The organism is Nocardioides marmorisolisilvae (genome assembly GCF_003725775.1).
In the GTDB taxonomy this organism is placed as follows: domain Bacteria; phylum Actinomycetota; class Actinomycetes; order Propionibacteriales; family Nocardioidaceae; genus Marmoricola; species Marmoricola marmorisolisilvae.
Genome location: NZ_RJSG01000002.1, coordinates 1,778,878 through 1,834,614, shown reverse-complemented (window position 1 = coordinate 1,834,614; position 55,737 = coordinate 1,778,878). Strand labels below are relative to the sequence as shown.

General features: G+C 69.3%; 59 protein-coding genes and 1 pseudogene (2 of these 60 cut by a window edge). 45 read left to right on the top strand and 15 right to left on the bottom strand.

Annotated features, from left to right (window positions below; genetic code table 11):
- A protein-coding gene (locus tag EFL95_RS12975) for a hypothetical protein (protein WP_123234357.1) crosses the window boundary here: on the bottom strand, window positions 1-675 show its 5' portion. Its footprint begins 72 nt before the window's first position; only the first 675 of its 747 coding nucleotides appear in the window; the start codon lies at window positions 673-675; its stop codon lies off the left edge, out of view.
- A gap of 219 nt (window positions 676-894) precedes the next feature.
- Between EFL95_RS12975 and rpsP the strand changes: the two genes are divergently transcribed.
- Genes rpsP through trmD form a run of 4 tightly spaced genes read left to right on the top strand, consistent with a single transcriptional unit; the run spans window position 895 to window position 3,418 of the window.
- Complete coding sequence (gene rpsP, locus EFL95_RS12970; RefSeq protein WP_123234356.1) at window positions 895-1,452, top strand: 30S ribosomal protein S16; 558 nt, start codon at window positions 895-897, stop codon at window positions 1,450-1,452.
- Between the two features lie 5 nt (window positions 1,453-1,457).
- On the top strand, window positions 1,458-1,700 hold the full coding sequence (locus tag EFL95_RS12965) for an RNA-binding protein (RefSeq protein ID WP_123234355.1): 243 nt from the start codon (window positions 1,458-1,460) through the stop codon (window positions 1,698-1,700).
- A 4-nt stretch (window positions 1,701-1,704) separates the two neighbouring features.
- The gene (gene rimM, locus EFL95_RS12960; protein ID WP_123234354.1) at window positions 1,705-2,253 is read left to right on the top strand and encodes a ribosome maturation factor RimM; all 549 of its coding nucleotides are present in this window, start codon (window positions 1,705-1,707) and stop codon (window positions 2,251-2,253) included.
- 1 nt (window position 2,254) lies between these two features.
- Window positions 2,255-3,418 (top strand): tRNA (guanosine(37)-N1)-methyltransferase TrmD, encoded by a 1,164-nt coding sequence (gene trmD / locus EFL95_RS12955; RefSeq protein WP_123234353.1) that lies wholly within the window; start codon window positions 2,255-2,257, stop codon window positions 3,416-3,418.
- A 4-nt stretch (window positions 3,419-3,422) separates the two neighbouring features.
- On the opposite strand, the gene EFL95_RS12950 is transcribed toward trmD, so the two are convergent.
- Both EFL95_RS12950 and EFL95_RS12945 read right to left on the bottom strand, forming a co-directional pair.
- Window positions 3,423-4,163 carry a hypothetical protein gene (locus tag EFL95_RS12950; RefSeq protein ID WP_123234352.1) on the bottom strand — a complete coding sequence of 247 codons (741 nt, stop codon included), beginning with the start codon at window positions 4,161-4,163 and terminating at the stop codon, window positions 3,423-3,425.
- On the bottom strand, window positions 4,160-5,230 hold the full coding sequence (locus EFL95_RS12945) for a hypothetical protein (protein WP_123234351.1): 1,071 nt from the start codon (window positions 5,228-5,230) through the stop codon (window positions 4,160-4,162). Before EFL95_RS12945 ends, EFL95_RS12950 begins: the two co-directional genes overlap by 4 nt.
- Before the next feature lie 18 nt (window positions 5,231-5,248).
- On the opposite strand from EFL95_RS12945, the gene EFL95_RS20055 reads away from it, so the two are divergent.
- The 5 genes from EFL95_RS20055 (at window position 5,249) to EFL95_RS12925 (ending at window position 7,791) form a co-directional block, all read left to right on the top strand.
- Window positions 5,249-5,383 (top strand): hypothetical protein, encoded by a 135-nt coding sequence (locus EFL95_RS20055; protein WP_281272211.1) that lies wholly within the window; start codon window positions 5,249-5,251, stop codon window positions 5,381-5,383.
- Between the two features lie 200 nt (window positions 5,384-5,583).
- Window positions 5,584-5,934, top strand: coding sequence for a 50S ribosomal protein L19 (gene rplS, locus EFL95_RS12940; protein WP_123234350.1), 351 nt, complete (start codon window positions 5,584-5,586; stop codon window positions 5,932-5,934).
- Between the two features lie 59 nt (window positions 5,935-5,993).
- Window positions 5,994-6,758, top strand: coding sequence for a signal peptidase I (lepB, locus tag EFL95_RS12935; RefSeq protein ID WP_246004933.1), 765 nt, complete (start codon window positions 5,994-5,996; stop codon window positions 6,756-6,758).
- 11 nt (window positions 6,759-6,769) lie between these two features.
- Window positions 6,770-7,486 carry a ribonuclease HII gene (locus EFL95_RS12930; RefSeq protein WP_123234349.1) on the top strand — a complete coding sequence of 239 codons (717 nt, stop codon included), beginning with the start codon at window positions 6,770-6,772 and terminating at the stop codon, window positions 7,484-7,486.
- A complete protein-coding gene (locus tag EFL95_RS12925) occupies window positions 7,483-7,791 on the top strand; it encodes a DUF2469 domain-containing protein (RefSeq protein WP_123234348.1) in 309 nt (102 codons plus the stop codon). The genes EFL95_RS12930 and EFL95_RS12925 overlap by 4 nt, the downstream gene beginning before the upstream one ends.
- Window positions 7,792-7,805: 14 nt before the next feature.
- Here the strand turns inward: EFL95_RS12925 and EFL95_RS12920 are convergent, their stop codons facing one another.
- The 3 genes from EFL95_RS12920 to EFL95_RS12910 form a co-directional block, all read right to left on the bottom strand.
- Window positions 7,806-9,113, bottom strand: coding sequence for a pilus assembly protein TadG-related protein (locus EFL95_RS12920; protein ID WP_123234347.1), 1,308 nt, complete (start codon window positions 9,111-9,113; stop codon window positions 7,806-7,808).
- Between the two features lie 180 nt (window positions 9,114-9,293).
- Window positions 9,294-10,631 (bottom strand): pilus assembly protein TadG-related protein, encoded by a 1,338-nt coding sequence (locus EFL95_RS12915; protein ID WP_183407145.1) that lies wholly within the window; start codon window positions 10,629-10,631, stop codon window positions 9,294-9,296.
- A 47-nt stretch (window positions 10,632-10,678) separates the two neighbouring features.
- Window positions 10,679-11,227, bottom strand: coding sequence for a TadE/TadG family type IV pilus assembly protein (locus tag EFL95_RS12910; protein WP_221176379.1), 549 nt, complete (start codon window positions 11,225-11,227; stop codon window positions 10,679-10,681).
- A gap of 175 nt (window positions 11,228-11,402) precedes the next feature.
- On the opposite strand from EFL95_RS12910, the gene EFL95_RS12905 reads away from it, so the two are divergent.
- The 8 genes from EFL95_RS12905 (at window position 11,403) to EFL95_RS12870 (ending at window position 19,981) form a co-directional block, all read left to right on the top strand.
- Window positions 11,403-11,858 carry a TadE/TadG family type IV pilus assembly protein gene (locus EFL95_RS12905; RefSeq protein ID WP_123234345.1) on the top strand — a complete coding sequence of 152 codons (456 nt, stop codon included), beginning with the start codon at window positions 11,403-11,405 and terminating at the stop codon, window positions 11,856-11,858.
- Between the two features lie 10 nt (window positions 11,859-11,868).
- On the top strand, window positions 11,869-13,650 hold the full coding sequence (locus EFL95_RS12900) for a hypothetical protein (RefSeq protein WP_123234344.1): 1,782 nt from the start codon (window positions 11,869-11,871) through the stop codon (window positions 13,648-13,650).
- Between the two features lie 85 nt (window positions 13,651-13,735).
- Entirely contained in the window at window positions 13,736-14,185 is a 450-nt protein-coding gene (locus tag EFL95_RS12895; protein ID WP_123234343.1) for a TadE family protein, read from the top strand.
- Window positions 14,185-15,792 carry a pilus assembly protein TadG-related protein gene (locus tag EFL95_RS12890; protein WP_123234342.1) on the top strand — a complete coding sequence of 536 codons (1,608 nt, stop codon included), beginning with the start codon at window positions 14,185-14,187 and terminating at the stop codon, window positions 15,790-15,792. Before EFL95_RS12895 ends, EFL95_RS12890 begins: the two co-directional genes overlap by 1 nt.
- Window positions 15,793-15,920: 128 nt before the next feature.
- The gene (locus EFL95_RS12885) at window positions 15,921-16,286 is read left to right on the top strand and encodes a YraN family protein (protein WP_123234341.1); all 366 of its coding nucleotides are present in this window, start codon (window positions 15,921-15,923) and stop codon (window positions 16,284-16,286) included.
- The gene (locus tag EFL95_RS12880) at window positions 16,286-17,878 is read left to right on the top strand and encodes a YifB family Mg chelatase-like AAA ATPase (RefSeq protein WP_123234340.1); all 1,593 of its coding nucleotides are present in this window, start codon (window positions 16,286-16,288) and stop codon (window positions 17,876-17,878) included. Before EFL95_RS12885 ends, EFL95_RS12880 begins: the two co-directional genes overlap by 1 nt.
- Window positions 17,875-19,056, top strand: coding sequence for a DNA-processing protein DprA (gene dprA / locus EFL95_RS12875; protein WP_123234339.1), 1,182 nt, complete (start codon window positions 17,875-17,877; stop codon window positions 19,054-19,056). Before EFL95_RS12880 ends, dprA begins: the two co-directional genes overlap by 4 nt.
- A 4-nt stretch (window positions 19,057-19,060) precedes the next feature.
- A complete protein-coding gene (locus EFL95_RS12870; RefSeq protein WP_123234338.1) occupies window positions 19,061-19,981 on the top strand; it encodes a tyrosine recombinase XerC in 921 nt (306 codons plus the stop codon).
- On the opposite strand, the gene EFL95_RS12865 is transcribed toward EFL95_RS12870, so the two are convergent.
- Window positions 19,966-20,532, bottom strand: a complete 567-nt coding sequence (locus EFL95_RS12865; protein ID WP_123234337.1) for a murein hydrolase activator EnvC family protein — start codon at window positions 20,530-20,532, stop codon at window positions 19,966-19,968. The genes EFL95_RS12870 and EFL95_RS12865 overlap by 16 nt on opposite strands.
- Before the next feature lie 370 nt (window positions 20,533-20,902).
- On the opposite strand from EFL95_RS12865, the gene rpsB reads away from it, so the two are divergent.
- From rpsB to rlmN, 7 genes are all read left to right on the top strand, one after another.
- Complete coding sequence (gene rpsB / locus EFL95_RS12860; protein ID WP_123234336.1) at window positions 20,903-21,832, top strand: 30S ribosomal protein S2; 930 nt, start codon at window positions 20,903-20,905, stop codon at window positions 21,830-21,832.
- Between the two features lie 3 nt (window positions 21,833-21,835).
- A complete protein-coding gene (gene tsf, locus EFL95_RS12855; protein WP_123234335.1) occupies window positions 21,836-22,645 on the top strand; it encodes a translation elongation factor Ts in 810 nt (269 codons plus the stop codon).
- Window positions 22,646-22,771: 126 nt separating this feature from the next.
- Entirely contained in the window at window positions 22,772-23,491 is a 720-nt protein-coding gene (gene pyrH, locus EFL95_RS12850) for a UMP kinase (protein WP_123234334.1), read from the top strand.
- A 12-nt stretch (window positions 23,492-23,503) separates the two neighbouring features.
- Complete coding sequence (frr, locus tag EFL95_RS12845) at window positions 23,504-24,058, top strand: ribosome recycling factor (RefSeq protein ID WP_221176457.1); 555 nt, start codon at window positions 23,504-23,506, stop codon at window positions 24,056-24,058.
- A gap of 15 nt (window positions 24,059-24,073) precedes the next feature.
- Window positions 24,074-24,970: a phosphatidate cytidylyltransferase gene (locus tag EFL95_RS12840; RefSeq protein WP_123234332.1), complete on the top strand. Its 897-nt coding sequence runs from the start codon at window positions 24,074-24,076 to the stop codon at window positions 24,968-24,970.
- A gap of 46 nt (window positions 24,971-25,016) precedes the next feature.
- The gene (locus EFL95_RS12835; protein WP_123234331.1) at window positions 25,017-25,805 is read left to right on the top strand and encodes an META domain-containing protein; all 789 of its coding nucleotides are present in this window, start codon (window positions 25,017-25,019) and stop codon (window positions 25,803-25,805) included.
- A 39-nt stretch (window positions 25,806-25,844) separates the two neighbouring features.
- Window positions 25,845-26,999 carry a dual-specificity RNA methyltransferase RlmN gene (gene rlmN, locus EFL95_RS12830; RefSeq protein WP_123234330.1) on the top strand — a complete coding sequence of 385 codons (1,155 nt, stop codon included), beginning with the start codon at window positions 25,845-25,847 and terminating at the stop codon, window positions 26,997-26,999.
- Between the two features lie 32 nt (window positions 27,000-27,031).
- Here rlmN and EFL95_RS12825 read toward each other — a convergent pair whose 3' ends face one another.
- The gene (locus EFL95_RS12825; protein ID WP_123234329.1) at window positions 27,032-27,421 is read right to left on the bottom strand and encodes a hypothetical protein; all 390 of its coding nucleotides are present in this window, start codon (window positions 27,419-27,421) and stop codon (window positions 27,032-27,034) included.
- Between the two features lie 81 nt (window positions 27,422-27,502).
- Here EFL95_RS12825 and EFL95_RS19745 point away from each other — a divergent pair.
- A pseudogene (locus EFL95_RS19745) lies at window positions 27,503-27,676 on the top strand (23S rRNA (adenine(2503)-C(2))-methyltransferase RlmN); the annotation flags it as partial.
- Between the two features lie 55 nt (window positions 27,677-27,731).
- Here the strand turns inward: EFL95_RS19745 and EFL95_RS12815 are convergent.
- Window positions 27,732-29,591 carry a TIGR03767 family metallophosphoesterase gene (locus EFL95_RS12815; RefSeq protein WP_123234328.1) on the bottom strand — a complete coding sequence of 620 codons (1,860 nt, stop codon included), beginning with the start codon at window positions 29,589-29,591 and terminating at the stop codon, window positions 27,732-27,734.
- Between the two features lie 199 nt (window positions 29,592-29,790).
- Here EFL95_RS12815 and EFL95_RS12810 point away from each other — a divergent pair, with 199 nt between their 5' ends.
- Together EFL95_RS12810 and EFL95_RS12805 are read left to right on the top strand one after the other, a co-directional pair.
- Entirely contained in the window at window positions 29,791-30,198 is a 408-nt protein-coding gene (locus EFL95_RS12810; protein ID WP_123234327.1) for a cyclic nucleotide-binding domain-containing protein, read from the top strand.
- A 13-nt stretch (window positions 30,199-30,211) separates the two neighbouring features.
- Window positions 30,212-31,348 (top strand): adenylate/guanylate cyclase domain-containing protein, encoded by a 1,137-nt coding sequence (locus EFL95_RS12805; RefSeq protein WP_183407144.1) that lies wholly within the window; start codon window positions 30,212-30,214, stop codon window positions 31,346-31,348.
- Here EFL95_RS12805 and EFL95_RS12800 read toward each other — a convergent pair.
- On the bottom strand, window positions 31,238-32,383 hold the full coding sequence (locus tag EFL95_RS12800; protein ID WP_246004932.1) for an LOG family protein: 1,146 nt from the start codon (window positions 32,381-32,383) through the stop codon (window positions 31,238-31,240). The genes EFL95_RS12805 and EFL95_RS12800 overlap by 111 nt on opposite strands.
- A 108-nt stretch (window positions 32,384-32,491) precedes the next feature.
- On the opposite strand from EFL95_RS12800, the gene EFL95_RS12795 reads away from it, so the two are divergent.
- A complete protein-coding gene (locus EFL95_RS12795; protein WP_123234324.1) occupies window positions 32,492-33,664 on the top strand; it encodes a glycosyltransferase family 4 protein in 1,173 nt (390 codons plus the stop codon).
- A gap of 61 nt (window positions 33,665-33,725) precedes the next feature.
- Here the strand turns inward: EFL95_RS12795 and EFL95_RS12790 are convergent, their stop codons facing one another.
- Window positions 33,726-34,565, bottom strand: a complete 840-nt coding sequence (locus EFL95_RS12790) for a serine protein kinase RIO (protein WP_123234323.1) — start codon at window positions 34,563-34,565, stop codon at window positions 33,726-33,728.
- A 149-nt stretch (window positions 34,566-34,714) separates the two neighbouring features.
- A complete protein-coding gene (locus EFL95_RS12785; RefSeq protein WP_123234322.1) occupies window positions 34,715-35,566 on the bottom strand; it encodes a cobalamin-binding protein in 852 nt (283 codons plus the stop codon).
- A gap of 22 nt (window positions 35,567-35,588) precedes the next feature.
- Between EFL95_RS12785 and EFL95_RS12780 the strand changes: the two genes are divergently transcribed.
- The 5 genes from EFL95_RS12780 to ispG are packed head-to-tail and all read left to right on the top strand — an operon-like array spanning window position 35,589 to window position 41,141.
- Window positions 35,589-37,052 carry an NAD-dependent succinate-semialdehyde dehydrogenase gene (locus tag EFL95_RS12780; protein ID WP_123234321.1) on the top strand — a complete coding sequence of 488 codons (1,464 nt, stop codon included), beginning with the start codon at window positions 35,589-35,591 and terminating at the stop codon, window positions 37,050-37,052.
- Window positions 37,049-37,555, top strand: coding sequence for an NUDIX hydrolase (locus tag EFL95_RS12775; protein WP_123234320.1), 507 nt, complete (start codon window positions 37,049-37,051; stop codon window positions 37,553-37,555). Before EFL95_RS12780 ends, EFL95_RS12775 begins: the two co-directional genes overlap by 4 nt.
- Entirely contained in the window at window positions 37,552-38,664 is a 1,113-nt protein-coding gene (locus tag EFL95_RS12770) for a 1-deoxy-D-xylulose-5-phosphate reductoisomerase (protein WP_246004931.1), read from the top strand. Before EFL95_RS12775 ends, EFL95_RS12770 begins: the two co-directional genes overlap by 4 nt.
- Complete coding sequence (locus tag EFL95_RS12765) at window positions 38,664-39,956, top strand: M50 family metallopeptidase (protein WP_123234318.1); 1,293 nt, start codon at window positions 38,664-38,666, stop codon at window positions 39,954-39,956. The genes EFL95_RS12770 and EFL95_RS12765 overlap by 1 nt, the downstream gene beginning before the upstream one ends.
- Before the next feature lie 33 nt (window positions 39,957-39,989).
- Window positions 39,990-41,141 carry a flavodoxin-dependent (E)-4-hydroxy-3-methylbut-2-enyl-diphosphate synthase gene (ispG, locus tag EFL95_RS12760; protein ID WP_123234317.1) on the top strand — a complete coding sequence of 384 codons (1,152 nt, stop codon included), beginning with the start codon at window positions 39,990-39,992 and terminating at the stop codon, window positions 41,139-41,141.
- Here ispG and EFL95_RS12755 read toward each other — a convergent pair.
- On the bottom strand, window positions 41,134-41,892 hold the full coding sequence (locus EFL95_RS12755) for a hypothetical protein (RefSeq protein WP_123234316.1): 759 nt from the start codon (window positions 41,890-41,892) through the stop codon (window positions 41,134-41,136). The two genes, ispG and EFL95_RS12755, sit on opposite strands and share 8 nt — an antisense overlap.
- Window positions 41,893-41,984: 92 nt before the next feature.
- On the opposite strand from EFL95_RS12755, the gene EFL95_RS12750 reads away from it, so the two are divergent.
- Window positions 41,985-42,863, top strand: coding sequence for a GNAT family N-acetyltransferase (locus tag EFL95_RS12750; RefSeq protein WP_221176378.1), 879 nt, complete (start codon window positions 41,985-41,987; stop codon window positions 42,861-42,863).
- 20 nt (window positions 42,864-42,883) lie between these two features.
- Complete coding sequence (locus EFL95_RS12745) at window positions 42,884-43,252, top strand: DoxX family protein (RefSeq protein WP_123234314.1); 369 nt, start codon at window positions 42,884-42,886, stop codon at window positions 43,250-43,252.
- 9 nt (window positions 43,253-43,261) lie between these two features.
- Here EFL95_RS12745 and EFL95_RS12740 read toward each other — a convergent pair whose 3' ends face one another.
- Window positions 43,262-44,131 carry a hypothetical protein gene (locus tag EFL95_RS12740; RefSeq protein ID WP_123234313.1) on the bottom strand — a complete coding sequence of 290 codons (870 nt, stop codon included), beginning with the start codon at window positions 44,129-44,131 and terminating at the stop codon, window positions 43,262-43,264.
- Between the two features lie 86 nt (window positions 44,132-44,217).
- Here EFL95_RS12740 and EFL95_RS12735 point away from each other — a divergent pair, with 86 nt between their 5' ends.
- The 4 genes from EFL95_RS12735 to EFL95_RS12720 all read left to right on the top strand — a co-directional run bounded on the left by EFL95_RS12735 (window position 44,218) and on the right by EFL95_RS12720 (window position 49,039).
- Complete coding sequence (locus EFL95_RS12735; RefSeq protein ID WP_123234312.1) at window positions 44,218-45,987, top strand: proline--tRNA ligase; 1,770 nt, start codon at window positions 44,218-44,220, stop codon at window positions 45,985-45,987.
- 192 nt (window positions 45,988-46,179) lie between these two features.
- Complete coding sequence (locus EFL95_RS12730) at window positions 46,180-47,160, top strand: zinc metalloprotease (RefSeq protein WP_123234311.1); 981 nt, start codon at window positions 46,180-46,182, stop codon at window positions 47,158-47,160.
- A 161-nt stretch (window positions 47,161-47,321) separates the two neighbouring features.
- Window positions 47,322-48,251 (top strand): zinc metalloprotease, encoded by a 930-nt coding sequence (locus EFL95_RS12725; protein ID WP_123234310.1) that lies wholly within the window; start codon window positions 47,322-47,324, stop codon window positions 48,249-48,251.
- Between the two features lie 65 nt (window positions 48,252-48,316).
- Window positions 48,317-49,039, top strand: a complete 723-nt coding sequence (locus EFL95_RS12720; protein WP_123234309.1) for an HAD family hydrolase — start codon at window positions 48,317-48,319, stop codon at window positions 49,037-49,039.
- Between the two features lie 41 nt (window positions 49,040-49,080).
- On the opposite strand, the gene EFL95_RS12715 is transcribed toward EFL95_RS12720, so the two are convergent.
- Window positions 49,081-50,079, bottom strand: a complete 999-nt coding sequence (locus EFL95_RS12715) for a DUF4439 domain-containing protein (RefSeq protein ID WP_183407143.1) — start codon at window positions 50,077-50,079, stop codon at window positions 49,081-49,083.
- Between the two features lie 115 nt (window positions 50,080-50,194).
- On the opposite strand from EFL95_RS12715, the gene rimP reads away from it, so the two are divergent.
- The 6 genes from rimP to truB all read left to right on the top strand — a co-directional run.
- A complete protein-coding gene (gene rimP / locus EFL95_RS19250; RefSeq protein WP_246004930.1) occupies window positions 50,195-50,659 on the top strand; it encodes a ribosome maturation factor RimP in 465 nt (154 codons plus the stop codon).
- A 3-nt stretch (window positions 50,660-50,662) separates the two neighbouring features.
- Entirely contained in the window at window positions 50,663-51,652 is a 990-nt protein-coding gene (gene nusA, locus EFL95_RS12710; protein ID WP_123234307.1) for a transcription termination factor NusA, read from the top strand.
- A 56-nt stretch (window positions 51,653-51,708) separates the two neighbouring features.
- Window positions 51,709-52,002, top strand: coding sequence for a YlxR family protein (locus tag EFL95_RS12705; RefSeq protein ID WP_123234306.1), 294 nt, complete (start codon window positions 51,709-51,711; stop codon window positions 52,000-52,002).
- Between the two features lie 121 nt (window positions 52,003-52,123).
- Window positions 52,124-54,901 (top strand): translation initiation factor IF-2, encoded by a 2,778-nt coding sequence (gene infB, locus EFL95_RS12700; RefSeq protein ID WP_123234305.1) that lies wholly within the window; start codon window positions 52,124-52,126, stop codon window positions 54,899-54,901.
- 120 nt (window positions 54,902-55,021) lie between these two features.
- The gene (rbfA, locus tag EFL95_RS12695; protein ID WP_123234304.1) at window positions 55,022-55,519 is read left to right on the top strand and encodes a 30S ribosome-binding factor RbfA; all 498 of its coding nucleotides are present in this window, start codon (window positions 55,022-55,024) and stop codon (window positions 55,517-55,519) included.
- Window positions 55,516-55,737, top strand: partial view of a tRNA pseudouridine(55) synthase TruB gene (gene truB / locus EFL95_RS12690; RefSeq protein ID WP_123234303.1) — the 5' portion only. Its footprint extends 651 nt past the window's final position; the window shows 222 of its 873 coding nt (coding positions 1-222); the start codon lies at window positions 55,516-55,518; its stop codon lies beyond the right edge, outside the window. Before rbfA ends, truB begins: the two co-directional genes overlap by 4 nt.

Genomic DNA, 55,737 nt, shown 5'->3' with positions numbered 1-55,737 from the left:
GAGCAGCCCGAGGCCGAGCGCGCCGATGGCGGACACGCCGATGACGACGAACTGGTTCCCGCCGACGGCAGCCCCGACCCGCACCTGCTCGCCGTCCGTGCAGGTGATCGAGACCCGGGATCCGTCGCTGCTGAACGTGGCAAACGGTTCCCAGTCGTACCCTCCGGTCGAGATCGTCACGTCGCTGGACGTGTCCGGCGCGTCCAGGGTCAGCTGGCCGGAACCGTCGGTTGCCGTGCACTCCTTCGGAGGCTCGACGTCGACCTGGGTGAAGAGCATGTGGCTGCCCTTGCCGCGATCGAACGAGTGGGCCTTGGAGTCGGGGTACAGGTAGCCGTCGGTGTGGAACAGCCGCACGCCGGTGACGATCGCAACCGCCACGCACACGCCGGCGAGAACCAGGGCGATGGCTCCTGGGATGAACCAGAGCGCGCTCGGGCGCTTCTTCGGCCGGGGCGGCTGGTACGGGCCCGGCGGGTACTGCTGCGGGTACTGCTGCGGGTAACCCTGCGGATAGCCCGGCGCGTACGCGGGCTGCTGGGTCGCGGGCGGGTAGCCCTGCTGCGGATAGCCCTGCTGCGGGTACGGGGGCTGCGGAGGCTGCGCCGGGAACGGGGGGTTCTGCCCAGGGGTGCTGCCAGAGCTCGGGTCCGGGTACTGGGGCGGCTGGGTCATGACCAGCAGTCTGCCCGCCCCAGGGGCTCCGGACGGGGTTCCTGGACGGTTCCGGTCCGATTTCTGGCGAGAGCGGGTTCTCTGGCAGAATCTCCCGTTGAGTCCTGTGCGACCGGACCCTCTAACCCGGTGTCGCGGCAGGCCCACGAGCTCAAGCGGCCTGGTCCCCACCTGGAGCGCGAGCTCACCCGAACCAACACCCAAGGAGACACCACACCCGTGGCCGTCAAGATTCGTTTGAAGCGGATGGGCAAGATCCGCCAGCCGTACTACCGCGTCGTCGTCGTCGACTCCCGCAAGAAGCGGGACGGCAAGGTGATCGAGGAGATCGGCAAGTACCACCCGAAGGAGGAGCCCTCCTTCATCGAGGTCACCTCGGACCGTGCGCAGTACTGGCTGGGCGTCGGTGCCCAGCCGAGCGAGGCCGTCGAGGCCCTGCTGAAGATCACCGGTGACTGGCAGAAGTTCAAGGGTCTTCCGGGCGCCGAGGGCACCCTGAAGGTCGCCGAGCCGAAGCGCGACAAGACCGAGATCTTCAACGAGGCGCTCAAGGACGCGGCCAACGAGCCGAAGCGCGAGGCCGTGACCAAGAAGGCTGCCGCCAAGAAGGCGGAGGAGCCGAAGGTCGAGGAGCCGGCTGCCGAGGAGGCGCCCGCCGCTGACGAGGCCCCCGCCGCCGAGGCTGAGGCTCCGGCCGCCGAGGAGGCTGCTGCTGAGGCTCCCGCCGAGGAGGCCGCTGCTGACGAGGCTCCGGCCGACGAGAAGACCGAGGTCTGAGCTCCGTGCTCGCCGAAGCTCTCGAGCACCTGGTCCGCGGCGTCGTCGACAACCCCGACGAGGTCTCGGTCCGGGACAAGCAGCTGCGTCGCGGCTCGATCCTCGAGGTCCGGGTGCACCCGTCCGACCTCGGCAAGGTGATCGGTCGCAACGGTCGGACGGCGACCGCGTTCCGCACCGTCATGTCGGCCCTGGCCGGCAAGGGTGGTGCGCGGGTCGACTTCGTCGACACCGACCGCCGTCGCTGAGGCGATGACCGAGACGGTTGTCGTCGGGCGGATCGGCAAGCCGCACGGCGTCAAGGGCGAGGTCTCCGTGGAGCCTCGTACCGACGAGCCGGATCGGCGCTTCGCCGCCGGACAACAGCTGAAGACTGAGAACAAGCGGCCCGGTGCCGCCGGGCCCAGTCACCTCACGGTGGCCGGGACCCGGTGGCACTCGGGCCGCTTGCTCGTCCGGTTCGAGGAGATCGCGGACCGCAACGCCGCCGAGGAGGCGCGCGGGACCCTGCTGGCGATCCCGCTGGACCCCGAGGAGCGCCCCGAGGATCCCGAGGAGTTCTACGACCACCAGCTGGTCGGCCTGGCGGTGGTCACCACCGACGGCCGCACAGTGGGTGCGCTCAAGGAGATCGTGCACGGGTCCGCGCAGGACCTGCTGGTGATCGCGACCGAGGGCCGCGAGGTGCTCGTCCCGTTCGTCTCGGCGCTGGTGCCCGAGGTCGACCTCGCCGGACGCCGGATCGTGGTCGAGGACCGGCCGGGGTTGCTCAGCGAGCTCCCCGACGAGGGAACCGACTGACGTGCGCATCGACGTCGTCTCGATCTTCCCGGACTACCTCGCTCCGCTGGAGCTCTCGCTGCCCGGCAAGGCCCGCGAGAACGGTCTGCTCGACCTGCACGTGCACGACCTGCGCAGGTTCACCCACGACAAGCACCACACCGTCGACGACACCCCGTACGGCGGGGGCGCCGGGATGGTGATGAAGCCGGAGCCGTGGGGCGAGGCGCTCGACGCGATCGCCCCCGACGGCGCCGTGCTGGTGGTCCCGACCCCGTCCGGTACCCCGTTCAGCCAGGAGCTCGCAGCCGAGCTCTCGACCCGGGACCACCTGGTCTTCGCCTGCGGCCGCTACGAGGGCATCGACCAGCGGGTCCTCGACGAGGCTGCCACCCGCCTGGAGGTCCGCGAGGTCTCGTTGGGCGACTACGTCCTCAACGGCGGCGAGGTCGCGGCCCTGGCCGTCATCGAGGCCGTGGTACGGCTGATCCCGGGCTTCATGGGCAACGCCGAGTCGCTGGTGGAGGAGTCGCACGCCGACGGCCTGCTGGAGTACCCGGTGTACACCAAGCCGGCCTCCTGGCGCGGCCACGACGTGCCCGAGGTGCTGCTCTCGGGCGATCACGGCAGGATCGCCGCCTGGCGCACCGAGCAGTCCGTACGCCGCACCGCGCAGCGTCGTCCCGACCTGCAGCACCCCGCCGGCGTCCTGGACGACCTGGAGCTGCGAGCGGTACGACCCTCCGACGCCGGCGAGATCTTCACGCTGCAGCGCGCCTGCTGGGTCCAGGAGCTGCAGGTGAACCCGGGCGTACGGATCCACGCGCTCGAGGAGGACCTGGAGACCGTGCGCCGGTGGATCGGCACCGACACCGTCCTGGTGCTCCGCTCGGCCGGTCGCCTCGTGGGCGCCGTACGGGCTCGGCTGCACCAGGGCGAGGACGGCACCGCGACCTGGGACATCGGTCGCCTGATGGTCGCGCCCGACCTCCAGGGCAGCGGACTCGGGCGGCAGCTGCTCGAGGCGATCGAGGCGGCAGCGCCCGAGAGCGCGACCACCTTCGAGCTCTTCACCGGAGCCGGCAGCCTGCGCAACCAGAAGATGTACAAGAAGGCCGGCTACCGGCTGCACGGACCGCTCGCGGACGAGCCGGGAGCGGTCCGCTTGAGCAAGAAGCGCCGTTGAGCCGTCAGGCGGTGTCCTGAACCAAAGCCGCCTCCAGGTCGACCACGCACCCGCCGAGGGCTGAAGTCGCCAGCTTCTGCGCGTAGGGCGCGAGTGCCGCGGCGAGCTTCGACTCCGCGTCGAGCACGGCCTCCCGGTGCGGGGCGTAGAGCGGTGCCAGCAGCGTGTAGCCCTGGTCGAGCAGCCCGGCGAACGCGGCGAGGAACGGGGCGAACGCCGGCTCGACCTTCGGGGCGAGCTGCGGGTACTGCGCCAGGATCGGCCCGAGCAGCTGCAGCAGCGGCTGGTACGCCGATGCCGCCGCGAACGCCTCGTCGCGGAACGGCCCGAAGGCCGGCGCGTAGGAGATCAGCGTCTGGAGCCCACCGGAGGCGGCCGGCTCCTTGAGCGGGATCGGGCACTTCGCGACCGTGGTCCCCTCGCCGCCCGGGGTCGGACTCGCCGTCGGGGTGGGCGTCGGCGACGGAGTGGGCTTCTCGACCGTGGGCACCGCGACCGTGGTCGTGCCACCACCAGTGGTGCTGACGATCGGCACCGCCGCAGGAACGGGCACGGGAGTGCTGGGCGAGGGGAGCGGCGTCAACGGTGCCGCGGTCTGCGCTACGGCACCCGGGATCGTCACGGTCCGGGTCACCTTCTCCACCTGCACCGCGAACGCGCCGAGCACGATCACGTCCAGGACGAGCAGCGCGAACAGTGCAGGTCGCAGGAACTTCAGGTTTCCGGCCAGGCGGTGCGCGGTCACGCGGTCTCCGCCCGTCGGGTCAGCACGGTGGACAGCACCAGCGCACCGACAGCGAGGAGGCCGATGCCGAAGGCCAGTCCCACGACCGGCCAGGAGACGTGCCACCGGTCCGACGTGACGACCTTCGTCACGGGTGCCGTCGAGCGGGTGTCGACAACCGGAGCCGCTCCGGGCAGTCCCTCGCCGGTGGCGGGCTTGCCGGCCGACGTGGGCTTGCTGGTGGAGGTCGTGGTGCCCGGGGCTGAACCGCCCCCGCTGCTGCTGGGGGTCGTCGTGGTTCCTCCGGTCGAGCCACCGGAGCCCGTCGTACCGGTCGATCCGGAGGAGCCGGAGCCGGCGGCCGGGACGAACCGTCCCTCGAAGTGCCAGGACCCGGTGAACTTGTCGAACGGTCCGCCGACGATCTGGCTCGACCAGGTCAGCGAGAACGCGCCGGTGCTCGCGTCGTACGTGCCGGTGCCGACCGCGGTGTTCCCCGGCGTCGAGCCGTCGGGCTTCGGGGCGCCCTGGTTGAAGTCCTGGTTGTTCCAGGTGACACCGAAGCTGCGCAGGTCGGCGGTGAGCCGGCTACCGGAGACGCTGATCTGCGGGGCCGGGACCGAGCGCTTGGTCTGCGGGTCCACCGGGCTGGTGGCGGTGGCGAAGCTGGTGCCGTAGAACGCGGCCGGGGCAGTGATCCGTCGGGCGGTGGCATCCCCGTTCGCGGTGAACCGGGGGCTCGCGCTCGGCTGGTAGGAGCCGACCCGCAGCCCGCCGTCGCTGCCGGGGGACAGCGGAGTGACGGTCTGGTCGGAGCACCTGGAATCGCTGTTCGACAGGTACGGGCCACCGGCGTGCCCGCTCGGGAGGATCATCCGGAAGTAGGTCCCGCTCGCCTTGCCGCCCGAGCACGAGCCGGGGGTGAGCTGGAGCGTCCCGACGAGCCGGGAGGACGTCGCTGCTGGCGCGGCGACCGAGTTCTCCGGGACGAGGAACGTCGCGAGTCCCAGCAGCGTGGTCAGCAGCACCAGCGCGGTGGCTGCGTGACCGCTGCGCAGGCGAGCGGTCGTGGAGGAGAGGAGTGCCATGCGTTAAAGTCTATCAACATGATCGACTTTACAGAGAATGAGTCCGTCGACTGGACCCGCGACGTGATCCGTCCCCACCGGCGCCGATCGGCCCGGCGCGGCCTGGTCGCGCGGGTGCTCGAGCGGCTCGGCAGGCGCCGGGTGGCCGCCTAGACCCGATTTCCCGATCCCGGGGCTCTCTGGCAGACTTGTTCCTCGGCCCAGTCGGCCAGGATCGTCCGGACGCACGCACCCCGGGGATCTGCGCAGCACCTGCCACAGGGGGAGCGGCGCACCGGCCAGCACGACGGGACCGACCAACGGATCAAGCACCAACATCCGCGGCTGACCTGTGGCGATCGCGAGGAGACATCATGACCAACGTCATCGACGCGCTGAACGCTGCCACCCTGCGCAGCGACGTTCCCGACTTCCGGGCCGGCGACACCGTCAAGGTCCACGTGAAGGTCGTCGAGGGCAACCGCTCCCGCGTCCAGGTCTTCCAGGGCGTGGTCATCCGCGTCCAGGGTTCCGGCGTGGGCCGCACCTTCACGGTCCGCAAGGTCTCGTTCGGCGTCGGCGTCGAGCGCACCTTCCCGATCAACTCCCCGATCTTCGAGCAGGTCGAGATCGTCACCCGTGGTGACGTCCGCCGGGCGAAGCTGTACTACCTGCGCAACCTGCGCGGCAAGGCAGCGAAGATCAAGGAGCGCCGCGAGGCCTGAGTTCCACGCGGTCTGTGAAATGCCACAGATTCGTTGGAACCCCTCGTTAGGCTCCGCACGTGACTGAACCCATGCCTGAGGACGTCTCGGTCTCGGCCTCCTCGGCCGGGTCCGTGACGCGCGGAGGCCATCGCAGGGCTGAGAAGCCGCAGAAGCCCAAGAAGCAGCCGCTGCCGGTCTGGCAGGAGAGCCTGCTGCTGCTGGCGATCGCGCTCGTCCTGGCGATCGGGATCAAGTACTTCTTCGTCCAGGCGTTCTACATCCCGTCGCCGTCGATGGAGCCGGAGTTCATCAAGAACGACCGGATCCTCGTCCAGAAGGTGTCGTACTGGGGCGGCGGAAGCCCGAAGCGTGGCGACATCGTGGTCTTCAAGGACCCGGGTGGCTGGCTCTCGACCGGGGAGAACAAGACCGCGTCGAACCCGATCACCAAGACGCTGGAGACCATCGGTCTCTACCCGTCCGGGGGTCACCTGGTGAAGCGCGTCATCGGCATCGGTGGCGACCGGGTCGTCTGCGACTCCAAGGACGAGCTGAAGGTCAACGGCAAGGTCCTCGTCGAGCCGTACCTGAAGAAGAACGCTCACCACTGCCTGGGCATCAACGACAGCACGTTCGACATCCGGGTGCCCCAGGGGCACATCTGGGTGATGGGCGACAACCGCGACGACTCCTACGACTCGCGCGGTCACATGGGCGACCCCGGCGGCGGCTACGTTCCCGACGACCTGGTGGTCGGCAAGGTCTGGGCGCTGATCTGGCCGTGGAAGCGCGCGGAGCGCATCCACACCCCGGCGACCTTCAAGGACATCCCGAACTCCTGACGGGCGCGGGTATGGCTGGTCTTCCACGAGGGGCGACGATCCGGCGGGACGCCGGGCTCTACGGCTACGAGCGCGCCCTGCGGCGTGCCGGGCTCGATCCGATCGCTGGCGTCGACGAGGCCGGCCGTGGCGCCTGCGCAGGCCCGCTGGTGGCCGCTGCCGCGATCCTGCCCGAGGGCAAGCGCGGTCTGGTCCCCGGGTTGAACGATTCCAAGCTGCTGACCGAGAAGGCCCGCGAGCGCGCCTACGAGCAGGTCCTCAAGCGAGCGCTGGCCTGGTCGGTGGTGGTCATCGAGCCGGGGGAGTGCGACCGGCTGGGGATGCACGTCGCCAACGTCGAGGCGCTGCGCCGGGCCCTGGCCAGGCTGGACGTGCGGCCGGCGTACGTGCTCACCGACGGGTTCCCGGTCGACGGCCTCGAGGTACCCGGGCTCGCGATGTGGAAGGGCGACCGGGTCGCTGCCTGCATCTCCGCCGCGTCGGTGATCGCAAAGGTGACGCGCGACCGCCTGATGATGCAGCAGCACGAGCTCTGGCCGGACTACGATTTCGCTACCCACAAGGGGTACATCACCGCCGAGCACTCGGACGCGCTGACCGAGCACGGACCCTGCCCGATCCACCGGATGAGGTTCGTGAACGTACGCCGCGCAGCCGGGCTGGTCGACGAGGAGCCCCACAGCCTCGAGCCGCAGCTCGAGCTGTTCGAAGCCGAGGAGAGTCGATGAGCGCGGAGGATCTCGAGAAGTACGAGACCGAGATGGAGCTCACGCTCTACCGGGAGTACCGCGACGTCGTCGGCATCTTCAAGTACGTCGTGGAGACCGACCGGCGCTTCTACCTGTGCAACCAGGTCGACGTGAAGGCGCGCACCGAGGCCGGCGACGTGTTCTTCGAGGTCTCCATGACCGACGCCTGGGTGTGGGACATGTACCGCCCTGCGCGCTTCGCCAAAAACGTCAAGGTGCTGACCTTCAAGGACGTGAACGTCGAAGAGCTCAACAAGCAGGACTTCGAGCTGCCGAAGGAGTAGCGCCGCCCTTTTGCCTACCGATCGAGGGCCGGCGTTCCTGGTTTGGTCGACGCCAAACTTGCCGACGCTGTGACGTACAAGGTGCCGTTTCCGTTACCGGTCAGATTGCCGACGATCAATTGACCAGTGAATCGAACGTCGGCGGTGCCTCGAACGTCGAAGGTTGCCGCTGGCATGTAAAGCGTTCCTGACATGGTCGGCTGAACCGTGCCGTTTAATCTCATGGACGCCGTATTCGTTTTGTCGAAGAGGACGAGCATGCCGGGAATATCCCCTGCCGTCGTGACTCCAGGCGGCGGCGCATTCAGCACGGTCGAGGCGTTTCCGTTGAGATCGAAGTCTGCACCATCCTCCGTGCTGCACATGCGCGCCCTGTATGTGCTTCCAGTCCTGCTGTTGCATGTGAAGTAGAAAGTTGCTCCGTTCACGCCCGTCTTCAACGCGCCGAAATTCAGGGTTCCGCCGACGATTACGTACAGACCGGTCTGCAGGTTCGTACATCCCGCACCGGTGGCAGTCGGGTTCATGTAGATGCCGGGGCCGCCAGAGCAGATATTGCCGCCCGACGATACCGCCGTATTGGGGACCGTCGGATAGATGGAGTCGTCGAAGGGGTCTGGCATGTTCGGCGCGTTTGTGACGACAGGAGTACTGATCGTCAGGTTGCTCGGAATGCTCGGTGAATGGACAGTGAGGGTTCCGCCCCCTTCTGACTTGAGCACGCCGTGCGGACCCGAGCCGAGTGTTCCGTTCACGTAGATGCTGCCCCCGCCTTGGGCGCGCACGTCCAAGTTGCCGACGTCGGTTCCGGCGCCGATCACACAGATCGTGCAGCCCGCGCCGAGCCCCGGGACCAAAGCTGCACGCGCTGATGCGGCTACGTCAATTCGGGATACGCCGGTCGCACCGGTGAAGGACGCGTCGATCTGCCGAGTTGGTAGGACTACGCGGACCTTGAGTGGGTTCGTCGCGCTATCAAAAGAGATGCACTGCGTGCTCGCAGACGGGACAGCGAGCGGCGTGTTATCTGTGCACGTTGCCCATGCGGTCAGGGGCACCCTGAAGTTAGTCCATGCGTAGTTCTTTGCGACAAGGGCGGCGTTGACCAAGTCGGGCGTGCCGTTGAGATAGAGGCGATTCGCCGCAGCGAGTGCTGAAGCGTCGGCAGCGGTCTGTGCCTCGCGCCGCGTATCGCGTTGAAGACCCAGATCCACAACGAGTGCGGCGATCCCGAAGAGCAGCAGGGCACAAACGGCTGCAATGATGGCAATCGCGCCGTCCTCTGACTTGTGCTGTTCCTGACGAGAGTGGGCAAGGCGCATGCGGTTGGAACCCCCAGAGTTCTGCGAGCTCAAGCCCGCCTGTCGATGGCCGTCGCCAGTGACAGTTGGGGCAAGTTTCTGATGATTAGCCGTCAAGAAACATCGGCTAATCAGGTGCTCTGCAGGACTAGCAGATTGACCGACCGTACCGAAACGGACTTTTCGAGCGTCGTATGCGGGTTAACGATCCAGACTGACTGTGCCAGGAGTGGTCGGGAGGCTGATGCTGGTCGAGCCAATCATGTTCACGCAGGAACCGTTTCCGTTGCCCTTGTCGATGCCAGAAACGATGACGGGCCCGGTGCCGAACTCGAAGCACGAGTTGCCGTTGAATGCGAGCAACGAGTTGGGCGCGTAGACAGCCCCTGTGACCTGCGCCGTCTCGTTGTTCGTCGTTCCGCCGTTGCCTTGGAGGCCAAGCTCGGAGAGGTTTGTGCGGTCGTAAACAATGGCCAGGCCCTTCCGAGGACCTGACGTTGGTGCCTTGAGGGCGAGGTCGCCATTCTTGGCGTCTAGTGAAGCCCCCAACTCGTTGTTGCACGTGTGCTGTGAGTAGGTCTTGGCCGCAAGATTCACGGATCCACAGGTGAAGTACAGAGTCACATCTGTTCCTGAGAACACTGACTTGTTGCCTTCAAGCCAGACCGTAGATGCGTTCCCAACGATCACGTACAACCCGGGGTCGAGCGCACATGTTTGGTTGTTGCTCAGGGACAGCGACGAGTAAATGCCGTCGCCACCCTTACCTGCACCACACGGATTGCCGTTCCCGTTGCCTCCGTTTCCTCCGACTTTGAAACCTGTGAACGAAGGCGGCACTGCGGATGACGTTTGCCAAGGATCAGTCGTGAACGAGCCTGGCGTTACGTCGGGTGTCATGTGCTGCTGGTTGATGCCGTTGTACGAACCTGCGACAACGATCGAGCCGCTGGACGTCCAGTAACTGTTTGATCCGACGGACAGGTCGCCGTTGACGAAGATTGAGCCACCGGTGACTTTGATGTCACCGTTGCCCATGTCGACAGAGCCAAGGAAGCACAGGCCGCAGGACTGAACGCGCCCACCAACCACGGCCGCTCGAGCGTAGGCACCGACCGGGAAGGCGGTGTCCTTTTTCTCGATCGCGGAGCCGAGGTTCGTGTTGATGGTTCGCGCCGGCATGGTCACCCAGACGTAGTTCGGCGCGGTCAGGCTGTCGAAGGTCACGCATTTCAAGTTGCTATCAAAGATCAGCGAACCACTGGGAGGCGTAGTTGAGCAGGAGGCCCATTCCGCGGCGCTCACCTTGTAGTTCGCCTCTGCGTACGACTTCGCTGCGGCGACGGCGTCGGCGAAACATGGAGCGTCGGTGCCGTCCGAACACTTCTTTCCGGGGTACAAGGCTGCGGCTGCAGCTAACGCGGCGGCGTCGGAGGAGTTCTGCGCCTGCCTCCGAGTGTCTCGTCCAAGCCCGAGGTCGACGACGAGCGCTGCGATACCAAACAACAGAAGAGCGCTTATCGCCGCGATCACGGCCACGGCTCCCGATTCGTCACGCCGACTCATAGCTTTCCGCCTGTTCGTCTTCACGCGCACCACGACCAACCAAGGCCGGAGGGATCGCTATCGGAGTTTGCCGTCGCAAGCACATCAGTCGGCGGCGCGGAGTCTTGCTCGATCGACAACTCCCCGATGCCGCGAATCACGCCTCCGTTGGGCATGGGCAGAATTCCGACCAAGCCGTCGCTCTTAACCGCAGCGCACACGATCAGCCGGTTGCCTTTCTTCCACCCACCCGTGTCCGGGACTACGAGATGGACGTACGTCGATCCCGTTATCCCTCCGACTTGGGCTTTGGTGAAGCACTTCAGCTTGGCCCAGGTGACTCCGGCGGAACCGCAACTCCCGTAGGACGACGCCGGCATCTGAACGACTCCTTGGCGTGCGGCTTCCCGGACGCCCTGCCGAGCGTTAAGGGAGTCGTTGAAGTACAGGCCGTACTGAACGATTCCGAACAGAAAAATGAACAGCACTGTGCTGACCAGCGCGAACTCGACGGCGGCAGCGCCGCCCTCGCTGGTCCTCGCACGACGCCCCCTGAGTGCGTGGTGCTGTGCCCCCATGTGCATGCCCATCTGTTGAACCGGTCCCCTCGGTAGAAACAGATTAACGACCAATCGGACGCACGGTGCTGGCCGCGAGGTGGTGGTCCATACCACCAAAGGGACTAGGCCCGGTCATACGTTCGGTTGAACAATAGAGACAAATCCGACATTACGGTCTATCCTGTTCTCAGGATGGGGGACAGCCATGGACGGCAACCTGGGAAACAAGCGAGCGCGGAGTCGCTCCGAGCGTGGTGCAGCAGCGGTGGAGTTCGCACTGGTGATGCTGCCCGTCGTCGTGCTGCTCTTCGGCCTGGTGCAGTACGGACTGTACTTCTGGGCGATGCAGGGCGGCAGCGACATCGCGCGCAGTGCCGCCCGGCTGTCCTCGGTCGGGAAGCCGGCCACCTGCTCCGACTTCCAGGCTGCCGTCGGTGACGACATCAAGAGCCTGTCGGGCACCACGGTCGCCATCCAGCGCAGCTACGACAAGCAGTCCGCCTCGGCCGTCCAGGTGGGCGACACCGTGCGGGTGACGGTGAAGTTCAAGAGCATCAACCTGCACTTCCCGTTCGTGCCGTTCATCCAGGACGGCATGGTGACCTCGACGGCTGAGTCGCGGGTCGACTTCGTCCCGTCGCAGCCCGAGGCGTGCTCCTAGGCGGCCTGGCATGTCGATCCGGAAACCTCGCACCCGCAGCGAGCACGGCGCCATCGCGATCATGGTCGGCCTGCTCGCGACGCTGATGTTCTCCTCGGCCGCCATCTGCGTGGACCTCGGCAGCGCATGGGCGCGCAAGCGCGACGTCCAGAAGCAGGTCGACGTGAGTGCGCTCAGCGTGGGCTGGATGCTGCCGATGACGGTCAGCAACAAGAGCGACATCGCGAACAAGGTCGCTGAGTACTTCACCGAGCAGTCCAACAAGGTGCCCAACCAGCCGGCGGTCACCGGGTCCCAGCTGATCAACGGCAACAACGCCGACGGTGAGCTCTACTTCCAGAACGCCGACTCGACGCCGTGCTCGGACAACTGCCCGCAGATGCAGGTCTACGCGCCGCCGGCCAAGGTGGACTTCGGTCTCGCCTCGGTCATCGGCATCACCAGCACGAAGGTGCAGCGCACGGCGACGGTGCGGATCACCTCCGAGCTGCCGTCGGGCGAGGACACGCTCCCGTTCTGGCTCCCGACGGGTTGCGGTTACGGCCCGACCGAGGCCGACACCACCCAGGGCGGCGGGAACCAGACCGCGACCGCGACGCCGACCCCGACCGCGACGGCCACCGCGACAGCGACCGCGGCGACTCGGTTCGTGCCGACCCCGGTCGGCGTGCACCAGCTGAACGGAACGGCGGTGACGCCGGTGACCAACCTGGGCTCGGTCACGATCAACGGCTGGTGGATCACCGGCGTGGGCAACTCGTTCAAGAAGGTCACGCTGCGCGCGTTCCCGCCGACCGGAAGCGCCTTCGTCGACTTCGCGGCACAGACCAGCGGCAACGGCTCGGTGCCGTCGTTCACCGTCAGCACCGAGATCAGCTCGATCCCCGGTGACTGGTACGTCTACGCCGTCGCCCAGAAGAACAACTCTCTCGAGTACTCCTCGAACTACCTGACGATCCGCGTGACGCCGCCGGTGGTGGCCCCGACCCCGACACCGACGCCGACCACGGACCCGACGGACAGCGCCGTCGCCGTGGGCTGCGTCGGGCAGGACCGCGGCAACTTCGGCCAGCTTGACGCGCCCCGGGTCGAGGGCGGCACCAAGCAGGCCCGGTTGGCCAAGAACATCGCCCTGGGCATGGACCACCAGCTGGTGCCGTACGTGTTCGCTCCGGGAAACGCCGAGCAGAAGGACTGCGGCTCGGGCGGCAGCCTGCTTCCGGGTGCACAGCTCGACGACACCTCGCGCGACGGGAACAACTGCATCACCGGCGACACCGGCAACGACGGACCGAAGATGATGGACGGCCTGATCCAGGGGATCTCCGGGGTCGCAGTCGGCCGGCTCGACGTCGCCAACGGGCAGACCACGTGCCAGGGCCGCAGCAACATCACGATCAGCGGGAAGCTGCTGAACAACGACGTGCTGTCCTGCTTCCTGCGCAACGGGGCGACCCTGGCCGACATCACCTCGAGCAGCGGGGTGACCACCTCGATGCTCGACCAGTCGATCATCAAGTCGCCGCGGTTCGTCTGGTTGCCGGTCGTCTACGCGACCGACCGGGCGCAGAAGAACTTCCAGCCGATCCGCGAGTTCGTGCCCGGCTTCATCACCGACGAGACCCAGACCACGGCGGCCACGTCGACCAACGGCGTGGAGATCAACGGCAACTCGGTCAAGGTGCTGCACGTCTTCACGTTCAACCGCGACGCCATCGCTCCGCGGGAGAACTCGACGTCGGTCACCTACAGCCCGGACGTCGGGGGAGGCATCGTGCGCCTTGTGGGCTGAAATAACAGGTGGTCTAGGAAAAAATAGACATATAGGGACATTGGTCCTGAACAGGACTACTCTGACTTTTCGGGAGGTAGTTCCAATGTCGAAGTGGGGTTCGAAGAAGCGGAACGAGAACGGCGCCGCCGTGGTCGAGACCGCACTGTGCTTGTGCTTCGTGGTGTTGCCGTTGGTGTTCGCCACGATCGCGTACGCGTACATGCTCAGCTTCCGTCAGACGGTCTCGCAGAGTGCCGCGGAGGGGGCTCGGGCAGCAGCGGTCGCACCCGCATCTGCAGACCGGGTCACCGCCGGCACGAACGGCGCATCGGTGTCGCTGTCCACGGGTGTCGGTGGGATGACGTGCACCAGCCCGAACGTGACCTGCACGGTCGTCACGGTGCCCAACTGCGGTGACGGGTCGGCCAACAACTGCGTCAAGGTGACGGTCAGCTATCCGTACCGCGACCACTCGCTGCTGCCGTCGATGCCGGGCCTCGGTTTCATGCTGCCGCAGACGATCAGCTACTCCGCGATCGCCCAGGTGAACTGATGACCGCGCGTCTGCGCGCTCGTCGGCGCGGGGAGGACGGCGTCGTCGCGATCGTCGTCGCGCTCATCACCTGCTTCACGCTGATCCCGATGGCGGCCCTGGCCGTCGACATCGGTGTCCAGCGCGTCGCCCGGCGTGACGCCCAGGCCGTCGCGGACCTGGTGGCGATGGACCTGGCGCGCCAGCTCGACGGGCGCACCGTGTCCCAGCTCAGCGGCACGCTGCAGACGCTGGCCAACAAGAGCGCTGCCCGTCAGGGGGCGACCGGCTTCACCGTCACCCCGCAGCTCGGAACCCTGGGCACCTACGACCCGGCCAACCCGGACGCGTACTTCGTCGCGACCAGCGCGAGCAACGCGATCCCGACGGCGGTCAAGGTCACCGTCGCAGGCTCGGTGAAGTTCTCGATCCAGGCCGACAAGAGCGGCAGCGTGACCCGTACGGCGATCGCGAAGTCCACGGCGTACGTGTGCTTCAACGTGGGCTCCTTCGCGGCGAACCTGGACTCCTCGAAGTCCGCGCTGCTGAACTCACTGATCGGCGACGCCCTGAACGTCTCGGCGCTCAGCTACACCGGCCTGGCCAACGCCAACGTGACGCTGCTCGGTCTGGCGACCGAGCTCGGCGTCGGGTCGGTCGACGGGCTGCTCAACCTGACCAACCTGTCGCTCAACGACCTGTTCCTGGCGTCCGCGACCGCGCTTCAGAAGTCGGGCGGCGACACCGCCAGCGTGACCCTGCTCAACCAGCTGGCCACGGCCAACCTCGGTGCGCTGCCGCACATCAAGCTCTCCGACGTGCTCGCTCTGCAGGCGGGGGACAACTCGGCGCTGGACACCAACGTGAACCTGCTCGACCTGGTCGGGACGGCAGCCTTCGTGGCCAACGGGAACAACGCCCTGGACATCCCGAGCCTGACCGTCGGCGTGCCGAACGTTGCGAGCGTCACCGGCACCCTGAAGGTCATCGAGAAGCCGCGTGAGGGCTGCGCCTTCAACCAGGCCGTGAAGACTTCGCAGGTCGACCTCCAGCTGCACGTCACGCTGGCGAACCTGAACGTGCTCGGCCTGGCTGCGACGACCACGGTCGACATCAACGCCAGCCTGGCCTCGGCGAACGCGACCATGACCAACGCGTTCTGCGGTACGCCGGAAGGAGTGGACGTCGCGGTCTCCTCCGCGCTCTCGAGCCTGTCGGTGGCGACCAACATCGACCTGAAGCTCCTCGGCCTCACGATCGTCCGGGTCTCGCCCACGGTCGGCACCACGGTCCCGGCCGGCAGCCAGACGGTGCAGTTCCGGCACCCGCCGGACGCGTACGGCGCGGCGAAGAGCGTCGGGTCCAACGTGATCGCGCCGACCCTGACCACCAGCGACCTGTCGGCCAATGCGGTCGTCCTCGGGATCCTGCCGCTCGGCCTGAACTTGGGCAGCGTCCTGGGCGGGGTGATGAGCACGATCATCACGCCGATCGTGAACCCGCTGATCACGAACCTGAACAACACGCTGCTGACCCCGCTGACCAGCGCTCTGGGCCTGAAGGTCGGCGGTGCCGACATCTACGTCAACAAGCCTCCGGTCTGCAACCACCCGGCCCTCGCCGGCTAGGACTCGCATCCGGGGACCGTTTCCCGTCCACGTGACCTGTCCTGGGGGCGGGTCTCCACAGGGAAGCGGTCTCCGGATGCGTCTTGTCCGGACCTCGCTGTTGCCTTCTCGCCAGAGGAGGTCGGCAGATGACGACGGCACAGCAGAAGCAGGCCCTGGGGCGTTGGGGTGAACGGGTCGCCGAGCGCTACCTGACCGATCGCGGGTTCACGGTCCTCGCCCGGAACTGGCGGTGTGGCCTGGGCGAGATCGACCTGGTGCTGCGCGACGACGACACCCTGGTGGTGTGCGAGGTGAAGACCCGCCGCAGCCTCGAGTTCGGGCACCCTGTGGCCGCGGTGGACGAGGCCAAGGCCGAGCGGCTCAGCGCGCTGGCGATGCTCTGGGTCGAGGAGATGGGCCTGGCCCGGGTGCCGGTCCGCGTCGACGTGGTCGGCGTGGTGATGCCGTTCGTCGGGCCTCTGGAGATCGAGCACGTACGAGGGATCCACTGATGCTCGCCACCGCACGCACGGTCTCGCTCCAGGGCGCCCGCGGACACGTCGTCGACGTCCAGGTGGACCTCTCGGCCGGACAGGTCGCGACAGTCCTGGTCGGTCGCCCCGACGCCTCGATCAGCGAGGGGCGCGAGCGCTGCCGGGCAGCGATCGTGAACAGCGGCCACGACTGGCCGGCAGCCCGGCGGGTGACGATCCTGCTCTCGCCGACCGACCTGCCCAAACGCGGACCGCACTTCGACCTCGCGATGGCGGTCGCGGTGATGGTGGCGAACAAGATGCGCGTGCCCGAGGGTGTGCTCGCCCGGACGGTCCTGATCGGCGAGCTCAGCCTGGACGGGCGGCTGCGGAGCACCCCGGGCGTGCTGCCGATGGTGATGGCTGCCGCAGCACACGGCATCACGCGGGTCGTCGTCCCCGAGCCGCAGTCCGACGAGGCGGCCCTCGTCGAGGGCGTCGAGGTCTTCGGGGTGCGGTCCCTGAACCAGGTGGTCGCCGTGCTGCGCGGCGAGGAGATCCCGGAGGCGCCGGAGGTCGAGCCCCTCACCGGGGAAGCCGTGCTGACCTGGCGGGGCGAGGACCGCATCGAGTCGCTCGACCTCGCCGACGTCATCGGCATGCTGGACTGCCGCTATGCGCTCGAGGTCGCGGCGGCCGGCTCCCACCACCTGCTCCTCAACGGCGCGAAGGGCGCGGGGAAGACGTCGCTCGCCGAACGGTTGCCGACGATCCTGCCGCGCCTGGACCAGCAGCAGTCGCTGGAGCTGACGGCGATCCACTCGCTGTGCGGCGCGCTGCCCGGCGGCGCCTCGGTCCTGAGCCGGGCTCCCTTCCGCGCCCCGCACCACACGGCGTCACGCTCGGGCATCCTCGGCGGTGGTACCGGCCGGGTGCAGCCCGGGGAGGTCAGCAAGGCCCACCACGGGGTGCTGTTCCTCGACGAGTTCCCGCTGCTGCCCAGTGACGTGGTCGAGGCGCTGCGCCAACCCCTGGAGAGCGGACTCATCACGATCGCCCGCGGCGATGACGAGGCGACCTACCCCGCGGGCGGGATGCTGGTTCTGGCCTGCAATCCGTGCCCGTGCGGGGAGTTCTCGCCCAGGAGTCCGGACAACGCGTGCATCTGCTCGGTGCCGCAGCGGCGGAACTACCAGAAGAAGATCTCCGGTCCGATCGCGGACCGGATCGACATCACCCGGTACGTCGAGCAGGAGCGTCAGGTCCAGGCGCCGTGCGACCCGAGCCCGGAGAGCTCGGCCGCGGTCGCCCTGCGGGTCGCCGGCGCCCGCGACCGGCAACGGACCCGGTACGCCGGCACCGACTGGTCGGTCAACGGGCACGTGCCCGGGCACGCGTTGCGCAACGGGTGGCCGCTGGAGCCACGCGCCGCGCAGCAGCTCGACAGCGCCGTGTACGCCGGTTCGTTGACCCGGCGCGGGGCGACCCGGGTCCACCGGGTGGCCTGGACGGTGGCCGACCTGCGCGGCGTCGACCGGCCCGGGTTGGAGGAGCTGTTCGTGGCGCTGCGGCTGCGTCGGGGCGAACCGCTCGACCTCGCGGTGGTGCAGCAGCTCCGGGCCGCGCAGTGAGCACGTCGGCCGACGAGCGCGCGGCGCGGCTGCTGTTGAGCATCGTGGGTGAGCCCGGCGACCCGCGCGTTGCTGCTCTGGTCGACCAGGTGGGGCCCGCCGACGCGGTGGACTTCTTGCAAGCGCGAGGACGTCGCGGTGAGCTCGGCGCTGCACTGGCCCAGCGGATCGCAGCCGCTCGTCCGGAGGAGACCCTCGCCCAGGCTGAGCGACGCGGACTGCGCTTCGTCACCCCGGCGGACCCGGAGTGGCCCGAGGCGCTGGGGGACCTGGACCAGGTTCCGACGCTGCACGAGCGCGGTGGCACGCCGGTGGGCCTCTGGCTGCGCGGAGCGCTGCGTCTGGACGAGGCCGTCGCCGGTTCCGTGGCCATCGTCGGAGCACGATCTGCCACGACCTACGGAGCCGCGGTGGCGGGGTCGATGGCCGCGGACCTGGCAGAGGCGGAGGTTGCAGTCGTGTCGGGCGCTGCCTTCGGCATCGATCAGGCTGCCCATCGTGGTGCCCTCGCGGCGCGGGGAACGACCGTCGCGGTGCTGGCCTGCGGAGCCGACCGGGCCTACCCGACCGCCCACCAGGCGCTGGTCGGCTACATCGCCGAGACCGGCCTGGTGATCTCCGAGGCCCCACCCGGGGGAGCGCCGACCAGGATCCGGTTCCTGGCGCGCAACCGTCTCATCGCTGCCTTGGCGCTCGGCACCGTTGTCGTGGAGGCGGCGGTGCGCAGCGGAGCGTTGAACACCGCCAACTGGGCCGATGCCCTCAGCCGGACCCTGATGGGGGTTCCCGGCCCGGTCACCAGTGCTGCGTCCCAGGGCGTTCACCGGCTGGTCCGCACCCGGAACGCTTTACTCGTCACCGATGCCGCCGACGTGCTGGAAGCAGTACGCCCGGTCGGTCGTCAGCCGGCCGGCTCCGGGACCGACCGGTTCCTGCGGCCACGCGATGCGCTCACGGCTCTCGAGCAGGAGGTCCTGGACGCCGTCCCTGTCGAGCGCGGGGCAGGGGCCGACCGCGTCGCCCGCGCCGCCGGGCTACCTCCGGAGACCGTCGCCAGGACCCTCGCTGATCTGCACGCCGCCGGGTTCGTGGAGCGCTCCGCGGACCGGTGGCGGCTCGTGCGTCAGGAACCGTTCGACGCGCCTGCCGAGAAGGAGGGAGGTGAGTTCGTAGGCTGACGAGGTGGAACAGGTCCCCGAGACGTTCGCTGCCGTCCTGGCGGACTACGAGCGACACCTGGTCTCCGAGCGCGACCTGACCCCGCACACCGTCAGGGCCTACCTGGGCGACGTGTCCGGCATGCTCGCCCACGCGGCAGCGCTCGGCTCGGACTCCCTCGACGACCTGGACATCCGCACCCTGCGCAGCTGGCTGGCAAACCAGCAGACCCGCGGCAAGGCACGCACCACGATGGCCCGACGTGCCACGGCCGTGCGGGTGTTCACGGCCTGGGCGTTGCGCACGGGTCGGGCGAGTGCTGACGCCGGTGCCCAGCTCGGCAGCCCGAAGGCGCACAAGCCGCTCCCGCCCGCGCTCGACCAGGCGCAGGCACGAGCACTGCTCGAGGCGGCCGCCGTGCAGGCCGACGACGGCAGCCCGGTCGGGCTCCGGGACGTGGCGATCCTCGAGCTGCTCTACGCCACCGGGATCCGCGTCGGCGAGCTCTGCGGGCTCGACGTCGACGACGTCGACCGCGGGCGCCGGGTGGTCCGCGTCTTCGGCAAGGGCCGCAAGGAACGCACCGTTCCCTACGGCCTGCCCGCCGAGCAGGCACTGGCCCGCTGGCTCGAGACCGCGCGCCCGACCCTCGCGGTGGCGGGCAGCGGAGCCGCTCTGTTCCTCGGTGCCCGCGGCAAGCGGGTCGACCAGCGAGCCGTGCGATCGATGGTGCACCGACGGCTGGCCGACGTACCCGGGGCACCCGACCTCGGCCCGCACGGACTACGGCACACCGCGGCAACCCACCTCCTCGAGGGCGGGGCGGACCTCCGCACCGTCCAGGAGCTCCTCGGTCACGCCTCCTTGGCGACCACGCAGATCTACACCCACGTCACCACCGAGCGGTTGCGCCAGGCCTACCAGCTTGCTCACCCCCGCGCCTGAGGCTCGAGCGGAAGCAGCCGGACCGCCGCGGTCCGGACCAGCGTCAGCGGATCGCGGTACACACCGTCCCGGATCAGGCCCCAGTGCAGGCACGACCGCGGGGCGCAGTGGCTGCGGCCGGTCTGCAGCGTGCCGATCGGCTGGCCGGCGGCGACGTGGTCGCCCCGGCGTACCAGGGCCAGGACCGGCTCGTAGGTGGTCCGGTACCCGCCGTGGTCGACGACCACGACGCCGCGCCCGGCGATCGTCCCGGCGAAGCTGATCCGTCCGGCCAGGGGAGCGAGAACTTCGGCTCCCGGGGAGCCGAGGAGGTCCACGCCCCGGTGGCCCGCCGACCAGTTCACGGCGGCAGGCGCGAAACCGGCCACCACCTCCGGTCGGGGTTCCAGGGGCCAGGTCGCCGCCGGATGGACCGGTTCCGGCCAGCCGTGCGCGACCGAGACCCGTTCGGTGGCAGAACGTGCGGGAAATGCCTGGGCGAGCGCGGGCACCAGCGGGGGAACGGGCAGCAGCAGGGTGGTGACGAGGGCTCCGGGGATCAGCAGATTCATGTCCCGAGCCTGCGGCGGCGCGCCCCCGGGCGGCACCGACCGATCGCGTCCTGTGGATCCGCAGCCGGTCCGCGCGGCCGGTGGGCGTGAACCGGCCTCCCGTCGTTTCGACACCAGCGCGCCCCGCGGCTAGACTCGTCCACTGCAACCCACCCGGGTTGACTTCGCACGCCCACACACCGTGCCGGTCTCCAAGACGCTGTTCCTGGGAGCCGGAACCACGCGGGTGAGGACCTTCAGTCCCGGCCGAAAGCCAGGTCAGGTCCCACGTAGGCGTCAGGGCAGGCCGCACCACCAGCCTGCAACCAACTGAAAACCGGCTCGTGCGCGCCAGCCTGCGCACGCGCCACAACAGGAAGCAGAAACCGGCATGGCCGTCGTCACTATGCGCCAGCTCCTCGAGAGCGGCGTCCACTTCGGGCACCAGACCCGTCGTTGGAACCCGAAGATGAAGCGCTTCATCATGACCGAGCGCAACGGCATCTACATCATCGACCTCCAGCAGTCGCTGTCGTACATCGACACCAGCTACGCGTTCATCAAGGACACCGTGGCCAAGGGCGGCACGATCATGTTCATCGGCACCAAGAAGCAGGCGCAGGAGTCGATCGCCGAGCAGGCGACCCGCGTCGGCATGCCGTTCGTGAACCAGCGCTGGCTCGGTGGAATGCTCACCAACTTCTCGACCATGAGCCAGCGGATCAACCGTCTCAAGGAGCTCGACGACGTCGACTTCGAGACCGTTGCCGGCTCGGGCCGCACCAAGAAGGAGCTCCTGCAGATGAAGCGGGAGCACGTGAAGCTCGACAAGACCCTCGGCGGTATCCGCGAGATGAGCCGGACCCCGTCCGCCGTCTGGATCGTCGACACCAACAAGGAGCACCTCGCGGTCGAGGAGGCCCGGAAGCTCCGGATCCCGATCATCGCGATCCTCGACTCCAACTGCGACCCGGACCTCGTCGACTACCCGATCCCGGGCAACGACGACGCCATCCGCGCGGTCGGTCTGCTGACCCGCGTGGTCGCCGACGCCGTTGCCGACGGTCTCATCGCCCGCTCCGGTCTGAAGACCGAGGGCGAGGAGAAGAGCATCGGTTCCGACGAGCCGCTGGCTGACTGGGAGCGCGACCTGCTCGAGGGCGACAAGCCCGCCGACGCCGCCGCTGACGAGGCCCCGGCCGCTGAGGCTGTTGCCGAGGACGCTTCGGCTGCCGAGGAGGCCCCGGTCGCCGAGGCCGCTGCCGACGAGGCTCCGGCTGCCGAGGCTGCCGAGACCACCGACGAGACCAAGGAGGCCTGACCCGTGGCGATTTCCGCTGCTGACGTCAAGAAGCTCCGCGACCTGACGGCCGCGGGCATGATGGACGCCAAGAAGGCGCTCGAGGAGGCCGACGGCAACTTCGACGAGGCCGTCAAGATCCTGCGGGTCAAGGGTGCGGCCAAGGCCGAGAAGCGGGCCGGTGAGCGCGAGGCCACCGCCGGCCTGATCGCCTCCTCCGGTGGTGCTCTGGTCGAGATCAAGAGCGAGACCGACTTCGTCGCCAAGAACGCCGACTTCATCGCCACCGCGCAGAAGATCGCCGATGCCGCGAACGCGGCCAAGGCGGGCGACGCCGAGGCGCTCAAGGCGGTCGAGATCGACGGCAAGAAGGTCGGCGAGATCGTCGAGGACCTCGCCATCACCATCGGCGAGAAGATCGAGCTCGGCAACGTCGCCTACTTCGACGGTCCGGTCGCGGTCTACCTGCACAAGCGTGCCGACGACCTTCCGCCGGCTGTCGGCGTGCTGGTCGAGTTCGACGGTGACGAGGCCGCCGCGCGCGGTGCCGCGATGCAGGTCGCCGCGATGAAGGCCCAGTACCTGACCCGCGACGAGGTCCCCGCCGACGTCGTCGCCAAGGAGAAGGACGTCCAGGTCACCAAGACGCTCGCCGAGGGGAAGCCCGAGGCTGCCGTCGAGAAGATCGTTGAAGGACGCCTCGGTGCGTTCTTCAAGGACATCGTCCTGCTCGAGCAGGAGTCGGTCTCGGAGGCCAAGAAGTCCGTGAAGCAGGTCCTCGACGAGGCCGGCACCACCGTGAAGCGGTTCGCCCGCTTCGAGGTCGGCGCCTGAGCCCACTAGGCTGCTGCTGACGTAACGACGAGAGGCCGGGCCGATGATGACTTCAGTTGTTCATCGGTCCGGCCTTTCGCATGCAAGGGGCACTGCGTTTGCCGGGACCACGTGCGAGGAGAACTGATGACGTACAAGCGGGTGCTGCTGAAGCTCTCCGGTGAGGTCTTCGGAGGCGGGAAGGTCGGTGTCGACCCGGACGTCGTGGCCGGGATCGCCCGTGAGATCGCCTCGGTCCAGCGCTCCGGGTGCGAGGTCGCCGTGGTCACCGGTGGCGGCAACTTCTTCCGCGGCGCCGAGCTCCAGCAGCGCGGCATGGATCGCGCGCGGGCCGACTACATGGGCATGCTCGGCATCGTGATGAACTGCCTGGCCCTCCAGGACTTCCTGGAGAAGGAGGGCATCGAGACCCGGGTGCAGACCGCCATCACCATGGGTCAGGTCGCCGAGCCGTACATCCCGCGCCGCGCCATCCGGCACCTCGAGAAGGGCCGCGTGGTCATCTTCGGCGCCGGTGCCGGCCTGCCGTACTTCTCCACCGACACCGTCGCCGCTCAGCGCGCGCTGGAGACCAAGTGCGAGGTCGTGCTGATGGGCAAGAACGGCGTCGACGGCGTCTACACCGCGGATCCGAGGACCAACCCGGACGCCGTGAAGTACGACCACGTCACCTTCCAGGAGGCGTTGCAGCGGGGCCTGAAGGTCGCGGACGCGACCGCGTTCGCCCTGCTGATGGAGAACCAGCTCCCGATGATCGTTTTCGGGATGGAGCCGGAAGGCAACATCCTCAAGGTCGTCCAGGGTGAGAAGATCGGCACGCTCGTGGACAGTGCGAGCGAGAGCTAAGGAGAAGCAGTGATCAACGAGACCCTCAACGAGGCCGACCAGAAGATGGGCAAGGCGGTCGGTGTCACCCGCGAGGAGTTCGCGACGATCCGCGCGGGGCGGGCGAACCCGAACATGTTCTCCAAGCTGATCGCGGAGTACTACGGGACGCCCACGCCGATCCAGCAGCTCGCCTCGTTCACCAGCCAGGACGCGCGCACGATCCTGGTGGCGCCGTACGACATGGGTGCGCTGGCGGCCATCGAGAAGTCCATCCGCGACTCCGACCTCGGCGTGAACCCGTCCAACGACGGCAAGTCGATCCGCTGCGTCTTCCCCGAGCTCACCGAGGAGCGGCGCAAGGAGTACATCAAGATCGCACGGGCCAAGGCCGAGGACGGCCGGGTCAGCGTGCGGAACGTCCGTCGCAACGCGAAGCAGGACCTGGAGAAGCTCGAGAAGGACGGCGAGGTCGGCAAGGACGACGTCACCGGTGCCGAGAAGCGGCTGGACGGTCTGACCAAGAAGCACACCGACGAGATCGACGAGCTGCTCAAGAACAAGGAAGCCGAGCTGCTCGAGGTCTGAGCGCCGGCACTCACCATGACGACCTCACCCGGGGCTGCCCAGCCGACGCCCACGCCCGCCCCCGAGCAGAAGGACCACGGCCGTGCCGGTCGTGACCTGCGCGCTGCCGTCACCTCGGCGGTGCTGCTGCTGGCGATGATCGGCGGCTCGCTGTTCTTCGCCAAGACCGCGTTCGTCGTGGTCGTCGCGGGTGCCGTCGTGGTCGCGATCTGGGAGCTGCACCGCGGCCTGGAGGCCAAGGGCATCGACATCCCCGAGCAGCCGCTGATGGTCGGCGGCGTGGTGATGGTCGGCGTCGCCTACTTCTGGGGTGCGCCGGCTCTCGTCACCGCGACGGCGGTGAGCGCGTTGGTGATCATGCTCTGGCTGCTGCGCCGCGGCGTGGACGGTTTCGTCCAGAACGCCACCGCTGCGGTGTTCACGCTGATCTACGTGCCGTTCCTCGGCTCGTTCGTCGCGCTGCTGCTGGCCGAGGGCGGCGACTGGAAGAGCACCGACCACCTCGACGACGGCGTGAAGGGCATCTGCGCCTTCATCCTGCTGACCATCGCCTCGGACATCGGCGGCTACATCGCGGGCGTCCTCTTCGGCAAGCACCCGATGGCCCCGGTGATCTCGCCGAAGAAGTCCTGGGAGGGGTTCGCCGGGTCGGCGACCGCCTGCGTCGGCGCCGGCATCGGCCTGATGGCCTGGCTCGACGGCGACTGGTGGGTCGGGGTCCTGCTGGGGCTGATCGCCGTCGTGATGGCCACCCTGGGCGACCTGGTCGAGTCGGTGATGAAGCGCGACCTCGGCATCAAGGACATGAGCCAGATCATCCCCGGCCACGGCGGGCTGATGGACCGCCTGGACTCGCTGCTGGCCACGATCGCCCCGATCTGGCTCGTGCTGCACTACCTGGTCTTCAACTAGCCCTCACGCCGGGGAACCGTCGTCCCGCCGGCAGCGTCGGAGAACCATGACGCTGCGACGCGCTCTGACGGTGCTCCTGCTCACGGCTCTCGCCGCTCTCTCGGGTTGCGGCGACAACGGGGGCCGGCGCGACCTGGACGCCTCGGTGGACCCGGGACTCGGCCCGGTCACCTACGTCGTCACCTCGGTCACCGAGCACGGCAAGGCACACCCCCTGGTGGACGGCACCGAGATCCGGATCCGGTTCGCCGACGCCCGGGTCACGCTCACCGCCGGCTGCAACACGATGAGCGGCGGCTACCAGCTCGAGGAGAGCCGACTGACCCTCGACAAGCTGGCGACGACCGACATGGGCTGCGACCAGGCCCGGATGGACCAGGACACCTGGCTCGCCGGCCTGTTCGACCAGCCGGTGCAGCTGATCACGGGCGACCAGCCGACGATCGTGGCCGGCAGCACCGTGCTGGCGATGGCGGACCGGGAGAACGTCCACCCGGACCGGCCCCTGCTCGGCACCACCTGGCAGCTGGACACGATCATCGACGGCGACGTCGCATCCTCGGTCCCGTCGGACCGGACCGCGTCGCTGCGGATCGTCGGGCGCGAGCTCCGGGCCAAGGACGGCTGCAACGACGGCACCGGGACCGTCGTCGTCCGCAACGGCTTGATCGCCTTCGCTGACGTCGACTTCACCAGGCGCCCGTGTCCGAGCAGCGCGCAGGTCGTGCCGGAGCTCGAGCCGTTCCTGAGCGGCAGTGGGTCCTACGTCATCACCGAGAACCGGCTCACGATCACCCGTGACGGTCACGGACTGGGCTTCACCGCGGCCGAGTGATTCGGCGTACGGGCCCCGGCCTGCGAGAATCGGTCGGTCATGACTGAGTCCGACCGAGCGCCCATCAAGACCCTCCCGCTGGTCTTCGAGGAGCCGAAGGGCCGCGGCAAGCCGCCCCGGCACCTGGCCGACCTCACGCCGGAGGAGCGCAAGGCACGCCTGGAGGAGCTCGGCCTGCCGGGCTTCCGGGCCAAGCAGCTCTCGACCCACTACTTCTCCCGGCTCGTCGACGACCCGGCCCAGATGACCGACCTCCCCGCCGCACAGCGGGACGAGCTCGTGGCCGGGCTGCTCCCGGACCTGATGACCCCGCTCCGCACGATGGAGGCCGACAAGGGCACCACCCGCAAGACGCTGTGGAAGCTCTTCGACGGCTCGCTCGTGGAGTCGGTGCTGATGCGCTACCCGGGCCGCGCCACCATGTGCGTCTCCAGCCAGGCGGGCTGCGGCATGGCGTGCCCGTTCTGCGCCACCGGCCAGGGCGGGCTGCAGCGCAACATGTCGACCGCGGAGATCGTCGAGCAGGTCGTCGCCGGCGCCCGCGCGCTGGACCGGGGCGAGGTGCCCGGGGGACCGGGCCGGGTGTCCAACGTGGTCTTCATGGGCATGGGCGAGCCGATGGCCAACTACAAGGCCGTCATCGGGGCGATCCACCGGCTGACCGACAAGACGCCCGACGGCCTGGGGATGTCCGCCCGTGGCATCACGGTGAGCACCGTCGGCCTGGTGCCGCGGATGAAGCAGCTGGCCGACGAGGGCATCCCGGTCACGCTGGCGCTCAGCCTGCACGCGCCGGACGACGAGCTGCGCAACGAGCTGGTCCCGATCAACACCCGGTTCTCGGTCGCCGAGACCGTCGAGGCGGCCTGGGACTACGCCCGGAAGACCAAGCGTCGGGTCTCGATCGAGTACGCGATGATGCGCGGCATCAACGACCAGGCGTGGCGCGCGGACCTGCTGGCTGACGTGCTGAACTCGTACGGCGAGTGGGGATGGGTGCACGTCAACCTGATCCCGCTCAACCCGACTAAAGGTGGACCCATCTTTCAGGGCAAGGTGTTCACCAAGTCCGAGGACGGCGACATGGACGAGTTCGTACGACGCCTGGAGGCCAAGGGCATTCCGACGACCGTTCGCGACACCCGGGGAAACGACATCGACGCTGCCTGCGGTCAGTTGGCTGCGCTGGAATAGCGCATGGCCGTCGAGAACGGCGTCCAAATCAGCTAACGGGGGCGATGTGCGGCCTCAACGTCGGTGAGATCTACGACGGAGTTCTCGCCGTAGGTTTCGCGGAGGAGGGCCATGGCTTCGTAGCGGTAGACGGCGACAAGCGTGACTCTTTCACTCGCACCATCAGTGGTCACCACTGCGGTGAAGCGGCGCCGGGGCAGTTCCCCGTCGCGGCCGCGCACGTAGTCGTCCAACAGAACTCGAACATAGGCAGCCTCAGGCAAGGCGTCGAGGCACGTGCTGTGGATGCTTGAGTCGTTGAGGTGCGCGACTGGACCGCCGCTGTCGAAAAGGCCCGGCGGGAACTGTTGGGCGGCGTCATCGAGACCGATGACCTCGCCACAAAGATGGCACACGGTCTTCCCTCTGAGCAGCAGCGACATGTGTGCATTATGAGCCGATCAGCCGAGCGATCGTCGTGACTTGAAGCTGGGTGCACGTCAACCTGACGTGGTCGCACCTTCAACCTCAGGCCGCTCAACCCGACGCCCGGGTCGAAGTGGACCGCCAGCGACCCGGCGGACGAGCGCGAGTTCGTACGCCGGCTCGAGGCCAAGGGCATCCCGACGACGGTGCGGGACACCCGCGGTCGTGAGATCGACGGCGCCTGCGGTCAGCTCGCTGCTGTCGAGTCCTGAGAAGCAGATCGACCGGACACCCCCACAGCGTCCGGCCGATCCTCGGGTGCTTCGCTCAGACTTCTGACAGCTCCGGCTCCAGGGCCTCGTCGCGACGGCTGATCACCTTCGCTGCGATCGCGCCTCCGGCAAGTGCTGCGACGGTGCCCAGGCCCATCGAGGACTCCGCGGGGGCGGACGGTGCGCACAGGGCGCCCTGCAGCTCGACCGGGGTCGGCAGCAGCAGCTCGGTGTTGCGGTCGTCCGCCGTGCCCGCGTGCGAGGCACGGTCGTTCTGCGGGTCGTTCGCCGACAGCTCGCGCGCCAGGCCGGCCAGACCGACCGTCGTGTTCAGGTCCGGCGTCACGCCCACCTGGGAACCGGCGTGGTCCACGATCGTGGTGAAGATCGACAGCGTGTTGTCGGCGTTGTCGACGACCTCGATGATGCGGGCCTGCTGCGGGTAGTCGATGTGCGAGGCGGTGTTGATCTCCCAGAACCCGCCGGAGTTGTCGGCGCGCACGTGCGGGGTGATCTTGTTGACGTGCGTGTGGCCGTTGACCCAGGCGATCACGCGCGGCTGGCTGAGCAGGTAGCTGGTCACCGCCGCGCCCAGGACCCGCAGGCTCGGGTCGCCGCCGGTCAGCACCAGCGGGTTGCTCATGGTGTCGCTGGTGTGGTGGCTGAAGACGATCACGGCCTTGCCGGTCGCCGAGGCGATGGTGGCCTTGAGCCACGCGAACTGGGCCTGGTCCAGGGAGCCGTCGGCGTACCCGTTCGGGTTGGTCGAGTCCATCGAGATGAACCGGAACGAGCCGTTGTCCCAGAAGTAGTACGCGGTGCCGTTGGTCTGGTTCGCGGCGGTGTAGCCGTGACCGGCCGGCGAGGACGTGGTGTTGAAGTACTCGTTGACCGTCTCCTTGCGCGACAGGTTCTTGCGCGCGGGGTCCGGGGTGACCAGGCGGGCACCGGGCAGCAGGTTGATGCTGCTCAGCAGCTCACCGATGTTCTGGTGCGCGACCGCGTTGAGGATGTCGGACTGGGTGACGCCCGGCGGCACCGTGATGACCTTGACCGCGCCGCGGGAGAGCAGGTCCAGCTGGGTGGTCGAGTTCGGGAAGTTGCCCTGGATCAGGGCGTCGTGGTTGCCGAACACGGTGTACCAGGGGATGTTCAGGCCGGCCGCGACGAACGGGACCCGGGCCTTGTTGAGCAGCCCGGGAACGGTCGGGAAGCCGTAGTTGGACCGCAGCTTGTCGTCCGCCTTGGCCCCAGGGGTGCCGTCGGGGTGCCAGTAGTGGGTGTCGTAGTAGAGCGTGTTGTTGTCCATCACGCCCTCGTACTTGTTCAGGTTGCCGGAGTCCGGCGTGACGGTCTTGCCGCCGTCGAGGATGTCGATGTTCCAGCGAACCTCGTTCTTCTGGCAGTTGTCCGAGTTGTCCCCGGTCTCCACCATGAACTGCAACGGCTTGCCGGTCACCGGACCGTTGGCGAGGTCGTTGATCGCGCGCACCATCGCGTCGGCGACCTGGGCGGTGAGCATCTCGTGCGGTCGGTAGGACGACGAGAGCAGACCCGGGTTGAGACCCTGCGGGTTCGGGTCCTCGAAGCGGTCGAGCCACTCCACCCGGCCGGGGGACTGGTGGTCGACGACGTGGATGTCGCTGAACTGCGCGAACGCCAGCAGCGGGGTCCGGCACGAGGACGGCGAGGAGGTCGGTCCGGCGCCGAGCCCGGTGCGCACGTTGCGTGCCTCCGCCGGGCCCGGGACGAGCTTCTGGTAGCCCTTCGCGTTCGGGGCGGCGAAGGTCCAGGTCTGCGCCGCGGTGGTGCTCGCGATCGCGGACTCGCTCAGCGAGCCGAGGAGGGGGACGGAGGCGGCGGCTCCGCCGGCGACGGCGCCGGCGCGCAGGAGGTTACGACGGGTGAGGTCCATGACGGTCCCAACGACCGTATGTGGCTTGGGTCACGTCCTGGTTACCTGTTGGTAGACCACCGTTCACTTTCGCCCGATTCGCCGGTGAGCAAGCCCACGCAGGGCGGCTGCCGAACGCTGTGGACACCCGTCCTCGGAATCGGGGAGGATCGGTGCAAATGCCGTCCGAACCGCGGCCGGCCGAGCGAGGAGCACGACGATGACGGACGCCCCCGACCCGGCAGCCCTGAAGAAGGTCAATCGGCTCGAGTCGCTGAGCGATCCGGAGCTGTGGGCGGTGATCAGCGCAGGTCGGCACGTGCACCTGCCGGCGGACTGGTCGCTGATCGGCGAGAACACCCCGGCCGATAAGGCCTACCTGATCGTCGACGGGGAGGTCTCGGTCCGCAAGCACGGCGAGGAGGTCGCGCGCCTCGGCCCCGGTGACGTCATCGGCGAGATCGCGATCGTCAACCACAAGCTGCGCACCGCCAGCGTGGTCAGCCTGACCCCGCTCGAGGTCGTGCACTTCACCCGTGAGTCCCTCGAGCAGCTGATCGAGGACGTTCCGGCCTTCGGTGAGGCGATCCGGGGCACCACCGCTGACCGCCTCGGCGAGAGCAGCTGACGAGCCGAGCCCTGTGAGCCCCAAGAAGGACCCGGGGAAGAGCCCGGAGAAGGCCAAGGAGCCGCTGGACCCGCAGCGGACCGTCGAGCTGCTCGAGGAGCACCTGCTCGGCAGCCGGCCGACCCTGAACGGCGACCAGGTGGCCGAGCTCGTCGGCATCGACCGCGACGTCGCCAAGCAGCGCTGGCGCTCGCTCGGCTTCACCGAGGTCGGGGACGACGAGATCGCCTTCACCCCGGCCGACGTCGAGGCGATGCGGCTGACCCAGCGCATGCACGAGCTGGGTCTGATCCGCAGCGACGACGAGGCCGCCCTGATCCGCACCCTCGGCCGGAGCTTCGCCCGGCTGGCGGAGTGGCAGTTGACCGTTCTCGGCGAGACGATCGACCCCGCCGAGCTCGACGAGGCGGGCCTGGTCGCCGTGCTGGACACGGTCACCCCGCTGCTGGAGGAGATCCAGAACTACGTCTGGCGACGCCACACCTTGTCGGCAGCGTCGCGTCTGCTGCTGGCCCCGCCGACCGACGACGAGGAGGGCGGCAGCACGGCGATCGGCTTCGCGGACATCGTCGGCTACACCCGCCAGACCCGATCGCTGTCCCAGGAAGAGCTCGCCCGGCTCGTGGACCACTTCGAAGCCCGTGCGCTGGCGATCATCACCCAGCACAACGGCCGCATCATCAAGACCATCGGGGACGAGATCCTCTTCGCCGCGGACTCGCCGACCGACGCGGCGCACATCTCGCTGGAGCTGGTCGAGGAGCACCTGGTCTACGAGGACTTCCCGCAGCTGCGGGTCGGCACCGCCTGGGGACCGGTCCTGCACCGGCTCGGCGACGTCTTCGGCCCGACCGTGAACATCGCCTCGCGGCTGACCTCGATCGCCCGCGCCGGACGTGCGCTGGTCGATAAGCAGCTGGCCGACGCCATCGAGGACGACGAGTCGTTCAAGCTGCGCCGGATGCGTCGGGCCTCGGTGAAGGGCTACCGCCGCCTGGAGCCGTGGGCCTTGCGTCGCCCGCACGACGAGGGTGGCGAGCTACCCCAGGTCGCCGCGGCGCTGCGCGAGAAGCGGCAGGACCTCCGCAGTGCTGTCGACGAGATCAAGGCGCGCGCCGAACGCGCGGTCGGCCCCGAGGCTGCGGAGTAGCTCCCACACCCCGACCTCGCGGGTCCAGTGCTCCACCCCGACCAGCACCATCGGCACCACCGACGGTGCCTGGGCGTAGTAGTTCGCGCACGCCGCCTGGAAGATCTCCTGGACCGTGCCGGCAGCGCCCGGCAGGAAGACCAGGCCGCGCCGGCACACCTTGAGCAGCACGTCCTCGCGGGTGGCGTTGCTGAAGTACTTCGCGATCACCGACGCCAGCGGGTTCGGCGGCTCGTGGCCGTAGAACCAGGTCGGGATACCCAGCGAGTCCCGGCCGTTCGGGCCGGGTTGCTGGTCGGCCGACGGATCCCGCCGGGGATGGGCCCAGCGCTCCCGGACCGTGAATGCCGCCCGCGCCCAGGCTGACAGGTCGTCGGCGAAGTGCGGGGCTGCGGCGAGGACCGCGATCGCCTCGTCGAGCGCGGACTCGTCGTGGCCGGCCATCCAGGCTCCGAGGTTCGCGGCCTCCATGGCTCCGGGCCCACCGCCGGTCGCGACGGTGAACTGCGTGGCCAGCTCCCGCCCGAGGACCGCGGCCTCGCGGTATCCCGGCTCGTCGCGGGCCAGGGCGTGCCCGCCGAGGACGCCGACGAGCTCGCGGCCTTCCACGAACTCCTCGAGCGCGTCGTCGATCGCGTGGTCGTGCAGCGCGGCGGCCAGGGTCCGGTCGACGGCCCGCGGCTGCAGAGACCAGGCGTAGGCGATCGCGTCCGGGGTCGCCGAGTAGCCGTCCTCGAGGCCGGCGTACAGCTCGTCGGGGGAGTACAGGCGTGCCCGGTACGGGTCGAACGGCACGTCCGGGACGGTCGGGAAGACCAGGCCGCCGCGGCGGCGTACGTCGATCTCGGTGCCCGGCCCTTCGCCGGGCGCGAACCGGCACCCGAGGAACACTCCGCCGGCGACGTTGATGCCGCTCAGCTCGCGGGCGCGGCCGGTCAGGTCGAGCGACTGCAGGTGATAGCCGCGGAGCTTGTGCAGGCCGTCGGCAAGAGCCTCGTCGAAGGCGTCGAGGGTCTCCAGCTCCTTGATCCGCACAGAGCAGAAAATAGCCCTGAAACAAGGGTTTTTGCTGGTCATCGGGCGTTCACCGACACGAGGGACAGCGCTTCCCATCCGTTCCGGGGCACCGGTCACCGTCGAGTCATGAGCGTGACACGTCTTGACCGACGGAGCCCCGCAACAACCGGCTCCGGCCTCCGCATCCTCATCGTGACCGAGTCGTTCCTCCCGCAGGTGAACGGCGTCACCAACTCCGTGCGCCGGGTCCTCGACCACCTCGCCGGGACTCCGCACGAGGCCCTCCTCATCGCCCCCTCGGGCCCCGACTCCTACGCCGGTACGCCGGTCCACCGGGTGACCTCGGTGGCCATGCCGACCTACCGCGACTTCCCGATCGGGCTCGCCTCGCAGCACACGCTGCGCAAGATCTTCGAGGACTTCGAGCCCGACATCGTGCACCTGGCCTCGCCGGCGCTGCTGGGTCGCGCGGCCGGGATCATGGCGCGCAGCCTCGGCATCCCGGTGGTCGCGATCTACCAGACCGACCTGATCGGTTTCGCCGCCCGCTACAAGTTCCCGGGCGCGGTGACGATGATGCGCAAGCTGACCACCAGCATCCACGGCCCCGTCGACCTGAACCTGGTGCCGTCGAGCGCCAGCCGCGAGCAGCTCGACCAGCTCGGGATGCCGAACCTGGAGCTGTGGCCGCGGGGCGTCGACGCCCACCAGTTCAACCCGGCCCGACGCTCCGACGTGCTCCGCGACGAGGTGATGGCGACCGAGGGCGAAGTGCTGGTCGGGTACGTCGGCCGCCTGGCCGCCGAGAAGGAGCTCGACCTGCTCACGGCGATCGAGCACCTGCCGAACCACCGCCTGGTCATCGTCGGCGGGGGGCCGGAGGAGGCGCGGCTGCGCTCGCTGCTGCCGAACGCGGTCTTCCTCGGAGTCCGGCACGGCGAGGAACTCGGTCGCGTGGTCGCCTCGCTCGACGTGTTCGTGCACACCGGCAGCACCGAGACCTTCTGCCAGGCCGCCCAGGAGGCCCTCGCCTCCGGCGTACCGGTCGTCGCTCCGGACGCCGGCGGCCCGCGTGACCTGATCCGGCCCGGGCAGAACGGCCTGCTGTTCGCCCCGGGCAACGGGTCGGACCTGTTCGCCTGCCTCGACGCGCTGGTCTCCGACGGAGGCCTGCGCGCCCGGATGGGCGAGAACGCGTACGACGGCGTGCGCGACCGCACCTGGGCCAGCGTCAACAACGCCCTGGTCGAGCACTACCACCGACTGGTCCGGCCGGCGCCGCTGCGCCTCGTCGGCTGAGCTCTAGCCCTCAACCGACTCGAGCTGCCGCAGACTCCCTTCGCGCCGGCCGGACCTGAACTCACCAGCAGGCGGCGAGCAGCGAGCCGAACAGCTCGTCCTCGTCGACCGCCAGACCGCGTCGGGCGAACCAGGTGCAGATGTTGTGGCAGTCCCGCATCAGGAATTCGGCTCCCTGCGGGTTCGCCACGATGTCGACGATCTGCGGCAGGTCGATGATGACCAGCCGCTCACCCGCTGCGAGCACGTTGTACGGCGACAGGTCGCCGTGCGCCAGCCCGCGCTCTGCCAGAGCGGTCATCGCCCTGCGCAGCTGGTCGAACCATTCGACCAGCAGGTCGGGCTCCGGACGGGTGGTCGCCAGTCGCGGAGCAGGTGCCCCGTCGTCGGTGATCAGCTCCATCAGGATCTCGGTGCCGTCGATCTGCACCGGGTAGGGGACCGGGACCCCGGCCTCCCAGCACCGCTGCAGCGACTCCCACTCGGCCCAGGCCCACTGCCCGGCCGCGATGGCGCGCCCGAAGGTGCTGTTCTTGGCCATCGCCCGGGTGTCGCGGGTGTTCCGGGTCTTCCGGCCCGCGGTGTAGCTGTCGTTGCGGCGGAAGGCGCGGTGGTCGGCGTCCCGGTAGCGCTTGGCCGCCAGGACGCAACCGCCCTCGCCGGCGACTGCGCGCTCGAGCAGGAAGACGTCAGCCTCCTTGCCGGTCTTGAGGATGCCGAGCTCGGTCTCGATCGCAGCGCGATCGGTGACCAGCCAGTCCGGGACCGGCTGCGGGCCGCGCATCAGCGGCTCGAGGTCCCAGTACCGGGTGAAGCGTGACCCGTCGTCGGGGTCGTCGATCAGTTCGTAATCAAAGGTGAAGAAATCAGCCTCGAGTGAGGCGGAGTCGTGCGAGTTCACGTTGTCTCCGAAGATGTGAGGAGGGGCGGCGGGCTACGAGCACGCCAACGGCCGTGATCTGCATGTCACCTCTCCTCTCTTCGGTCGCGAGCGAGCGCTCGCGGAACGCTCCGAGGATGACAGGGCCTCCCGGGAGCGTGCAAAGGGTTTTACGCCGACGGGTGCAGGAGCGCCGCGAGCTCCTCGACCCCGTCAGCCAGCCGGGTGCCCGGCCTGGCCCAGGAGGCGTTCGCGTCGACTGCGTGCACCGGGACGTCCACGGGCAGCACCCCGGACGCAACGAGCTCGTCGGCGAGCTGGCGGCAGCCGTCGCGGTCGAACCCGCACGGCGCCACGACGAAGACGTCGGGCTCGGCGTCCCGGATCGCTTCCCAGGTCACCCGCTGCGACTTCTCGCCGGGCCGGGCCAGCAACGGGACACCTCCGGCCAGCTCGATCATCTCGGGGATCCAGTGCCCCGGAGCGAACGGCGGCTCGGTCCACTCCAGGAACATCACCCGCGGCCGGGGACGGTCGGCCACCCGTTCGGCGACGGCGGCGATCCGCGCCCGCTGGTCGGCCACGACCGCGGCAGCCGTATCGCGGTGGCCCGTCGTCTCGCCGAGGGTCTCGATCGAGGCGAGCACCTCCTCCAGCGTGTGCGGGTCGATGGTGAGCACCTGGGCGGTGCAGCCGAGGTGGGCGAGCGCGTCGTCGACCACCGAGACGTCGACCGCGCAGACCGCGCACAGGTCCTGGGTGACCACCAGGTCGGCGTCGAGACCGGACAGCGCGCCCTCGTCGAGGTGGTACAGATCCTCGCCGCGCGCCATCGCTGCGACCACGAACGCGTCGATCTCGGCAGGGGCCAGACCCTCGGGCATCGCCGAGGTCGACACGATCGTCCGGGTGCGTGCCTCGGCCGGGAAGTCGCACTCGAACGTGACCCCGACGACGTCGTCCCCGGCACCCACGGCGAACAGGATCTCGGTGGTCGAAGGGAGCAGGCTGACGATCCGCACGGGCCAAGACTAGGTTGGGCGCATGACTTCTGAAGAGTCCGTCCTCGCGGCGGTGCCGAAGCAGCTCTACATCGGCGGGAAGTGGATCGACGCCTCGGGCGGAGCGACCTTCGAGGTCGAGGACCCGGCCACGGGCAAGGCGCTCTGCTCGGTCGCCGACGCCACTGCGGACGACGCCCGTGCGGCGCTCGACGCCGCGGTCGCCGCTCAGGCCGGCTGGGCCGCCACCCCGCCCAACGAGCGCTCCGAGATCCTGCACCGGGCCTTCCTCGCCCTGGGTGAGCAGGCCGAGGAGCTGGCCCTGCTGATGACCCTGGAGATGGGCAAGGCGGTCGCTGAGTCGAAGGGTGAGCTCGCCTACGCCGCCGAGTTCTTCCGCTGGTTCTCCGGCGAGGCGCTGCGCCTCGACGGCTACTACAAGACCACCGGCAACGGAGCGAGCCGCGTGCTGGTGATGCGCCAGCCGGTCGGCCCCTGCTACTTCATCACTCCCTGGAACTTCCCGAACGCGATGGGCACCCGCAAGATCGGCCCCGCGATCGCGGCCGGTTGCACGATGGTCGTCAAGCCCGCCCAGCAGACGCCGCTCTCGATGCTCGCGCTGGCCAAGCTCCTCGAGGAGTGCGGTCTGCCGCCGGGTGTCCTCAACGTGATCACCGCGACGGGCTCGGGTGCCGTCTCCGAGCCGATCATCAGCGACCCCCGGCTGCGGAAGCTGAGCTTCACCGGATCCACCCCGGTCGGCAAGAAGCTGATCGCGCAGGCCGCCGACCAGGTGCTGCGGGTCTCGATGGAGCTCGGCGGTAACGCGCCCTTCCTCGTCTTCGCCGACGCCGACCTGGATGCTGCCGTTGACGGCGCGATGCTGGCCAAGATGCGCAACATGGGGGAGGCCTGCACCTCGGCGAACCGCTTCCACGTGCACGAGTCCGTGGCCGATGAGTTCGCCGCCAAGCTCGCCGCCCGGATGGGCGCGCTCACCGTCGGTCGTGGCACCGAGTCCGGGACCGACGTCGGCCCGATGATCGACGCCGCCCAGCAGGACAAGGTCGCCGAGCTCGTCGACGACGCGGTCGCCAAGGGCGCCACGGTTGTGACCGGGGGCAGCAAGGGCGACGGCGAGGGCTACTTCTACGCACCGACCGTGCTCACCGGCGTACCGCAGGACGCCGCAGTCCTGAACGAGGAGATCTTCGGGCCGGTCGCCCCGATCGCCACCTTCAGCACCGACGAGGAAGCGATCGCCGCGGCCAACCGCACCGAGTACGGGCTGGTGGCCTACGTCTTCACCCGCGACCTGCAGCGGGCCTTCCGGGTCTGCGAGGCGCTGGAGACCGGGATGATCGGCCTCAACCAGGGGATCGTCTCCAACGCCGGTGCCCCCTTCGGCGGCGTCAAGCAGTCCGGCACCGGACGTGAGGGCGGCAACGAGGGCATCGCGGAGTACCTGGACACCAAGTACGTGGCGATCAACGTCGGCTCGTGACCGAGGAGCAGGTCGCCCTGGTCGACGAGCTCGGCCAGGTGGTCGGGAGCGCGCCGCGTTCCGTCGTACGCCGTGACAACCTGCTGCACTCCGCGACCGCGATCCTGGTGCACGACACCGAGGGACGTACCTACGTGCACCGGCGCAGCGACACCAAGGACTGGGCGCCGGGTCACTGGGACGCGGCTGCCGGCGGCGTGATCGCTCTCGGCGAGGATCCGTACGCGTCGGCGGTCCGCGAGCTCGGCGAGGAGCTCGGCATCACCGGGGTCGCGCTGGAGCCGCTCGGCACCCACCTGTACGAGGACGACACCACTCGCTGCTTCGAGCACGCGTTCGCCGCGGTCTGGGACGGTCCGGTGATCCACCAGCCCGAGGAGGTCGCCGAGGGTCGCTGGGTCACGCCCGAGGAGCTGGCCGCGATGCTCGGGGATCCGCAGATCGCCTTCGTGCCCGACACGCGTCAGCTTCTCGCCGTACTGGCTGGGAGGATGGGCAGGTGAGCTCTTCCCAGCCGCGCCGTGACGTGGTCATCCTCGGATCCACCGGCTCCATTGGCACCCAGGCGCTGGACGTCGTCCGGGCCAACCCGGACCGGTTCCGGGTGGTCGGCCTGACCGCCGGGGGATCGCAGCGCGACTTCTACGAGGCCCAGGTCGCGGAGTTCGCCCCGGCGTTCTCCGGGTTGGGGGAGGGCGCCTCCGTCGAGGCGGCTGGCCAGGCGTGCGACGTCGTGCTGAACGGGATCACCGGAGCCGTCGGTCTGCGCCCGACCCTGGCTGCCCTCGATGCAGGCAACGTGCTGGCGCTCGCGAACAAGGAGTCCCTGATCATGGGCGGCTCGGTCGTGACCTCGGCCGCGAAGCCCGGCCAGATCATCCCGGTCGACAGCGAGCACAGCGCGCTGGCCCAGTGCCTGCGCGGAGGGCGGGCCGAGGAGGTCCGCAAGCTGGTCCTCACCGCGAGCGGTGGGCCTTTCCGCGGTCGCAGCCGCAGCGAGCTTGCGGATGTCACCCCGACCGAGGCGCTCGCACACCCGACCTGGGACATGGGTCCGGTCATCACCATCAACTCCGCGACCCTGGTCAACAAGGGCCTGGAGGTGATCGAGGCGCACCTGCTCTTCGACATCCCGCTCGACCGCATCGACGTGGTCGTGCACCCGACCTCGGTGGTGCACTCGATGGTCGAGTTCTTCGACGGGTCCACCCTCGCCCAGGCCTCGCCGCCGACGATGCTGATCCCGATCGCCCTGGGGATGGGCTGGCCGGACCGGGTGCCGGAGGCGGCGCCGGCGGTCGACTGGACCTCGCGCCAGACCTGGGACTTCTTCCCCCTCGACGACGAGGCCTTCCCGTCCGTCGGGCTGGCCCGCCAGGCCGGAACCGCCGGCGGCACGGCGCCGGCGGTCTACAACGCGGCGAACGAGGAGTGCGTCCAGGCCTTCCGCGAGGGACGCCTGCCGTTCCTGGGAATCGTCGACACGATCGCCCACGTGCTCATCAGCCACGACGTAGGCTCGACTGCAGCGAATCTCACCCTCGACGACGTGCTCGCGGCAGACGCCTGGGCCCGCGGCGAGGTCACCCGTCTGCTGGAGAAGAACACCTGATGACCGTCCTGCTGTACGTCGCCGGAGTGCTGGCGATCGTCGTCGGCCTGGCTGCCTCGATCGCGCTGCACGAGTGCGGTCACATGTTCCCGGCCAAGCGCTTCGGCGTACGGGTCCCGCAGTTCTTCGTCGGCTTCGGCCGCACGATCTGGTCGGTGAAGCGCAACGGCACCGAGTACGGCGTGAAGGCCTTCCCGCTCGGCGGGTTCGTGAAGCTCATCGGGATGCTGCCCCCGGAGGAGGACCCGACCCGTCCGGCGAGGAAGGACAACGCCTTCACCCGGCTGATCTCGGATGCACGTCATGCCGAGGCCGAGCTGCTGGTGCCCGGAGACGAGAAGCGGATGTTCTTCCGCCTCCCGTGGTGGAAGAAGGTCATCGTGATGGCCGCCGGCCCCACGGTGAACCTGGTGATCGCGTTCTTCCTCTTCGGCGGGGTGTTCTGGTTCCACGGCGTCCCGGAGACGACCACCACGGTCGACTCGGTCGCGAAGTGCGTGATGGCGGTGCACGAGGACCAGCAACCTCGGGCCTGCCGGGCCAGCGACCCGGTGGCTCCGGCGCTCAAGGCCGGGTTGCGTTCCGGCGACACCATCGTCGCCTTCGGCGACACCAAGATCACCCAGTACACCCAGCTGCAGAAGCTGATCCGCTCCAACCCGGACAAGAAGGTGGTCCTCACCGTCCGCCGCGACGGGAAGCTGGTGCACCTGACCGCGACGCCGAGCGTGAACCAGCTGCCCGCCCTGGACGGCAGCACCGCGAGCGTGAGCGTCGGCTACCTGGGCATCACCCCGACCCAGGAGAACGTCGCCAAGGGCGCCGGCTACACGATCGGCCAGATGGGCGGCTACACCAAGGACACCGTCCAGGCCCTCGGCAAGCTGCCGGTGCGACTGTGGGGCGTCGCCAAGGCGGTCGTCGGCGTCGAGAAGCGGGATCCCAACAGTCCGATGAGCGTGGTCGGGGTGGGACGTGTCGCCGGCGAGGTCGCCTCGGACGACAAGGTCGACATCGGAGACCGGATCGCCTTCGTGGTCACGCTCCTGGCCGGGGTCAACCTGTTCGTCGGCATGTTCAACTTCGTGCCGCTGCTGCCGCTCGACGGCGGCCACATCGCCGGAGCCCTCTACGAGGCGTTGCGCCGCGGCCTCGCACGCTTGCGGGGCCGGCCCGACCCGGGGCACTTCGACGTCGCTCGCCTGCTGCCGGTGGCGTACGTGATGGCGGGTCTCCTGCTGGTGATGACCGTGCTGCTGGTCTACGCGGACATCGTCGCCCCCGTGGCGTAAGACGGTTCACGACCGACGGATACCCTGGGTGCCATGACATCGGTCCCCCTCGGCATGCCCGCTGCACCGCCGCCGGTTCTGGCCCCGCGTCGCGAGACGCGCCAGATCAAGGTCGGCAAGGTCGGCGTCGGCAGCGACTCCCCGGTGTCGGTGCAGTCGATGACCACGACGCTGACCGCGGACGTGAACGCGACGCTCCAGCAGATCGCCGAGCTGACCGCGACCGGCTGCGACATCGTCCGGGTCGCCTGCCCCTCGCAGGACGACGCCGAGGCGCTCCCGGAGATCGCCAAGCACTCGCAGATCCCGGTCATCGCCGACATCCACTTCCAGCCCAAGTACGTCTTCGCCGCGATCGAGGCCGGCTGTGCCGCGGTCCGGGTGAACCCGGGCAACATCAAGAAGTTCGACGACCAGATCAAGGAGATCGCCGCGGCCGCCACCGACCACGGCACCTCGATCCGGATCGGTGTCAACGCCGGCTCGCTGGACCCGCGGCTGCTCGCCAAGTACGGCAAGGCGACGCCGGAGGCTCTCGTCGAGTCCGCCAAGTGGGAGGCCTCGCTCTTCGAGGAGCACGGCTTCCGCGACTTCAAGATCTCGGTCAAGCACAACGACCCGGTCGTGATGGTGCGCGCCTACGAGCTGCTCGCGCAGGAGGGCGACTGGCCGCTGCACCTCGGCGTGACCGAGGCCGGGCCGGCCTTCCAGGGCACCATCAAGTCCGCCACCGCGTTCGGCGCACTGCTTTCCCAGGGCATCGGCGACACGATCCGCGTCTCCCTCTCCGCGCCGCCGGTCGAGGAGGTCAAGGTCGGCATCCAGATCTTGCAGTCGCTGAACCTGCGCCCGCGCAAGCTCGAGATCGTCTCCTGCCCGTCCTGCGGTCGCGCCCAGGTCGACGTCTACACGCTGGCCGAGCGGGTCACCGCCGGGCTGGAGGGCATGGAGGTCCCGCTGCGGGTGGCCGTGATGGGCTGCGTCGTGAACGGACCGGGAGAGGCCCGGGAGGCCGACCTCGGCGTCGCCTCGGGCAACGGGAAGGGCCAGATCTTCGTCAAGGGTGAGGTCATCAAGACCGTCCCGGAGTCGCAGATCGTGGAGACCCTCATCGAGGAGGCCATGCGTCTCGCCGAGGAGATGGAGCCGGTCGAGGGCGCCTCGGCCGAGGTGACCGTCAGCTAGTCGGCGTACCGGTCGGCGTTCCCGTAGGGCTTCCCGTCGGGCTCCCCGAGGGCTGGTCCTCGGGCGTGCCGAGCAGTCCTTCCTGGGCGCGCTGGGCAGCGACGATCACCTGGAGCGCCTGCTGGCAGGCGGGCCACGCCTTCCCCGCCTGGGCCAACGCGTCCAGGTCCTCGAGGGCCGCTGTCACCGCGGCGTCGTCGTCGATGCTCACCGACGCCAGGTGCTCCCAGGCGGGTTGCAGCTCGGCGTTGGCCTCGGCGGCGTGCGCGGTCAGGGTCGCCACCGCCGCCTCCACCTGCTCGTGGGTCGGCGCCTTCACCGTCTTGCCGTTCGCGCCCTTGACCGGAGCGGGCACCGGGTCGTGCAGGTACAGGTCGACCGTGGCGGCGACCTGCTCCCGCTGGTACTCCATGTCGTAGGGACGCAGGCGGTCGCTGAACTGGCGCAGCGCGGTGATCGCGTTGACCTGGTTCTCGACCCGGGCCTGGCAGTCCTCGGCCGTGGTGGTGTTCTCGTAGTAGTCGACCGTCGCCAGGACCGTGGTCCAGCGGCTGGCCAGCGCCGATGGATCGGTGTCCTGGTCGAGACCCAGCACGCTCTCGGCGACGTCGTGCCACTGGTCGCGGCACTCCTGGACGCTCGCGGAGATCGATGTCGCCTTCGACTTCTTCGGGGCGTCGTCGCACCCCGCGGTGATCGGTACGACGACGAGCGCCAGCGCACCCGCGACCGCCACCCACCGACCGGACATGGGCTCACCGTAGCGGCAGCGGAGGCGCTCGGCAGGGGGTTGCGCCGCGTCGGTCCTACGCGGCACCAAGGCCCACGCAATAGGCTCTGGCCGTGCTCGCAGCAGACGCGTCCGACGCCGGGCGGCCCGAGGGCCGTACGTCGGGCGTGCGCGTGCTGGGACCGGCCGATCTCCCGGCCGCGCTGGAGGTCCTCAACGCCGACCCGGTGACGAACGTCTTCGCGGAGTACCGCAGCCGGATCACCCAGCTCGACCAGCGCTGGCTGGGCGGGCAGATGTGGGGGTACGTCGCGGACGGTGAGCTGGTCTCGCTGTGCCACGTGGGTGCGAACCTCGTCCCGGTCCAGGCCGGCGAGGACGCCTGCGCCGCCTTCGCCGAGCGGGCGCTGCGCCAGCGGCGGCTGAGCTCGACCATCGTCGGACCGCACGACGCAGTGGCACGGCTCTGGTCGGCACTGGGACCGAGCTGGGGACCCGCGCGCGACGAGCGCTGGGACCAGCCGCACCTGGCGATTTCCTCGGACCCGTGGATCGAGGCCGACCCCGGGGTCCGGCGCACCGAGGCGGGGGAGGTGGACGAGCTCTACCCGGCGTGCGTGGCGATGTACACCGAGGAGGTCGGGGTCTCGCCCGAGGCCGACGGGGGTCGGAACATGTACCGCGCGCGGGTCAGCCAGCTGGTCAACCGTGGCTGGTCGTTCTCGCGCATCGAGAACGGCAAGGTGCTGTTCAAGGCCGAGATCGCCTGTGCCTCGCCGCTGGCCTGCCAGGTGCAGGGCGTGTACGTCGACCCGGCGCACCGCGGCCAGGGACTCGGGGCTCGAGGGATGGCGAGCGTGGTCGAGTTCGCCCGCCGCGAGGTCGCCCCGACGGTGGCGCTCTACGTGAACGCCCACAACCTGCCCGCGCGCGCCGCGTACGCGAAGGTCGGCTTCACCCAGACGACCACGTTCTCGACCCTGATGTTCTGACGGCTGGCTACGCTCGCCGTATGACCGCACCCCTGCGCCGGGACGCCAAGTTCCTGATCGCCGCCTTCCTGACCTCCGGCACCGTCCACCTGGTCAAGCCCGACATCTGGGAACCACTCATGCCCGACTGGGTACCGGCGCACCGCGAGGTGATCCTGTACTCCGGCGTCGCCGAGATCCTCTGCGCCGCGGGGATGGCGCTGCCGTCGACCCGCAAGCTCGCCGGCCGTGCCAGCGCTGCGCTGCTGGCCGCGGTCTACGTCGGCAACCTCAAGATGGCCGTGGACGCCTCGAAGACGAACAACACCGCGTTCAAGGCCGCCGCCTACGGCCGGTTGCCCCTGCAGTTCCCGATGTTCCGAGCGGCTCTGCGCGCGGGTCGCGCCTGACGGTCGCGATCAGCGGTTCACGGCACAGGTGCTGGTGCTCGCCGGATTCTGGGGGAGGAGCTCTGCGCGCGACGGTGCGGTGATGCTGACCGCCTTGCCGAGGTCGCTGAACACGACCCGGGCGTGGGTCTTGGACACGAAAGCCTTGAGCTTCGAGGTCAGCGGAGCGCGGGCCGCCTCCAGCGCGGTGAAGACCTGGGTTCCTTCGACCGCAGCTCCGGACGGCCCGCCGTTGGCAGTGACGTCGAGGAGGACCGGAACCAGGACCTTGCTCAAGGCCGCGCGCTCGCCGGCGATGGCCGATCCCGCGACGCCGAGGAACTGCAGCGCGCTGTAGGCGTCGACCGCCAGGTGCGGGCCGTCCATGCCGTCCCCGGAGCCGACGACCGTGGCCTTCGCCAAGATGGTGACCGCCGTCGGCAAGGAGCTGCCCCGGGCGGAGGTGACGCCGGTCAGCTTGGTGATCTCGGGCAGGTCGGTCCGCAGCCAGCAGCCGGTCCAGCTGCCCCACTCCTTGAGCTGGAGGAACCAGGTGCCGCCCGCGGTGCTGCGCACCCGTACCACCTGCACGCGGGGCTTGCCGCTGGCCTCGTCGATGCCGAGGATCGCGCGCTCGTAGGCCGACGCGGCGGGTCGCAGCCGGTAGCTGCCGGTCTCGTGCGCGGTGGGCTGGCTGACACCGTCAGCCGTCACCTCGGACTCGTAGGTCCCGGTCGGCGCGCGCTTGAACGCCGCCAACGCCTTTGCCAGGAGGTCGCGCTGCGCCCCGGTCTGGGCGTGGTCGGCCGGGGTCGTGGGATCGGCAGGCTTGCTCGACGCGCCACCACAGCCGGACACCGCCAGCGCCAGAGCGGCGATGAGGGCGGCGGTGCGGTGCATGCCGGTGATGATGTCAGGAGGCCCTGAGCCGCTCGACGGCGAATCCCCTTCGGCGAGGCCCCGTGCCGCCGACTAGCCTTCTCCCCATGATCCTGAGGATGTCGTCCCTGTTCGTCCGGACCCTGCGTGAGGACCCGGCGGACGCTGAGGTGCCGAGCCACAAGCTGCTCGTGCGCGCGGGCTACATCCGTCGGGCGGCGCCCGGCATCTACACCTGGCTGCCGCTGGGTCTGCGGGTGCTGCGCAACGTGGAGAACATCATCCGCGAGGAGATGGACGCGATGGGCGCCCAGGAGCTCCAGTTCCCGGCGCTGCTGCCGCGCGAGCCCTACGAGGCCACCGGTCGGTGGACCGACTACGGCGACGGCATCTTCCGGCTCAAGGACCGCAAGGACGGCGACTACCTGCTCGGCCCGACGCACGAGGAGATGTTCACGCTCGTCGTGAAGGACCTGTACTCGTCGTACAAGGACCTGCCGGTGTGGCTGTACCAGATCCAGACCAAGTACCGCGACGAGGCGCGTCCGCGGGCGGGCATCCTGCGCGGACGTGAATTCATCATGAAGGACAGCTACTCCTTCGACACCTCCGACGAGGGCCTGGACCGCTCGTACGCCGCTCACCGCGACGCCTACATCAAGACCTTCGACCGACTCGGCTTCGACTACGTGATCGTCAAAGCGACCGCCGGCGCGATGGGCGGCTCGAAGTCCGAGGAGTTCCTGGCCAAGGCCGCCGTCGGCGAGGACACCTACGTCCGCTGCACGAACTGCGACTACGCCGCGAACGTCGAGGCGGTCGAGGTGCGAGCGCCTGCTGCGGTCGCCTACGACGACGCCCCGGCCGCGCACGCCGAGGACACCCCGGACACCCCGACCATCGACACCCTGGTCACGCACCTCAATGCCGCGCACCCGCGGGCCGACCGACCCTGGCACGCGGGCGACACCCTGAAGAACGTGCTGGTGCTGCTCAAGCACCCCGACGGCACGAAGGAGCCGCTCGCGATCGGCATCCCCGGCGACCGCGAGGTGGACCAGAAGCGCCTGGAGGGTCAGCTCGAGCCGATCGAGGTCGAGCCGATGGACGACGCCGAGATCAGGAAGCACCCGGCGCTGGTCAAGGGCTACATCGGTCCGGCGGTGCTGGGGGAGAAGTCCGAGTCCGGGATCCGCTACCTCGTCGACCCGCGCGTGGTCGAGGGCACCCGGTGGGTCACCGGCGCGAACGTCGCCGGCAGCCACGTGCTCGACCTGGTGGCCGGGCGGGACTTCAACGCCGACGGCACCATCGAGGCTGCGGAGGTGCGCGACGGCGACGCCTGCCCGAACTGCGCGGACGGGACGCTGGAGTCGGCGCGCGGCATCGAGATGGGCCACATCTTCCAGCTCGGGCGCAAGTACGCCGAGGCGTTGGACCTTCAGGTGCTCGACGAGAACGGCAAGCTGGTCACAGTCACGATGGGCTCCTACGGCATCGGCGTCTCGCGTGCCGTGGCGGCCATTGCCGAGGGCAACAACGACGAGCTGGGTCTGGTCTGGCCGCGCGAGATCGCGCCGGCCGACGTCCACGTGGTCGCCGCCGGCAAGGAGGAGGCGGTCTTCGCCGCCGCCGAGGCACTTGTCGCCGAGCTGGACGCCGCCGGTGTCCGCGTGATCTACGACGACCGGGCCGGCAAGGTGAGCCCCGGGGTGAAGTTCAAGGACGCCGAGCTGATCGGCGTACCGACGATCGTCACCGTCGGCCGGGGTCTGGCAGACGGCACGATCGAGGTCAAGGATCGCCGCAGCGGCGACCGGACCGAGGTGCCCGTCGCCGAGGCGGCCGGGCAGCTGGTCGCCCTGGTCCACGCCTGACTCGCCTGACCGGACGGTTTCCGGTCCGTCTCCGTTCCGTATCAACTTCTGCCGCAGGACTAGAGCGCCCGCGGCAAACCTTCCGCTGAATCTGCGATTTTCTGTATTTCTGACATCTGCAGTGGTCTCATCGTTCCCGTGCGGCCGTGAGCGGCTCTACGCTCCGATCAACCCAGCGGGAGGAACCCAGCCATGAACCGGACCACCAAGCGTGCAGGCGCCGTCCTCGGCGCGCTCACCTGCGCCTTCGCCCTCTCGACGTCGGCGGTGCCGGCGTTGTCCGCCTCGGCCTCGGGGAGCACCGGCAAGGACTGCTTCGACCCGACCACCGTGAACGCGGCCGCGCGCGGCGCCAGCAACCCGCGGGCGCACGACACCCGAGCGATCACCGCGAAGCAGCAGGCGGCGATCGAGGCGAAGACCAAGAAGATCCTGGCCGCCAAGAAGGCCAGCGCCTCCAAGGGCAAGCCCGGCGGCGGGGGTGGCGGGGGCACCGGTACCGGAGGTCCGCTGAACAACATCCCGGTGTACATCCACGTGATGACCTCGACCAGCGGTGCCGGCAACGTGACCGATGCCCAGATCGCGGCCCAGATCAACGTGCTCAACCAGACCTACTCCGGCCACGACGTGAACGGGAACGGCAACGACACCGGTGCCCGGTTCTACCTGGCCGGTGCGAACCGGATTGCCAACAACACCTGGCACACCGACAGGCAGAGCACCACCTACCGGGCGCAGACCCGCCAGGGTGGCAAGAACGCGCTGAACATCTGGCTCGTCGACTTCAATTACCTGGGCATCGCCACGTTCCCGTGGGACTACGCGTCGAACCCGTCGATCGACGGCATCCGGGTGCAGTACAGCTCGCTGCCCGGCGGCAGCGCGACCAACTACAACCTCGGCGAGACCGCGACCCACGAGGCCGGTCACTGGCTCGGGCTCTACCACACGTTCCAGGGCGGCTGTAACGCTCCGGGCGACGAGGTCGCGGACACCCCGGCCCAGGCCTCGCCGAGCAGCGGCTGCCCGACGGGACGCGACTCCTGCGCGGCTCCCGGCCTGGACCCGATCCACAACTACATGGACTACAGCTACGACAGCTGCTACTACGAGTTCACCCCGAACCAGGTCACCCGCATCGGCCAGATGTGGACCGCCTACCGGCAGTGACCCGATGACCTGCCGAAGGGCCGGACCGTCCACAGCGACGGTCCGGCCCTTCGTCGTCCACACCCTCGCGGAGCGCGGTCGAAGCCCGGCCTGACCGCGGGCCAACCTCCCTGCCTCGGCGCAGAACCCGCTGCGCCTCGACCGGCTCCTTGGGAGGAACCATGATCCGCTTCCACTCTCGCCTGCTCACCGGCCTCGCGGCCGCAGCGGCGCTGCTCTGCGCCTCGCCCGGCAGCGCCCCGGTGCTGACCGCTGCTCACCTCGACCACTGCTTCGCACCGTCCGAGCACGGCGCCGCAACGGTGGGAGCGCGCAGCGCGAACCCGCGAGCCGGCGACCACCGCTCGATCTCGAAGGCGCAGCAGGCCACGATCGAGTCCGAGACCAAGAAGCGCCTGGCGCGGCGGAAGGCGTCCGGGGCGGGACCGGTCACGATCCGGGTCTACGTGCACGTGATGGAGTCGAGCACCGGGGCCGGGAACGTCAGCGACAGTCGCATCGATCGGCAGATCGACGTGCTCAACCAGACCTACTCAGGCAAGGACGCAGACCACCCGGGCGGACCGGACACCGGCTTCCGGTTCCGGCTCATCGACGTCGACCGGTACCGCAACAGCACCTGGCACACCGACGGCGACAGCGAGACCTACCGCGACCAGACCCGGCGGGGGACTCGGACCGCCCTGAACGTCTGGCTGGTCGACTTCGACTACCTCGGCATCGCGACGTTCCCCTGGGACTACGCCGCGGAGGGCGACGTGGACGGGGTGCGGATCCAGTACACCTCGCTGCCCGGAGGCAGTGCGACGCACTACAACAGCGGCAAGACGCTGACCCACGAGACCGGCCACTGGCTCGGGCTGTACCACACGTTCCAGGACGGCTGCTCGTCCCCGGGTGACGAGGTCAGCGACACTCCTGCCCAGGCATCGCCCAGCACGGGCTGCCCCACGGGACGGGACTCCTGCAGCTCACGCGGGCTCGACCCGATCCACGACTACATGGACTACAGCTACGACTCCTGCTACCAGTCCTTCACGCCGGGGCAGGTCTCCCGGATGAAGCAGATGTGGGCCGCCTACCGGGCCTGAGCACAGCGGGCCGGCAGCGGAAATCCGGCTGCCGGCCCGCACCCTTCCCGGATAGGTTCACGCCCGTGAGCCAGCAGATCGACGCCGTCATCTTCGACTGGGGCGGGACGCTGACCGCCTGGCACGACATCGACTTCCACGCGGAGTCGCTGGCGCTGGCGGCGGCGGTCAACGCCTCGCCCGATCCCGACGACGACGTGCACGCGCACGCGGCCAAGCTGCATGCGGCCGGCGCCGAGGTCTGGGGCTGGAGCCGGGACGAGCAGCGCAGTGCCACCGTCGCGGACCTGTTCGAGGTCGCCGGGCTCGGGCACGACCCGCAGCTGCTGACGGCGTACCGGGAGTTCTGGGAGCCGCACACGCTCACCGACCCCCAGGTCGGTCCGCTCTTCGACGCGCTGCACGCGAGCGGGATCCGGGTCGGCGTGCTCTCCAACACGATCTGGCCCCGCGCGTGGCACCGCGACTGGTTCGCCCGCGACGGCGTCCTCGCGCAGATCGACGCGGACGTCTACACCAGCGAGATCCCGTGGACGAAGCCGTCGCCGAAGGCGTTCCAGGCCGCGATGAACGCCGTCGGGATCGCCGATCCGGCACGCTGCGTGTACGTCGGGGACCGGCTGTTCGACGACGTCTGGGGCGCGCAGAACGCCGGGATGAAGGCGATCCACGTCCCGCACAGCACCATCCCGGCCGAGCAGCTCGGGCATTCCGAGGGGGTGCCGGACGCGGTTGCGCACGAGCTCGCGGAGATCACCGCAATTGTTGCCGGGTTGTGCAGTGCATGAACCAGAAGCGGCGGGGTAGTTCCTCTGCCTCCCGGAACCCGTCAGGATCGAATAGCGGAGCCGGGGAACATCTCGGGGGTTCCTCGCAACTCCAGCTGACGAACGGCCGCTTGGTCGAGAGCGACAAGGGCCCATCGGCGCTCAGCGCCGGCGGTGCTCTCGATGAGCAGGCCGAACGTCGATGCGATGCGGCGCTCCACCAGGAGCGCCGCATCGGTCATCTCCGAGGTCGTCCGCACGCGTGCGGGCAGGTCGTAGGCGACCGCGGCCGGCGTCGGGACCGCGCCGAGGGCGGAGATCATCACGGTCAGCTGGTCACGGGACCTCCGGTGGTCGGAGTAGGCGGTGGACAGGGTCGCGTAGAGCGCCGGCTGACGGGACTGCGAGGCCTGTGCGCCGAGGAAGGCGTAGACGGCGAGCGCGGCGTGCTCGGCGGCGAGCGCGTCCTGCAGGGCGTCGAGCCCGACCTTGGCCCGGGCGACCACCGGTAGCCGAAGTGCCGCGAGCTGGTGGTGGCCCCCCAGCACCCGTGCCTTCAGGGTCTGCTGCGCGATCCCGGCGGACATCGTCCCGAGCAGGCGAGCGAAGCTGCCGCTCTCGGCCTGGAGCGCCAACCGGTCCAGCTCTTCGCGCAGGCCGAGTTCGCCCGATCCGGCGTTCAGCAGCGCCTGGGCGGCTTCGCCAGGCGGCTGGACCTGGGCGCCCGCGGTCGAGGTGTCCACCCGCTTGGGGACGGCGGCGATGAGGGCGTCGAGGTGTGCCTGGTGCAGAGTCCGCAGTCCGCTGAGCCGGGAGGCGAGGGAGGGGAACGCGGTCACGGTGTCGCCGAGCAGGTTCACCTGGGTGCGGATCAGCACGACCGCCTTCACCGCGACGGCGACGTCGGGGGACAGGTCGCGCACCGCCTTCGCGGCGGGCGTCTTGTCCGAGCTGTACGGATTGTTCAGGGTGCAGCCCGAGAGCAGGGCCGCTCCGGCGCCGAGGCCGACGAGCAGCACCGAGCGGCGGTCCGGTCCGTGCTCGCTCGGGCTGGTGCTCATGGTCGGGCATCGTAGCCAGGGGTCGGCGGGGCTCTGTCGCGGCGTGGGCGTCAGGACTTCCTGGAGGCGTCCACTAGGCTTGGCGCACCACAACAACACAGCAGGAGGTCGCGTCGTGAGCACGCCGGACATCACCGACCGCCTTGCAGGTGTGCTGGCCGCGCCGGTCGAGTCGCTGGGACTCGACCTGGAGGCCGTGGAGCTCTCCAAGGCCGGGAAGCGGTCCGTGCTGCGCATCGCCGTCGACAAGGACGGCGGTGTGGACATGGACGACATCGCCGAGGCGACCAAGGCCGTCTCGGAGGTGCTGGACACCTCCGACCTGATGGGGAACGGGGCGTTCACCCTCGAGGTGACCTCGCCCGGTGTCGACCGGCCGCTCACCCTGCCGCGACACTGGCGGCGCAACGAGACCCGGTTGGTGAAGGTCGATCTCACCGACGGCGGCGCGCTCACCGGCCGGATCGTCTCCGCCGCCGACGACGCCGCGGTCCTCGACGTCGAGGGCGAGCAGCGCACGCTCGGCTACACCGAGGTGGCCAAGGCCAAGATCCAGATCGAATTCAAGCGGGAAGGCTGAGACGTGGACATCGACATGAGCATCCTGCGCATGCTCGAGCGGGAGAAGGAGATCTCCTTCGACGTGCTCGTCGAGGCGATCGAGCAGGCCCTGCTGACGGCGTACCACAAGACGCCCGGGGCGCTGGAGCACGCCCGGGTCCAGCTGGACCGCAAGAGCGGCCACGTGGTCGTGCTCGCGCGGGAGAGCAGCGAGGAGGGCGAGCCCGAGGGGGAGGAGTTCGACGACACCCCCGCCGACTTCGGCCGGATCGCCGCCACCACCGCGAAGCAGATCATGCTGCAGCGGCTGCGCGACGCCGAGGACGAGATCAAGTACGGCGAGTTCTCCGGCAAGGAGGGCGACATCGTCTCCGGGCTCATCCAGCAGGGCCGCGACCCCAACGACGTGATGGTCGACCTGGGCAAGCTCGAGGCGCTGCTGCCCCAGGGCGAGCAGGTGCCCGGTGAGGACTACTCGCACGGCAACCGGATCAAGGCCCTGGTGGTCAGTGTCCGCAAGGGCATGCGCGGGCCGCAGGTGATGCTGTCGCGCACGCACCCGAACCTGGTCAAGAAGCTGTTCGCCCTCGAGGTCCCCGAGATCGCCGACGGAACCGTCGAGATCGTCGCCATCGCCCGCGAGGCCGGTCACCGGACCAAGATCGCGGTGCGCTCCGACGTGTCGGGGGTCAACCCGAAGGGTTCGTGCATCGGTCCGATGGGCCAGCGCGTGCGCAACGTGATGAACGAGCTGCACGGCGAGAAGATCGACATCGTCGACTGGTCCGACGACCCGGCGGACATGGTGGCCAACGCGCTCAGCCCCGCGCGGGTGACCAGCGTGACCGTCGTGGACGAGGCGGCGCGCTCCGCACGCGTCGTGGTCCCGGACTTCCAGCTGTCCCTGGCGATCGGCAAGGAGGGTCAGAACGCCCGCCTGGCGGCCCGCCTGACCGGCTGGCGGATCGACATCCGCTCCGACGAGGCCCTCGAGGAGCCGCCCGGGTCCTGACAGGGCCCGTATGTCGGTTCGGACTTCCGGACCGCAGCGGCTAGACTCACCTGCTGGTGACCCCCCACGACCCCCGACGCCCGACCGGACCTGTCCGGACGTGCATCGGATGCCGCGAGAAGGCCGCCAAGCGTGAGTTGCTCCGAGTCGTCGCAGGTGACGGGACCGTGGTCCCCGACCCGGGCGGATCGGCGCCGGGCCGCGGTGCACACCTGCATCCGAGCCTCGCGTGCTTCGAACTCGCCGAACGAAGGCGCGCCTTCACCCGAGCCCTGCGGTACGACGCGGGAGCGGGCGGTGCGCTGGACCTCAGCGGCCTGGAGCAGTACCTCACCACCCAAGTCCGATAGCCGAGATGAAACTGGAGCATCAGCTCATGAGCCTGCGATGAGAACTTCGCGATGAGCGTGCACATCAACTAGCGGTCCGCAGACCCCGGTTTCAGCCGGGCTCGGACCAGGAGGAACAAGAGTGTCCAAGGTCCGAGTCCACGAACTCGCAAAGGAATACGGCGTCACCAGCAAGGATGTGCTGGGGATGCTCAGCGAGCTCGGAGAGTTCGTCAAGGCCGCCTCGTCGACGGTGGAGCCCCCCGTCGTCAAGCGGTTCCAGGACAAGTACGGCGCTGAGCTGACCGCCAAGGCGGAGGCCGCGGCGGCCAAGAAGGCTGCCAAGAAGGCGCCGGCGAAGAAGGCTGCCGCGAAGACGGCCGAGCCCGCCGAGGCGGCGGCCGCCGAGGCGCCCGCCGCCGAGGAGGCTGCTGCTGCCGCGAAGGCCGCGCCGCGCCCCGGCCCGCGCAAGGCCGCCGAGTCCGAGCCGGAGCCCGAGGTGGAGGCCCCCGCGGCCGCTGTCGAGGCCCCGGTCGAGGCTCCGCCGGCCGACGAGCCGCCCGCTGCCGAGGCCCCGTCGCGCCCGGCCGCACCCCGTCCGGGTGCTCCGCGCCCGGGCAACAACCCGTTCTCCTCGACCCAGGGCATGGGCTCGCGCCCGGCTGCCCCGGCCGCGCGTGAGGGCGGTGCGGCTCCGGCCGGCCGTCCGGGCATGCCGCGCCCGAACCCGGCGATGATGCCCAAGTCCCCGGCTGCCTTCGGTGGTGGCCCCGGCGGCGCGCGTCCGCGTCCCGGCGGTCCCGGTGGTGCTCCGGGCCGTGGTGGCCCCGGTGGTGCTCCCGGCCGTGGTGGCCCGGGCGCCCGTCCCGGCGCCGGTGCCGGTGCTCCCGGCCGCGGTGGCTTCGGCGGTGGTCCCGGTGGCGCGCCCGGTGGTGGTGGTCCCGGTGGCGGCGGTCGTCCCGGCGGCGGTGGCCGTCCGGGTCAGCGCGGCAGCACCCAGGGTGCCTTCGGTCGCCCTGGCGGCCCGTCGCGTCGCGGTCGCAAGTCGAAGCGGGCGCGTCGCCAGGAATTCGAGCAGATGGAAGCCCCGACCATTGGCGGCATCCGCGTCCGGAAGGGCAGCGGCGAGACCGTTCGCCTGGCCCGCGGCTCCTCGCTGACGGACTTCGCCGAGAAGGTGGGCGTCGACCCGGCTTCGCTGGTGCAGATGCTGTTCTCGCTCGGCGAGATGGTCACCGCGACCGAGTCGGTCAACGACGAGACGCTCGAGCTGCTCGCCGAGGAGCTCAACTACGTCCTCGAGATCGTCTCCCCGGAGGACGAGGACCGCGAGCTGCTGGAGTCGTTCGACCTCGAGTTCGGTGCTGACGAGGGCGGCGAGGAGGACCTCGTGGTCCGCCCGCCGGTCGTGACCGTCATGGGTCACGTCGACCACGGTAAGACGAAGCTCCTGGACGCCCTGCGCGACGCCAACGTCGTCGACAAGGAGGCCGGTGGCATCACCCAGCACATCGGTGCGTACCAGGTGCACGCCGAGGTCGACGGCCAGGACCGTCGGATCACCTTCATCGACACCCCGGGCCACGAGGCGTTCACCGCCATGCGTGCCCGTGGTGCCCAGGCGACCGACATCGCGATCCTCGTGGTCGCGGCCGACGACGGCGTGATGCCGCAGACGGTCGAGGCGCTCAACCACGCCAAGGCCGCCGGGGTCCCGATCGTGGTCGCGGTCAACAAGATCGACAAGCCGGAGTCCGACCCGACCAAGGTCCGAGGCCAGCTGACCGAGTACGGCCTGGTCCCCGAGGAGTACGGCGGCGAGGCCATGTTCGTCGACGTCTCGGCCAAGGCGAACCTCAACCTGGACAAGCTGCTCGAGGCCGTCGTGCTGACGGCGGACGCGTCCCTGGACCTGCGGGCCAACCCGCACCAGGACGCCCAGGGTCTGGTCGTCGAGGCGCACCTCGACCGCGGTCGCGGTCCGGTCGCCACGATCCTCGTCCAGCGCGGAACGCTGCGCGTGGGTGACTCGATCGTCGCCGGTCCGGCCTACGGCCGCGTCCGTGCGATGCTCGACGAGCACGGCGAGAACATCGAGTACGCCGACCCGTCGCGTCCGGCGATGGTCCTGGGTCTGTCCGGCGTGCCGGGCGCGGGCCAGAACTTCATCGTGGTCGAGGACGACCGGATGGCTCGTCAGATCGCCGAGAAGCGCGAGGCGCGCGAGCGTGCCGCGATGCAGGCCAAGCGCCGGGTCCGCCGTTCGCTGGAAGACTTCATGGCGTCCATGGAGAAGGGCGAGAGCCAGGAGCTCAACCTCATCCTCAAGGGCGACGTGTCGGGTTCCGTCGAGGCGCTCGAGGACGCGCTGGCCAAGATCGACGTCGGCGACGAGGTCAACCTGCGGGTCATCGACCGCGGTGTCGGTGCGATCACCGAGACCAACGTCGACCTGGCGGCCGCCTCCGACGCGATCATCATCGGCTTCAACGTCCGCCCGCAGGGCAAGGCGACCGAGATGGCCGACAAGGAGGGCGTGGAGATCCGGTACTACTCGGTGATCTACCAGGCCATCGAGGAGATCGAGGCAGCGCTCAAGGGCATGCTCAAGCCGGAGTACGAGGAGTCCGTCCTCGGCCAGGCCGAGATCCGCGCGATCTTCCGTTCCTCCAAGATCGGCAACATCGCCGGCTGCATGGTCACCAGCGGCCTGATCCGTCGCAACGCCAAGGTGCGTCTGATCCGCGACGGCGCCGTCATCGTCGAGACCGCCGATCTGGCGTCGCTCAAGCGCGAGAAGGACGACGCCGCCGAGGTCCGCGAGGGCTTCGAGTGCGGTCTGGTCATCAAGGGCTTCAACGACATCAAGGAAGGCGATGTCGTCGAGGCCTACGAAATGAAGGAGATCCCGCGCAGCTGACGTGGAGCGCTGTCGGTTTCCCATGTTCACGTGGGAAACCGACACCTCCCCGCTGAAACTTCGACGGGTATCCGAAGGTTTCGGCGGGTCAGTCGGGATCGTTAGCAAGAAGGCAAGGTCATGAGCTCACCCAGGGTTCGCAAGGTCGCCGACCGGATCAAGGTCGTCACCGCCGAGATGATCGAGCGCAGGCTCAAGGACCCGCGCCTCGGGTTCGTCACGGTGACCGACGTCCGGGTCTCCGGCGACACCCAGCAGGCGTCGATCTTCTACACCGTGATGGCCATCGACGGCAGCGCAGAGGCCGACCTGACCGGAACCGCCGCCGCGCTGGAGTCCGCCAAGGGCATGATCCGCTCCGAGATCGGCAAGCAGCTCGGGATGCGGCACGTGCCGACCATCGAGTTCATCCACGACGCGCTGCCGGAGTCGGCGCGCGCCATCGACGACCTGCTCGAGGTCGCCCGCCAGCATGACGAGGCGGTCGCCGCGGTCCGCACCGGCGCGACGTACGCCGGTGAGGCCGACCCGTACAAGAAGCACCACGACGAGATCGAGACCGACGAGGACGACGAGCCCTTCGAGACGCCTCGTTCCTCGGCTCCTCAGGAACCGTGAGTCCTGTCTCCGGTCTGGTCGTCGTCGACAAGCCGGCCGGGATCACCTCGCACGATGTGGTCGCCCGGGTCCGCCGGCTCGCCGGGACCCGCAAGGTCGGGCACGCCGGCACGCTGGACCCGATGGCCACCGGAGTGCTGGTGGTCGGTGTCAACCGGGCCACCCGCTTGCTCGGCCACCTGCTGCTGACCGAGAAGTCGTACGACGCCACGGTCCGG

Bases quoted from the DNA above. Each gene is read 5' to 3' on its own strand.
- EFL95_RS12910 (WP_221176379.1), bottom strand. From the start codon at position 11,227: ATGGGCATGCACATGGGGGCACAGCACCACGCACTCAGGGGGCGTCGT.
- EFL95_RS12925 (WP_123234348.1), top strand. From the start codon at position 7,483: ATGAGCGCGGAGGATCTCGAGAAGTACGAGACCGAGATGGAGCTCACG.
- EFL95_RS12945 (WP_123234351.1), bottom strand. From the start codon at position 5,230: ATGGCACTCCTCTCCTCCACGACCGCTCGCCTGCGCAGCGGTCACGCA.
- EFL95_RS12835 (WP_123234331.1), top strand. From the start codon at position 25,017: ATGACGCTGCGACGCGCTCTGACGGTGCTCCTGCTCACGGCTCTCGCC.
- rlmN (WP_123234330.1), top strand. From the start codon at position 25,845: ATGACTGAGTCCGACCGAGCGCCCATCAAGACCCTCCCGCTGGTCTTC.
- EFL95_RS12780 (WP_123234321.1), top strand. From the start codon at position 35,589: ATGACTTCTGAAGAGTCCGTCCTCGCGGCGGTGCCGAAGCAGCTCTAC.
- rpsB (WP_123234336.1), top strand. From the start codon at position 20,903: ATGGCCGTCGTCACTATGCGCCAGCTCCTCGAGAGCGGCGTCCACTTC.
- EFL95_RS12930 (WP_123234349.1), top strand. From the start codon at position 6,770: ATGGCTGGTCTTCCACGAGGGGCGACGATCCGGCGGGACGCCGGGCTC.
- EFL95_RS12745 (WP_123234314.1), top strand. From the start codon at position 42,884: ATGACCGCACCCCTGCGCCGGGACGCCAAGTTCCTGATCGCCGCCTTC.
- EFL95_RS12865 (WP_123234337.1), bottom strand. From the start codon at position 20,532: ATGAATCTGCTGATCCCCGGAGCCCTCGTCACCACCCTGCTGCTGCCC.
- EFL95_RS12825 (WP_123234329.1), bottom strand. From the start codon at position 27,421: ATGTCGCTGCTGCTCAGAGGGAAGACCGTGTGCCATCTTTGTGGCGAG.
- rimM (WP_123234354.1), top strand. From the start codon at position 1,705: ATGACCGAGACGGTTGTCGTCGGGCGGATCGGCAAGCCGCACGGCGTC.
- EFL95_RS12715 (WP_183407143.1), bottom strand. From the start codon at position 50,079: ATGAGCACCAGCCCGAGCGAGCACGGACCGGACCGCCGCTCGGTGCTG.
- EFL95_RS12730 (WP_123234311.1), top strand. From the start codon at position 46,180: ATGAACCGGACCACCAAGCGTGCAGGCGCCGTCCTCGGCGCGCTCACC.
- EFL95_RS12840 (WP_123234332.1), top strand. From the start codon at position 24,074: ATGACGACCTCACCCGGGGCTGCCCAGCCGACGCCCACGCCCGCCCCC.
- EFL95_RS12765 (WP_123234318.1), top strand. From the start codon at position 38,664: ATGACCGTCCTGCTGTACGTCGCCGGAGTGCTGGCGATCGTCGTCGGC.
- EFL95_RS20055 (WP_281272211.1), top strand. From the start codon at position 5,249: ATGATCGACTTTACAGAGAATGAGTCCGTCGACTGGACCCGCGACGTG.
- EFL95_RS12905 (WP_123234345.1), top strand. From the start codon at position 11,403: ATGGACGGCAACCTGGGAAACAAGCGAGCGCGGAGTCGCTCCGAGCGT.
- EFL95_RS12900 (WP_123234344.1), top strand. From the start codon at position 11,869: ATGTCGATCCGGAAACCTCGCACCCGCAGCGAGCACGGCGCCATCGCG.
- pyrH (WP_123234334.1), top strand. From the start codon at position 22,772: ATGACGTACAAGCGGGTGCTGCTGAAGCTCTCCGGTGAGGTCTTCGGA.
- EFL95_RS12895 (WP_123234343.1), top strand. From the start codon at position 13,736: ATGTCGAAGTGGGGTTCGAAGAAGCGGAACGAGAACGGCGCCGCCGTG.
- ispG (WP_123234317.1), top strand. From the start codon at position 39,990: ATGACATCGGTCCCCCTCGGCATGCCCGCTGCACCGCCGCCGGTTCTG.
- rbfA (WP_123234304.1), top strand. From the start codon at position 55,022: ATGAGCTCACCCAGGGTTCGCAAGGTCGCCGACCGGATCAAGGTCGTC.
- EFL95_RS12890 (WP_123234342.1), top strand. From the start codon at position 14,185: ATGACCGCGCGTCTGCGCGCTCGTCGGCGCGGGGAGGACGGCGTCGTC.
- EFL95_RS12795 (WP_123234324.1), top strand. From the start codon at position 32,492: ATGAGCGTGACACGTCTTGACCGACGGAGCCCCGCAACAACCGGCTCC.
- EFL95_RS12880 (WP_123234340.1), top strand. From the start codon at position 16,286: ATGCTCGCCACCGCACGCACGGTCTCGCTCCAGGGCGCCCGCGGACAC.
- EFL95_RS12735 (WP_123234312.1), top strand. From the start codon at position 44,218: ATGATCCTGAGGATGTCGTCCCTGTTCGTCCGGACCCTGCGTGAGGAC.
- EFL95_RS12755 (WP_123234316.1), bottom strand. From the start codon at position 41,892: ATGTCCGGTCGGTGGGTGGCGGTCGCGGGTGCGCTGGCGCTCGTCGTC.
- EFL95_RS12725 (WP_123234310.1), top strand. From the start codon at position 47,322: ATGATCCGCTTCCACTCTCGCCTGCTCACCGGCCTCGCGGCCGCAGCG.
- EFL95_RS12810 (WP_123234327.1), top strand. From the start codon at position 29,791: ATGACGGACGCCCCCGACCCGGCAGCCCTGAAGAAGGTCAATCGGCTC.
- EFL95_RS12815 (WP_123234328.1), bottom strand. From the start codon at position 29,591: ATGGACCTCACCCGTCGTAACCTCCTGCGCGCCGGCGCCGTCGCCGGC.
- rplS (WP_123234350.1), top strand. From the start codon at position 5,584: ATGACCAACGTCATCGACGCGCTGAACGCTGCCACCCTGCGCAGCGAC.
- EFL95_RS12920 (WP_123234347.1), bottom strand. From the start codon at position 9,113: ATGCGCCTTGCCCACTCTCGTCAGGAACAGCACAAGTCAGAGGACGGC.
- EFL95_RS12885 (WP_123234341.1), top strand. From the start codon at position 15,921: ATGACGACGGCACAGCAGAAGCAGGCCCTGGGGCGTTGGGGTGAACGG.
- EFL95_RS12740 (WP_123234313.1), bottom strand. From the start codon at position 44,131: ATGCACCGCACCGCCGCCCTCATCGCCGCTCTGGCGCTGGCGGTGTCC.